General features: G+C 68.8%; 55 protein-coding genes and 4 tRNA genes (1 of these 59 cut by a window edge). 35 read left to right on the top strand and 24 right to left on the bottom strand.

All coding sequences use genetic code 11. The features are described 5' to 3' along the window. From E1161_RS13220 to E1161_RS13210, 3 genes are all read left to right on the top strand, one after another. On the top strand, nt 1-2,074 hold a 2,074-nt coding region (locus E1161_RS13220), incomplete at its 5' end, for a glycine cleavage T C-terminal barrel domain-containing protein (RefSeq protein ID WP_132623099.1). Next, nucleotides 2,058-2,558 carry a sarcosine oxidase subunit gamma gene (locus E1161_RS13215; RefSeq protein ID WP_132623097.1) on the top strand — a complete coding sequence of 167 codons (501 nt, stop codon included), beginning with the start codon at nt 2,058-2,060 and terminating at the stop codon, nt 2,556-2,558. The genes E1161_RS13220 and E1161_RS13215, both read left to right, overlap by 17 nt. Nucleotides 2,559-2,671: 113 nt before the next feature. Beyond that, nucleotides 2,672-3,430, top strand: a complete 759-nt coding sequence (locus E1161_RS13210; protein WP_132623095.1) for an IclR family transcriptional regulator — start codon at nt 2,672-2,674, stop codon at nt 3,428-3,430. On the opposite strand, the gene E1161_RS13205 is transcribed toward E1161_RS13210, so the two are convergent. Further along, the gene (locus E1161_RS13205) at nt 3,413-4,978 is read right to left on the bottom strand and encodes a Na+/H+ antiporter (protein ID WP_132623093.1); all 1,566 of its coding nucleotides are present in this window, start codon (nt 4,976-4,978) and stop codon (nt 3,413-3,415) included. The two genes, E1161_RS13210 and E1161_RS13205, sit on opposite strands and share 18 nt — an antisense overlap. A 50-nt stretch (nt 4,979-5,028) precedes the next feature. On the opposite strand from E1161_RS13205, the gene E1161_RS13200 reads away from it, so the two are divergent. Further along, a complete protein-coding gene (locus tag E1161_RS13200; RefSeq protein WP_132623091.1) occupies nt 5,029-5,301 on the top strand; it encodes a UBP-type zinc finger domain-containing protein in 273 nt (90 codons plus the stop codon). Between the two features lie 4 nt (nt 5,302-5,305). Here E1161_RS13200 and E1161_RS13195 read toward each other — a convergent pair whose 3' ends face one another. Continuing rightward, complete coding sequence (locus E1161_RS13195) at nt 5,306-6,808, bottom strand: amino acid permease (protein ID WP_132623089.1); 1,503 nt, start codon at nt 6,806-6,808, stop codon at nt 5,306-5,308. Between the two features lie 99 nt (nt 6,809-6,907). After that, entirely contained in the window at nt 6,908-7,291 is a 384-nt protein-coding gene (locus tag E1161_RS13190) for a hypothetical protein (RefSeq protein WP_132623087.1), read from the bottom strand. 387 nt (nt 7,292-7,678) lie between these two features. Here E1161_RS13190 and E1161_RS13185 point away from each other — a divergent pair, with 387 nt between their 5' ends. Then, a complete protein-coding gene (locus E1161_RS13185) occupies nt 7,679-8,053 on the top strand; it encodes a hypothetical protein (protein ID WP_132623085.1) in 375 nt (124 codons plus the stop codon). Here E1161_RS13185 and E1161_RS13180 read toward each other — a convergent pair. Next, nucleotides 8,001-8,780, bottom strand: a complete 780-nt coding sequence (locus E1161_RS13180; RefSeq protein ID WP_132623083.1) for a cupin domain-containing protein — start codon at nt 8,778-8,780, stop codon at nt 8,001-8,003. The two genes, E1161_RS13185 and E1161_RS13180, sit on opposite strands and share 53 nt — an antisense overlap. Before the next feature lie 95 nt (nt 8,781-8,875). Here E1161_RS13180 and E1161_RS13175 point away from each other — a divergent pair, with 95 nt between their 5' ends. Both E1161_RS13175 and E1161_RS13170 read left to right on the top strand, forming a co-directional pair. Then, a complete protein-coding gene (locus E1161_RS13175) occupies nt 8,876-9,823 on the top strand; it encodes a D-2-hydroxyacid dehydrogenase family protein (RefSeq protein ID WP_132623081.1) in 948 nt (315 codons plus the stop codon). Between the two features lie 91 nt (nt 9,824-9,914). Further along, complete coding sequence (locus E1161_RS13170) at nt 9,915-11,228, top strand: MFS transporter (RefSeq protein WP_132623079.1); 1,314 nt, start codon at nt 9,915-9,917, stop codon at nt 11,226-11,228. 142 nt (nt 11,229-11,370) lie between these two features. On the opposite strand, the gene E1161_RS13165 is transcribed toward E1161_RS13170, so the two are convergent. Next, nucleotides 11,371-12,417, bottom strand: coding sequence for an LLM class F420-dependent oxidoreductase (locus E1161_RS13165; RefSeq protein WP_132623077.1), 1,047 nt, complete (start codon nt 12,415-12,417; stop codon nt 11,371-11,373). A gap of 211 nt (nt 12,418-12,628) precedes the next feature. On the opposite strand from E1161_RS13165, the gene E1161_RS13160 reads away from it, so the two are divergent. Genes E1161_RS13160 through E1161_RS13150 form a run of 3 tightly spaced genes read left to right on the top strand, consistent with a single transcriptional unit; the run spans nt 12,629 to nt 14,730 of the window. Then, a complete protein-coding gene (locus tag E1161_RS13160) occupies nt 12,629-13,585 on the top strand; it encodes a Ppx/GppA phosphatase family protein (protein WP_132623075.1) in 957 nt (318 codons plus the stop codon). A 52-nt stretch (nt 13,586-13,637) separates the two neighbouring features. Further along, a complete protein-coding gene (locus E1161_RS13155; protein ID WP_132623073.1) occupies nt 13,638-14,024 on the top strand; it encodes a phage holin family protein in 387 nt (128 codons plus the stop codon). 4 nt (nt 14,025-14,028) lie between these two features. Further along, the gene (locus E1161_RS13150; protein ID WP_132623071.1) at nt 14,029-14,730 is read left to right on the top strand and encodes an ESX secretion-associated protein EspG; all 702 of its coding nucleotides are present in this window, start codon (nt 14,029-14,031) and stop codon (nt 14,728-14,730) included. Between the two features lie 6 nt (nt 14,731-14,736). Here E1161_RS13150 and lhgO read toward each other — a convergent pair whose 3' ends face one another. Continuing rightward, a complete protein-coding gene (lhgO, locus tag E1161_RS13145) occupies nt 14,737-15,930 on the bottom strand; it encodes an L-2-hydroxyglutarate oxidase (protein WP_132623069.1) in 1,194 nt (397 codons plus the stop codon). A gap of 325 nt (nt 15,931-16,255) precedes the next feature. Here lhgO and E1161_RS13140 point away from each other — a divergent pair, with 325 nt between their 5' ends. The 4 genes from E1161_RS13140 (at nt 16,256) to pip (ending at nt 20,396) form a co-directional block, all read left to right on the top strand. After that, nucleotides 16,256-18,532 carry a sensor histidine kinase gene (locus E1161_RS13140; protein ID WP_235874998.1) on the top strand — a complete coding sequence of 759 codons (2,277 nt, stop codon included), beginning with the start codon at nt 16,256-16,258 and terminating at the stop codon, nt 18,530-18,532. Nucleotides 18,533-18,559: 27 nt separating this feature from the next. Beyond that, nucleotides 18,560-18,985 carry a roadblock/LC7 domain-containing protein gene (locus tag E1161_RS13135; RefSeq protein ID WP_132623067.1) on the top strand — a complete coding sequence of 142 codons (426 nt, stop codon included), beginning with the start codon at nt 18,560-18,562 and terminating at the stop codon, nt 18,983-18,985. 9 nt (nt 18,986-18,994) lie between these two features. Then, nucleotides 18,995-19,366 carry a DUF742 domain-containing protein gene (locus E1161_RS13130; protein WP_132623065.1) on the top strand — a complete coding sequence of 124 codons (372 nt, stop codon included), beginning with the start codon at nt 18,995-18,997 and terminating at the stop codon, nt 19,364-19,366. Nucleotides 19,367-19,430: 64 nt separating this feature from the next. Next, nucleotides 19,431-20,396 (top strand): prolyl aminopeptidase, encoded by a 966-nt coding sequence (gene pip / locus E1161_RS13125; RefSeq protein WP_207920226.1) that lies wholly within the window; start codon nt 19,431-19,433, stop codon nt 20,394-20,396. A 97-nt stretch (nt 20,397-20,493) separates the two neighbouring features. Here the strand turns inward: pip and E1161_RS13120 are convergent, their stop codons facing one another. After that, entirely contained in the window at nt 20,494-20,811 is a 318-nt protein-coding gene (locus E1161_RS13120) for a DUF1801 domain-containing protein (protein WP_207920225.1), read from the bottom strand. A gap of 28 nt (nt 20,812-20,839) precedes the next feature. Beyond that, entirely contained in the window at nt 20,840-21,334 is a 495-nt protein-coding gene (locus E1161_RS13115; protein WP_207920224.1) for a GNAT family N-acetyltransferase, read from the bottom strand. Between the two features lie 257 nt (nt 21,335-21,591). Between E1161_RS13115 and E1161_RS28685 the strand changes: the two genes are divergently transcribed. Both E1161_RS28685 and E1161_RS13105 read left to right on the top strand, forming a co-directional pair. Then, a complete protein-coding gene (locus E1161_RS28685; RefSeq protein WP_408011985.1) occupies nt 21,592-22,065 on the top strand; it encodes a hypothetical protein in 474 nt (157 codons plus the stop codon). Further along, nucleotides 22,062-22,472: a hypothetical protein gene (locus E1161_RS13105; protein ID WP_132623059.1), complete on the top strand. Its 411-nt coding sequence runs from the start codon at nt 22,062-22,064 to the stop codon at nt 22,470-22,472. Before E1161_RS28685 ends, E1161_RS13105 begins: the two co-directional genes overlap by 4 nt. A 643-nt stretch (nt 22,473-23,115) precedes the next feature. Here the strand turns inward: E1161_RS13105 and E1161_RS13100 are convergent. The 5 genes from E1161_RS13100 to E1161_RS13080 are packed head-to-tail and all read right to left on the bottom strand — an operon-like array spanning nt 23,116 to nt 27,772. Then, nucleotides 23,116-24,153, bottom strand: coding sequence for a Gfo/Idh/MocA family protein (locus E1161_RS13100; protein ID WP_207920223.1), 1,038 nt, complete (start codon nt 24,151-24,153; stop codon nt 23,116-23,118). Further along, nucleotides 24,150-24,869, bottom strand: a complete 720-nt coding sequence (locus E1161_RS13095; RefSeq protein ID WP_235874997.1) for a ThuA domain-containing protein — start codon at nt 24,867-24,869, stop codon at nt 24,150-24,152. Before E1161_RS13095 ends, E1161_RS13100 begins: the two co-directional genes overlap by 4 nt. Nucleotides 24,870-24,883: 14 nt before the next feature. Beyond that, on the bottom strand, nt 24,884-25,684 hold the full coding sequence (locus tag E1161_RS13090) for a carbohydrate ABC transporter permease (RefSeq protein ID WP_132623053.1): 801 nt from the start codon (nt 25,682-25,684) through the stop codon (nt 24,884-24,886). A gap of 1 nt (nt 25,685) precedes the next feature. Next, nucleotides 25,686-26,573 carry a carbohydrate ABC transporter permease gene (locus E1161_RS13085; RefSeq protein WP_132623051.1) on the bottom strand — a complete coding sequence of 296 codons (888 nt, stop codon included), beginning with the start codon at nt 26,571-26,573 and terminating at the stop codon, nt 25,686-25,688. Nucleotides 26,574-26,584: 11 nt separating this feature from the next. Next, nucleotides 26,585-27,772 (bottom strand): sugar ABC transporter substrate-binding protein, encoded by a 1,188-nt coding sequence (locus E1161_RS13080; protein WP_165939777.1) that lies wholly within the window; start codon nt 27,770-27,772, stop codon nt 26,585-26,587. A gap of 247 nt (nt 27,773-28,019) precedes the next feature. Between E1161_RS13080 and E1161_RS13075 the strand changes: the two genes are divergently transcribed. Together E1161_RS13075 and E1161_RS13070 are read left to right on the top strand one after the other, a co-directional pair. Then, nucleotides 28,020-29,042, top strand: coding sequence for a LacI family DNA-binding transcriptional regulator (locus tag E1161_RS13075; protein ID WP_268951386.1), 1,023 nt, complete (start codon nt 28,020-28,022; stop codon nt 29,040-29,042). Nucleotides 29,043-29,231: 189 nt separating this feature from the next. Beyond that, entirely contained in the window at nt 29,232-29,522 is a 291-nt protein-coding gene (locus tag E1161_RS13070; protein ID WP_132623045.1) for a YrhK family protein, read from the top strand. 657 nt (nt 29,523-30,179) lie between these two features. Here the strand turns inward: E1161_RS13070 and E1161_RS13065 are convergent. The 3 genes from E1161_RS13065 to E1161_RS13055 form a co-directional block, all read right to left on the bottom strand. Continuing rightward, the gene (locus E1161_RS13065; RefSeq protein ID WP_132623043.1) at nt 30,180-31,274 is read right to left on the bottom strand and encodes a hypothetical protein; all 1,095 of its coding nucleotides are present in this window, start codon (nt 31,272-31,274) and stop codon (nt 30,180-30,182) included. Nucleotides 31,275-32,265: 991 nt separating this feature from the next. Beyond that, a tRNA-Val gene (locus tag E1161_RS13060) sits at nt 32,266-32,337 on the bottom strand. Between the two features lie 57 nt (nt 32,338-32,394). Next, nucleotides 32,395-32,991: a TIGR02611 family protein gene (locus E1161_RS13055; protein WP_132623041.1), complete on the bottom strand. Its 597-nt coding sequence runs from the start codon at nt 32,989-32,991 to the stop codon at nt 32,395-32,397. Nucleotides 32,992-33,736: 745 nt separating this feature from the next. Here E1161_RS13055 and E1161_RS13050 point away from each other — a divergent pair. The 4 genes from E1161_RS13050 (at nt 33,737) to E1161_RS13035 (ending at nt 34,564) form a co-directional block, all read left to right on the top strand. After that, nucleotides 33,737-34,162, top strand: coding sequence for an SsgA family sporulation/cell division regulator (locus tag E1161_RS13050; protein ID WP_132623039.1), 426 nt, complete (start codon nt 33,737-33,739; stop codon nt 34,160-34,162). Nucleotides 34,163-34,297: 135 nt separating this feature from the next. Then, a tRNA-Gly gene (locus E1161_RS13045) sits at nt 34,298-34,370 on the top strand. Between the two features lie 46 nt (nt 34,371-34,416). Then, nucleotides 34,417-34,488 (top strand) — tRNA-Cys (locus tag E1161_RS13040). A 1-nt stretch (nt 34,489) separates the two neighbouring features. After that, a tRNA-Val gene (locus E1161_RS13035) sits at nt 34,490-34,564 on the top strand. Between the two features lie 122 nt (nt 34,565-34,686). Here E1161_RS13035 and E1161_RS13030 read toward each other — a convergent pair. Both E1161_RS13030 and E1161_RS13025 read right to left on the bottom strand, forming a co-directional pair. Then, a complete protein-coding gene (locus tag E1161_RS13030) occupies nt 34,687-34,911 on the bottom strand; it encodes a hypothetical protein (protein WP_132623037.1) in 225 nt (74 codons plus the stop codon). A gap of 122 nt (nt 34,912-35,033) precedes the next feature. After that, on the bottom strand, nt 35,034-36,317 hold the full coding sequence (locus E1161_RS13025; RefSeq protein WP_132623035.1) for an MFS transporter: 1,284 nt from the start codon (nt 36,315-36,317) through the stop codon (nt 35,034-35,036). Nucleotides 36,318-36,647: 330 nt separating this feature from the next. On the opposite strand from E1161_RS13025, the gene E1161_RS13020 reads away from it, so the two are divergent. The 5 genes from E1161_RS13020 to E1161_RS13000 all read left to right on the top strand — a co-directional run bounded on the left by E1161_RS13020 (nt 36,648) and on the right by E1161_RS13000 (nt 43,981). Next, nucleotides 36,648-39,233, top strand: a complete 2,586-nt coding sequence (locus E1161_RS13020) for a glycoside hydrolase family 78 protein (RefSeq protein WP_132623033.1) — start codon at nt 36,648-36,650, stop codon at nt 39,231-39,233. 401 nt (nt 39,234-39,634) lie between these two features. Next, on the top strand, nt 39,635-41,020 hold the full coding sequence (locus E1161_RS13015) for a hypothetical protein (RefSeq protein ID WP_235874996.1): 1,386 nt from the start codon (nt 39,635-39,637) through the stop codon (nt 41,018-41,020). Between the two features lie 415 nt (nt 41,021-41,435). After that, on the top strand, nt 41,436-41,639 hold the full coding sequence (locus E1161_RS13010) for a cold-shock protein (RefSeq protein WP_132623031.1): 204 nt from the start codon (nt 41,436-41,438) through the stop codon (nt 41,637-41,639). Nucleotides 41,640-42,019: 380 nt separating this feature from the next. Further along, nucleotides 42,020-42,349 (top strand): STAS domain-containing protein, encoded by a 330-nt coding sequence (locus E1161_RS13005; protein ID WP_165939776.1) that lies wholly within the window; start codon nt 42,020-42,022, stop codon nt 42,347-42,349. Nucleotides 42,350-43,102: 753 nt separating this feature from the next. Beyond that, nucleotides 43,103-43,981 (top strand): ice-binding family protein, encoded by an 879-nt coding sequence (locus tag E1161_RS13000; RefSeq protein WP_207920222.1) that lies wholly within the window; start codon nt 43,103-43,105, stop codon nt 43,979-43,981. A gap of 581 nt (nt 43,982-44,562) precedes the next feature. Here E1161_RS13000 and E1161_RS27155 read toward each other — a convergent pair. Then, entirely contained in the window at nt 44,563-44,766 is a 204-nt protein-coding gene (locus E1161_RS27155; protein WP_165939766.1) for a hypothetical protein, read from the bottom strand. Between E1161_RS27155 and E1161_RS12990 the strand changes: the two genes are divergently transcribed. Then, nucleotides 44,767-45,279 carry a DUF5819 family protein gene (locus tag E1161_RS12990; RefSeq protein ID WP_207920221.1) on the top strand — a complete coding sequence of 171 codons (513 nt, stop codon included), beginning with the start codon at nt 44,767-44,769 and terminating at the stop codon, nt 45,277-45,279. Beyond that, on the top strand, nt 45,269-46,405 hold the full coding sequence (locus tag E1161_RS12985) for an HTTM domain-containing protein (RefSeq protein ID WP_132623027.1): 1,137 nt from the start codon (nt 45,269-45,271) through the stop codon (nt 46,403-46,405). Before E1161_RS12990 ends, E1161_RS12985 begins: the two co-directional genes overlap by 11 nt. Before the next feature lie 61 nt (nt 46,406-46,466). Here the strand turns inward: E1161_RS12985 and E1161_RS12980 are convergent, their stop codons facing one another. The 4 genes from E1161_RS12980 to E1161_RS12965 all read right to left on the bottom strand — a co-directional run bounded on the left by E1161_RS12980 (nt 46,467) and on the right by E1161_RS12965 (nt 49,957). Beyond that, nucleotides 46,467-46,745: a hypothetical protein gene (locus tag E1161_RS12980; protein ID WP_165939775.1), complete on the bottom strand. Its 279-nt coding sequence runs from the start codon at nt 46,743-46,745 to the stop codon at nt 46,467-46,469. Between the two features lie 117 nt (nt 46,746-46,862). Further along, the gene (locus E1161_RS12975; RefSeq protein WP_132623023.1) at nt 46,863-48,290 is read right to left on the bottom strand and encodes an MFS transporter; all 1,428 of its coding nucleotides are present in this window, start codon (nt 48,288-48,290) and stop codon (nt 46,863-46,865) included. Continuing rightward, nucleotides 48,287-49,249, bottom strand: coding sequence for a 2,3-diaminopropionate biosynthesis protein SbnA (gene sbnA / locus E1161_RS12970; protein ID WP_268951387.1), 963 nt, complete (start codon nt 49,247-49,249; stop codon nt 48,287-48,289). Before sbnA ends, E1161_RS12975 begins: the two co-directional genes overlap by 4 nt. 255 nt (nt 49,250-49,504) lie before the next feature. After that, nucleotides 49,505-49,957 carry a hypothetical protein gene (locus tag E1161_RS12965; RefSeq protein WP_132623019.1) on the bottom strand — a complete coding sequence of 151 codons (453 nt, stop codon included), beginning with the start codon at nt 49,955-49,957 and terminating at the stop codon, nt 49,505-49,507. 237 nt (nt 49,958-50,194) lie between these two features. Here E1161_RS12965 and E1161_RS27150 point away from each other — a divergent pair, with 237 nt between their 5' ends. The 3 genes from E1161_RS27150 (at nt 50,195) to E1161_RS12955 (ending at nt 52,409) form a co-directional block, all read left to right on the top strand. After that, the gene (locus E1161_RS27150) at nt 50,195-50,356 is read left to right on the top strand and encodes a hypothetical protein (protein ID WP_165939774.1); all 162 of its coding nucleotides are present in this window, start codon (nt 50,195-50,197) and stop codon (nt 50,354-50,356) included. 163 nt (nt 50,357-50,519) lie between these two features. Further along, complete coding sequence (locus E1161_RS12960; protein ID WP_132623017.1) at nt 50,520-51,353, top strand: aldo/keto reductase; 834 nt, start codon at nt 50,520-50,522, stop codon at nt 51,351-51,353. Between the two features lie 144 nt (nt 51,354-51,497). Then, the gene (locus tag E1161_RS12955; protein WP_132623015.1) at nt 51,498-52,409 is read left to right on the top strand and encodes a glutaminase; all 912 of its coding nucleotides are present in this window, start codon (nt 51,498-51,500) and stop codon (nt 52,407-52,409) included. Nucleotides 52,410-52,423: 14 nt separating this feature from the next. Here the strand turns inward: E1161_RS12955 and E1161_RS28360 are convergent, their stop codons facing one another. Next, a complete protein-coding gene (locus E1161_RS28360) occupies nt 52,424-52,555 on the bottom strand; it encodes a hypothetical protein (RefSeq protein ID WP_268951385.1) in 132 nt (43 codons plus the stop codon). A gap of 181 nt (nt 52,556-52,736) precedes the next feature. Between E1161_RS28360 and E1161_RS12950 the strand changes: the two genes are divergently transcribed. From E1161_RS12950 to E1161_RS12940, 3 genes are all read left to right on the top strand, one after another. Beyond that, nucleotides 52,737-53,036 (top strand): circadian clock KaiB family protein, encoded by a 300-nt coding sequence (locus E1161_RS12950; RefSeq protein ID WP_132623013.1) that lies wholly within the window; start codon nt 52,737-52,739, stop codon nt 53,034-53,036. Between the two features lies 1 nt (nt 53,037). Next, nucleotides 53,038-54,537 (top strand): circadian clock protein KaiC, encoded by a 1,500-nt coding sequence (kaiC, locus tag E1161_RS12945; protein WP_207920219.1) that lies wholly within the window; start codon nt 53,038-53,040, stop codon nt 54,535-54,537. A gap of 68 nt (nt 54,538-54,605) precedes the next feature. Then, nucleotides 54,606-54,624, top strand: the start of a protein-coding gene (locus tag E1161_RS12940; RefSeq protein WP_165939773.1) for a PAS domain-containing sensor histidine kinase. 1,004 nt of this gene lie beyond the right edge of the window; the window shows 19 of its 1,023 coding nt (coding positions 1-19); the start codon lies at nt 54,606-54,608; its stop codon lies off the right edge, out of view.

Raw genomic sequence — 54,624 nt, 5'->3', positions numbered from 1 at the left:
GGGGGCCACGGTGGTTGGGCGTTATGAGGGTGACTACCTGTTGATCGCGCAGGGGAACGTGATGTGGCACGTCAGGGCGGGGCGGGTGGTGTTGGCGACCGGGGCGCACGAGCGGCCCCTGGTGTTCGCCGGGAACGACCGGCCCGGGATCATGCTCGCCTCCGCAGTGTCGACCTACCTGCGCAGGTTCGCCGTGGTGCCCGGCCGTGAGGTGGTCGTGGCCACGACCGGCGACAGCGCGTACGCCACCGCCGCCGAGCTCGCCGCAGCCGGGTGCCGGGTGCGCGCCATCGTCGACAGTCGCAGCGACCCACCACCCGCCGACGTCCCGGTGATCGCCGGAGCCACCGTCGTCGACACCTCTGGCCGCTGCCTGGAATCCGTGCTGCTGTCCGACGGCACGGAGATCGACTGCGACTTGCTGGCGGTCAGCGGCGGCTGGAGCCCAGTGCTGCACCTGCACGACGGCGACCGCTGCTGGGACGACGGCATCGCCGCGTTCCGGCCGGTCGACGGCCTGGTCGCCGGGGCCGCGAACGGAACGTTCGACCTCCCCGGCTGCATCGACGAAGGGCTCCGGGCGGGTGCCCGCGCATCGGGGACGGCCGCTCCCACGGCGCCCGACCTGCCACCGGAACCGATCCGCCCGCCCCACCCGGTCTGGCTGACGCCCGGCGACGACGCGGAGCAGTTCGTTGACTTCCAGCGCGACGCCACGGTCGCCGACATCCGACGCGCGATCGGCGCCGGGCTGCGCTCGGTCGAGCACATCAAGCGCCACACGACCATCGGGGTCGGCAGCGACCAGGGCAAGACCTCGTGGGTCAACGCGATGGCCGTGATCGCCGCCGAACTCGGCGTCGGACCCGGAGAGGTCGGTGCTCCGGCCTTCCGCCCGCCGTACGTCCCGGTCCCGTTCGCGCTCATGGCCGCCCACGAGCGCGGCGACCTCCACGACCCGATCCGCACCACCCCGATGCACTCCTGGCACGTGGCTCACGGCGCGGTGTTCGAGGACGTGGGGCAGTGGCGGCGCCCGCGCCACTACCCGCGCCCCGGCGAGGACATGGCTGCGGCCGTGCACCGCGAATGCCTCGCCGCGCGCACCGGGGTCGCCATGCAGGACGTCAGCACGCTCGGCCGCATCGAGGTCGTCGGCCCGGACGCGCCGGAGTTCCTCAACCGCGTCTACACCGGCGGGTTCGCGAAGCTGCCGGTCGGCAAGGGGCGCTACGGGATCATGTGCTCCGCCGACGGGATGGTCCTCGACGACGGGGTCGTGCTGCGCTTGGCTCCCGACCACTACCTGCTGAGCACCACCACCGGCGGTGCCGAGAAGGTCCTGGACTGGCTGGAGCAGTGGCTGCAGACCGAGTGGCCCGACCTCGACGTGCGGTGCACCTCGGTCACCGAGCAGTGGGCGGCGGTGGCCGTCACCGGCCCCGACTCGGGCGAGGTCGTCGCGCGGCTGGCGCCGGACCTGGGAGAGCTCGGGTTCCTGGAGTTCCGGGACACCGCGCTGCACAACGGGATTCCCGCCCGCATCGCGCGGATCTCGTTCTCCGGCGAACTGGCCTACGAGATCAACGTCCCGTCCTGGTACGGCCTGGCGCTGTGGGAGGACGTCGGCGTCACGCCCTACGGGACCGAGACGATGCACGTGCTGCGCGCCGAGAAGGGCTACGTCATCGTCGGCCAGGACACCGACGGCACCGTCACTCCGCTCGATCTCGGGATGCCGGTCTCGCACCGCAAGGACTTCATCGGCAAGCGGTCGCTGAGCCGCGCCGACACCGCCCGCGCAGACCGCGAACAGCTCGTCGGCCTGCTGACCGAGGACCCCGCCGAGCTCCTGCCGGAAGGCGCCCGCCTAGCAGGCGGGATCGGGCACGTGACCTCCAGCTACCGCAGCCCGATCCTCGGCCGCACCATCGCGCTGGCGCTGGTCCAGTCCGGGCGCGACCACATCGGTGAGCGCATCGGGGTTTCCCTCGACGGACGCGAGGTCCCGGTGCGGGTGCACGAGCCGGTCTTCTACGACCCGGAAGGAGCCCGCCGTGACGGTCGACGTTGACCTGCGCCGCAGCCCGCTCGGGCACCGCGCCGCCGAGCTCGCGGAAGTGCTGGTCGAGGAGCCGTTCCTGCCTCAGCTCGACGTGCGCACGGACGCCGAGCTCGCGCTGGGGCTGCGGCTCCCGGAGGTCAACCGGGTCACCGGGGACGAGCATCGCGCCGCCCTCGGGCTAGGCCCGGACGAGCACCTGCTGGTCGGGGTCACCGGCACGGAGTCGGGCCATCGGAGCATGGTCGACGTGTCGGCGGCCCGGACCACCCTGCGCCTGCACGACCGCGAGGTCCTGGAAGCCCTGTGCTCCCTCGACCTGCACCCCGGGATGTTCGTCCCGGGGCACTGCGCGCAAACCCTCGTCGCCGGAGTCCCGGTGATCCTCTGGCGCCTCGACGCCGGCTACCGCGTCCTGGTCCGCAACTCCTACGCCGACCACCTCGCCACGGCGTTGCTGGACGCTGGCCAAGTGACCTCGCGTGTTGCACAATGAGAAACAGAATTCCCTGCCCACCCCGGATGATCGCGGAATAGGTCCGGCGAGCCGATAGGGTCTGGCCCGTGGCTAGTGCGTCTCAATCACGCGGAAGTAGCTCGGGTGCCCTCGTGCAATCTGTGGACCGGGCGGTGACCGTGCTGGAACTGCTGGCCCGCAACGGCGAGGTCGGCATCACCGAGATCGCCGGCGAGCTCGGCGTGCACAAGTCCACCGCATCGCGTCTGGTCAGCGTGCTGGAATCGCGCGGTCTGGTCGAGCAGCTCGGTGAGCGCGGCAAGTACGCCATCGGGTTCGGCATCGTGCGGCTGGCGGGCGCGGCCACCGAGCGGCTGGACCTCTCGCGCATCGGCCAGGCCTACTGCGATTCGCTGGCCACCGAACTCGGCGAGACCGTCAACATCGCGATCCGCGACTTCGACGTGGCCATCAACATCAGCCAGGCCAGGGGGACCGCCTCGGTCACCGCGCACAACTGGGTCGGCCAGCGCACGCCGCTGCACGCCACCTCCAGCGGCAAGGTGCTGCTCGCCCACGCTCCCCGCGACGACCAGGACCGCATCCTGGCGCGCAAGCTCGAGCAGTACACCGAGCAGACCGTCACCGCCGCCAGGCAGCAGCGCAAGGACTTCGAGCTCATCGTCCACGACGGCTACGCGACCAGCTACGAGGAGTTCGAGATCGGGCTCAACGCCGCCGCGGTCGCCGTCTACGACCACGAGGGCAACGTGGTGGCGGCGCTGAGCGCTTCCGGCCCCACCTACCGCTTCACCCGCGAGCGCGTGAGCGAGGCAGTCGGGTTCATGAAGAGCGCTTCCGCGGACCTGTCTGCGCAGCTGGGCTTCCTGCCGTCAGTCCCGGGTGAGTGACAGCTCCTCCAGGTCGAGCTGGTGCATGACGCGGCGCAGCACCTCGTCGTCGATCCGGCGGGCGTCGCGGAACTGCACGAACACCGCCCGCTCGGCGGCCAGCATCTCGCCGCGCAACCTCCGGTAGGCGGCCGTGGGGCTCTCACCCAGCTCCTCGTCGGAGCGGCCCAGCCGTTCCCACGCCCGGTTGGCGCGCTGCTGCGCCACCCGCCGGAGTTGATCGACCACGTCCCCCGGCGGCTCGGTCTCCGCGGTCAGCTCGTCGAGGCGCTCCTGCGAGGCGCGCGCGGCGTTGTGCCTGGCCTCGGCCTCCGCGAGCGCGTCGGTGTAGTCCTCACCGCCGGTCACGCCGAGCCGCTCGATCAACCGGCGCAGCGTGGCGCCGTGCAGCAGCAGCGTCGCGAGCGTGACGAACAGGGTCAGGAACAGCACCTCGTCGCGGTGCGGGAACGGTTGCCCGGACAGCGTCACCGTCGGGATCGCCGAGGCCGCCGCCAGCGACACCACCCCGCGCATCCCGGCCCACGACACGACCAGCTCGTAGCGCCAGTCGGGACGTTCGCCGCGCAGCCACTCCGGCAGGTACATCACGCCGAACACCCACACCACGCGCGCGAGCACCACCGCGACGGTCAGCGCGCAGCCCGCCAGCAGCAGCGGCCCGAACCCGGTGCTCACCCCGTCCACGACGCTGCTGAGCTGCAGGCCGATCAGCGCGAACACCACCGCTTCCAGCAGCGTGTCCACCGCGCCCCACACCGCTTTGTCCTGCACGCGCGTCGCCGCGCTGCGCGCGGGTGCCTGCTGGCCCAGGTACAGCCCGGCGACCACCACCGCCAGCACTCCGGAGGTGTGCGCCTCCTCGGCGACGAGGTAGGCCAAGAACGGCACGATCAGCCCGACCGCGCTGTCGAGCATGTCGTCGCGCAGCAGCGGCTTGACCCGGTTGACCACCCAGGCGATCACCAAGCCGATCAGCGTCCCGCCCACCGCTGCCAGCAGGAACATGCCCAGGCCCGACAGCAGCGAGGTGCCGGTGCCGATCGCCGCGGCCACCGCGACCCGGTAGGCGGTCAGCGCGGTCGCGTCGTTGACCAGGCTCTCGCCGCTGAGAACCGTCATCAGCCTGCGCGGCAACCCGACCCGGCGGCCGATCGACGTCGCCGCCACCGCGTCCGGTGGGGCGATGACCGCACCGAGCACCAGCGCCGCGCTCAGCGGCAAGCCGGGCACCAGCCACCACGCCACCAAACCGGCGATCGCCGTGCTGAACAGCACGAGGCCGATCGCCAGCAGCCCGATCGGCCGCAGGTTCGCCTTGATCCCGACGGACGAGCTGTGCAGCGCGGCCGAGTACAGCAGCGGTGGCAGGATCAGCAGCAGGACCACGTCGGGGTTGATCGCGTAGTCCGGCACGCCCGGGATCGCCGAGACGCCCAGCCCGACCACCACCAGCACCAGCGGTGCCGACACGCCGAGCCGGCGGGACAGGGCCGTGATGGCCAGCGCTCCGGTGAGCAGAGCCATCAAGGCGGGCAGGTCGTGCATGCTCACTCCCGTCGGGACATGCTGAGCGGCAGGAGAGAAGGGACCAGACGATGTCGGATCGTTGCGCACACCTGACCGGTGCCGCCACTCAGCGGCCGGACCCCAGCAGCGCGGACAGCTGCGAGGACTGCTTGGCAGCCGGTGAACGCGTGTGGGCGCACCTGCGGATCTGCACCGACTGCGGCCACGTCGGTTGCTGCGATTCCAGCCCCAACCGGCACGCCACGGTCCACCACGAGCAGACCCGCCACCCCGTGATCCGCTCCTTCGAACCGGGTGAGAACTGGATGTGGTGCTACGTCGACGAGCAGCTGGGCGTCTGAGCGCTCAGTCCGCTTCGTCGGCGGCGTCCTCGATGGTCTCGCCTCGGGCCAGGCGGCTGCGGTGCATGCTGTAGACGAAGTAGATCAACAGGCCGAGGGCCATCCAGATGCCGAATCGCAGCCAGGTCCAGCCTTCGAGGTTGAGCATCAGGTAGAAGCAGGCCAGCGCGGCGAGGACCGGGACCACCGGGACCAGCGGGACGCGGAACGCGCGCGGCAGGTCCGGACGCGTCCGGCGCATCACCAACACGCCGATCGAGACCAGCACGAACGCGAACAGGGTGCCGATGTTGGTCATCTCGGCGAGCACGTCGATGGGCGTCAGCGAGGCGATGATCGCGACCACGACACCGGTGATCACCGTGATCCGGTAGGGCGTGCGGTACTTGGAGTGCACCTTCGCGAAGTACACCGGCAGCAGCCCGTCGCGGGCCATCGCGAAGCCGACGCGGGCCTGCCCGAGCATCAGGATCAGGATCACCGTGGTCAGACCGGCGATCGCGCCGAGCGACACCAGCCCGACCGCCCACGGCGCTCCGATCGCCTGGAACGCGGTGGCCATCGGCGCTGCGGTGTCGAGCTTGTCGTACCTGACGATGCCGGTCATCACCAGCGAGACCAGCACGTAGAGGATCGAGCAGATCGCCAGCGAGCCGAGGATGCCGATCGGCATGTCGCGCTGCGGCCTGCGGGTCTCCTCCGCACCGCTGGCGACGATGTCGAAGCCGATGTAGGCGAAGAACACCAGCGCGGCTCCGGCCACGAGCCCGCTGACGCCGAACGAGCCGGTGCTGCCGAAGATCGCGTTGATCAGCGGGTCGTTGAGCGCGGAGCCGCTCTCGGCCGGGTCCGGGGGCTGGTGCGGCGGGATGAACGGGTCCCAGTTGGCGGTCTTGACGAAGAACGCGCCGAAGATGATGAAGAACAGCACCACGGCCAGCTTGATCGCCACGACCACGTTGGTCACCGAAGCGCTGAGCCGGATGCCGACCACCAGCACGACGGTCAGCAGCAGCGCGATGATCGCGGCGGGCAGGTTCACCGCCCCGCCCGCGCCCGGTGCGGCGGTCAGCGATTCGGGCAGCTCGAGACCGACCGCGCTGAGCGCTTCGACGAAGTACTGCGACCAGCCCACCGAGACGGTGGAGGCGCCGATGACGAACTCCAGCATCAGGTCCCAGCCGATGAGCCAGGCCATGAACTCCCCGAGCGAGGCGTAGGAGAACGTGTAGGCGGATCCCGCGACGGGCACGACGGAGGCGAACTCGGCGTAGCAGAGGGCCGCGAGTCCGCAGGCGATGCCGGAGATGACGAAGGAGATCGAGATGCCCGGCCCGGCGTCGGTGGCCGCGGCGACACCCGTGAGCACGAAGATCCCGGTGCCGATGATCGCGCCGATCCCGATGCCGAGCAGGTCGACCGCTCTGAGCACGCGGCGCAACCGGAATTCCGGTGCCTCGGCGTCGTGGATCGACTGCTCGACCGACTTGACCCGCATGATCGACATGGCTGGCTCCAGGGTGAACCCGAATCTCGGCCCAGAATGGTGACTCGCGACACGCAGTGCAACATTTGGAGGGCAGGCCAGCCGCTGAGCTGCGAAGACTCAGCCCTTGGTGTGCTCGTTGAGGGCGTCGATCGCCGAGGTCTTGGTCTCCTGGTCGACCGAACCGGATTTCGCCTCCGGCGGGGCGACCGGTTCCAGGTCCGGTCGGGTCGGATCGCGCCGCTCGGCGACCGGTGGGAACCGCGGGTGCGACGGCGGAGCCGGTGGCATGGGCCTGCGCGGAGCGGGGCGCGACGGCTGGCTGGCGTTGATGTAGAAGCCCTGCAGCAGCAGCACGATGATCCCGACGATCAGCGCGGTCACGGCCAGGTAGAGGGCGTTGCGGTCGTTGCTCAGCCACCACAGCGCTCCGCTGACGCCTGCGGCGATGCCGGCGACGATCGCCAGCAGGTGGAAGAGCAGATGAACGGGATAACCCCGCACGGCCGACACCTCCCGGGCGTGGGAATCGGGCCTCTCGGGTCAACACGTGCGCCGGTGGCTGTGGGTTGCCCGCCGACCGGCTCGGAACGCGGCGACTTCGGACCCGATGGTAGACCCTCATCGGGTACCAGATTGCTCGATCAACGATCGTCCGGAGCACCGGATCAATCCGCGGGAGAACGTTTTCACCCGTTGGGGCGAGCGGGGCGGAACGCGCGCGGCGTTCAAGACGCCCCGCACCTACCGTGAAATCAACAGGCCACAGTGGATCTGCGCGTGCAGCGGACGACTCGATCGAACGCGAGGCCGCCGCCCCGATCGGGGTACCGGTGGCGTCGTGCGGGCAACCGGTGGGCGCGAACCGGCTAGGTTTCGGGGGTGTTGCCGGTGCTGAATTCATTGACCGGGTTCGCCGGGGCGGCGGGCATCGGCATCGGAATGGTTCTGGGTCTTTCGATCGTGATGTCGTGGGTGGAGCGAGGCATGCTCGGTTCCGGCACGACACGCCGGGGCAAGCACCGCGACCGCCAGCGCGGTCTCGTCGCCGCCTACCGCAGGCACCGCGCGGCGCTGCTGGCCAGGGGAGCGTTCCTCCCGGCGGTAGCCGCCGTCGTCGCAACGGCCCGCGGCCCGCGCGGTGACGTCGTCGTCGGGGGAGGCCCTGGAGCGATGCGCCGACCGGGAGCGCGGCACTCCTCCTTCGACTTGCCTACACGACCTCGAAGTCAGCGAAGTCGAACCCGGGCGACACCACGCACGTGACCAGCGATTCGACCGTCGCAGCGGCGGACGCGTACTGCCAGGTCCCGGCCGGGACCACCGCTTGCGGGGTCTGCCCCGCACCGGCGCCCAGCACCACCTGCTCGGGGTGGTCGGAGGGCTTCGACCCGGTGCCACCCAGGTGCAGCGTCAGCGGGCCGCCGCGGTGCCACAGCCACACCTCGTCGGAGAGCACCACGTGCCACGCCGAGTGCTGGCCGGGCGGGAGCAGGAAGTAGATCGTCGTCGCGGTCGGCCGGGTGCCGTTGGGGCGCTCGACTTCGACCGGACTGGCCCAGGTCCGCCGGTACCAGCCGCCCTCGGGATGCGGCAGCAGGTCGAACTCCTCGGCGGTGCGGTTGCGCGACTCCAGCGACAGGAACCGGCCCTTGACATCGCGGCGCGCGTAGCGGATGCCGATCACTGATTCGCGATCCAGCGGGCCGTAGACGTGCGGGAACAGCGCGTCGTCGGACACCCCGGGCGGCGGCGCCGGATCGGCGGCCTCCCAACGCACCGGTGAGGACAACCTCTCGGGGTCCAGTTCGACGGCGACCATCGGTTCCTCGACGTCGCTGTAGAGCTCGTTGGCCACGGCCAACGTGGTGGGCACGTCGGGGGAGCAGTGCACGAAGCCCTGCGAGGTCAGGCTCGCGGCTGTGATGGGCCGGTCGCGGTCGTTGTGGAAGGTGCTCAACGGCAGCAGGTGCAGCACGGTGGATCCGGTCACGGGCCCAGTGTCTCGCGCCACCCCTGCCGACGCGATCACCTGCGTAGGATTTTCGCCGTCCCGTCTTTGCCGGAGCAGGAAAGCGGAGGTTTGACATGCGGATCGCGGTGCTCGACGACTACCAGGACGTCGCCCGGAGCTACGCCGACTGGGACGGGCTCGACGTCGAGGTGTTCACCGAGCACATCGCCGATGTCGATGAGCTCGTGTCGCGGCTGGAACCGTTCGACGTGATCGCCGCGATGCGCGAGCGCACCCCGTTCCCGCGCGAGGTGATCACCCGGTTGCCGAACCTCAAGCTGCTGGTCACCACCGGCATGCGCAACGCGTCGATCGACCTGGACGCGGCGCGCGAGCACGGCGTGGTGGTGTCCGGGACCGGCAGCGGTGGGGGCTGGGGGGCGACCTCCGAACTGGCGTGGGGGCTGATCTTCGCGCTGCTGCGCGACATCCCCGGGCAGGACCGGCAGATCCGCACCGGTGGCTGGCAGACGGGTGTGGGAGTGGAGCTCGGCGGCAAGACCCTCGGCGTGCTCGGTCTCGGGAGGCTCGGTTCGCACATGGCCACCGTCGGGCGGGCGTTCGGCATGGACGTGATCGCTTGGAGCAGCAACCTCACCGCGCAGTGCGCGGCCGAGGCCGGTGCGCGGCTGGTCGGCAAGGACGAGCTGTTCGAGCGGTCCGACGTGCTCAGCGTCCACCTCGTGCTCAGCGAGCGGTCCCGCGGCCTGGTGGGAGCCCACGAGCTGGCGCTGATGAAGCCCACCGCGTACCTGATCAACACCTCGCGCGGCCCGATCGTCGACGAGGACGCGCTGCGCACCGCACTGCGCGAAGGCCGGCTCGCCGGCGCGGGCATCGACGTCTACGGCGCCGAGCCGCTGCCCGTCGACGACCCGTGGCGCGACACGCCGCGCACGGTCCTGACCCCGCACATCGGCTACGTCACCGACGACACCTACCAGGCGTTCTTCGTCGAGATCGTCGAGGACGTCCGGGCGTTCCAGGCGGGTTCCCCGATCCGGGTGCTCAACGAGGGCTGACCGGCTGAAGATTGCCCCTTGACTCAAGACGAGACGGACATCACAGTCATACCAACCGGTCGGTCTGGTCCTAAGACAAGGGAGTCTTTCGATGACTGCTCATGAACCACCCAGAACGCCGAAGAAGCTGCTCGGCGCGGCGCTGATCGCCAGTTCCATCGAGTGGTACGACTTCTTCATCTACGCCACCGCAGCCGCGCTGGTGTTCGGCACGCAATTCTTCCCCAACGCCACACCGCTGATCGGCGTGCTGCTGTCCTTCGCGACGTTCTGGGCCGGGTTCGTCGCCCGCCCCATCGGTGGCCTGGTCTTCGGCCACCTCGGCGACAAGATCGGCCGCAAGCCCGCGGTCGTGACCTGCCTGATCATGATGGGCACGGCGACGTTCCTGATCGGCGTGCTGCCCGGTGCGGGCACCATCGGAGTCGCGGCCCCGATCCTGCTGGTGACGCTGCGATTCCTGCAGGGCATCGCTGTCGGCGGGCAGTGGGGTGGCATCGTGCTGCTGCTGACCGAGAACAGCGCGAGCGGCAAGCGCGGCATGGCGGGCACGTTCGGTCAGATGGGCGTGCCATTCGGCGTCATCTTCGGCAACCTCGCGTTCCTCGGGGTAGGCGCGATGATGAGCCAGGAGGCCTTCCTGTCGTGGGGTTGGCGGCTGCCGTTCCTGTTCAGCGCGGTGCTCGCGCCGGTCGTGCTCTACATCCAGCTCAAGATCGAGGACACCCCGGTGTTCCAGGAGCTGCAGGAGCGCCAGGAGAAGCAGGTAGTCAAGGCACCGCTGATGGAGGTCCTGCGCGACCACAAGCGCAGCGTGCTGCTGGGCGCCGGACTCCTGTTCGCCACGAACACGTTCTTCTACATCGGGATCTCCGGCCTGCTCGACTACGGCACCCGTGAGCTCGGCCTGCCGCGCCAGCAGCTGCTCGGCGTCACGCTGCTGACCTCGTTGGTCGGCATCTTCGTGATCTTCTTCTCGGGTTCGTGGTCCGACCGGCTGGGCCGTCGCCCGATGATCCTGCTCGGGGCCGGGTTGCTCGCGCTGTGGTCGTTCCCGTTCTTCTGGCTGATCGATACCGCGTCGATCTGGCTCATCGCCCTGGCCGGATGCGTCGGCAGCATCGGGCAGAGCATGACCTACGGCCCGCTCGCGGCCTACCTCAGCGAGCTGTTCCACCCGAGGGTCCGCTACTCCGGCGCGTCGTTGGCCTACCAGCTGGCGGCGATCCTGGTCAGCGGCGGAACACCGTTCATCATGACCGCGCTGCTGGCCGCCACCGGCACATCGGCATCGGTCTCGGTGTTCCTGCTGGCGATGTCGCTGTGCACCTTCGCCGCGGCGTTCTTCCTGCGCGAGACCCACGCCAAGCAACCGGCCCCGGCCCCAACCCCGGCCGAAGCCTGACCCCTGCGGAGGTCCCCGATCTCAATGGAAGTCAGAACCCCGGTTCCCATTGAAATCGGGAACCGGAGTTCAATGGGAATCGGGGACGGGACGGGGCCCGGGGTGGCGAGTTGGTCACCTCGAGCCCCGTTCGTGTCGTGGATCAGACGTCTTCGGCGAGGGTCTTGACCTGCTCGATGAGCTTGGCGCGGCCCGGGGCGTCGCTGGCGAATGGCGTCACGTTGAGGGTGGTGACGCCGGCTTCCGCCATCGCCGCCAAGCGCTCCTTGACGTGGGACTCGGTGCCGATGAGCGAGATCTTCTCCAGCAGGTCGCGCGGCACGGCCGCGGCGGCCTCGTCCTTCTTGCCGTCGAGGTAGAGGTCCTGGATCTCCTCGGCTTCGGCCTCGTAGCCGTAGCGGCGGGCGAGGTTGTTGTAGAAGTTCTTGCCCTTGGCTCCCATACCGCCCACGTAGAGGGCGACCATGGGGCGCACGAAGTCGACCAGGTCCTCCAGGCCTTCGCCGATGGCCAGCGGTGCCTGCGCGACCACGTCCAACGGCGGGAGCGATGCATCGCGCTTGGACTTGCCGGCGGCCAGCGGCTCGCCCCAGACGTCACCGGCGCGCTCGGGCAGGAAGAAGATCGGCTCCCAGCCCTCGGCGATCTCGGCGACCATCTCGACGTTCTTCGGGCCGATCGCGGCGATGAGGATCGGGATCCGCTCGCGCACCGGGTGGTTGATCAGCTTCAGCGGCTTGCCCAGCCCGGTGCCCTGCTCGGCGGGCAGCGGGATGTTGTAGTGCTTGCCGCTGTGCTCCACCTTCTCCCGGCGCCACACCTGCCGGCAGATGTCGACGATCTCCCGGGTCCGGCCCAGCGGTGCCTGGTACGGCACGCCGTGGAAGCCCTCGATGACCTGCGGCCCCGAGGCGCCGATGCCGAGGGTGAACCGACCGTCGGAGACGAAGTCCATGCCGGCCGCGGTCATCGCCGTCAGGGTGGGCGTGCGGGTGTAGATCTGGAGGATGCCGGAGGCGATCTCCAGCCGCTCGGTCTTGGCAGCGATGAAGCCCATCTGGCTGACCGCGTCGAAGGAGTAAGCCTCCGGGACGTAGACGATGTCCAGCCCGGCCTTCTCGTAGGTCGCCAGGTCGTCGACGGTTTCCTTGAAGCCTCCGCTGTAGTTCAGCGGCATCCCGATGCGCATCGGCCGTTCCTTCCGGGTCCGGCGGCGGCGGGTCGCGGCGACACCGCCGAGGTCTGCAGGCGAGGTTACCGCCGAGTACGCCGGGACGGGGAGCCCGCTCGGACCGTCGCGTCATGTGATGCACCTCGCAATGCGATGCGTCGATTTGGCCGCGCGACGACAGTCATGCCCATGCTGTTGGCATGTCGTTCATCAAGGCTGTGACTTCGTCATGAGACTCGCCATGCTCGACATCGGCTCCGCGGCGGCCCGCCTGGACATCGTCGACCTCGCCAGTCCGCGCATGCCCCGCGCAACCTGGAGCGTCAAGTCCCGCACCCGGCTCGGTGAGCACACCCTGCCCGACGGCCGGGTCACCGAGGAGGGCATCGCCGAGGCCGAACGCGCGGTGCGGCGCTGCGTGAGCGCCGCGTCCGACAAACCGACCGAGGCGCTGATCGCCTACGGGACGTCGGCGGTGCGCGACGCGAGCAACGGCGCGCTGCTGCGCAAGCGCCTCGGCGAGGCCGCCGGCGTGCGCATCGGCGTGCTCACCCCGCGCGACGAGGCCGCCGTCGCCTACCACGCCGCCCGCCGCTGGCACGGCCGCAGCGGACGGGCGATGACCACGGTGGACATCGGCGGCGGCACCGTCGACGTCGCGACGGGAACCGGAACCGACCCCGACCTGGTCGTCTCGCTCCAGCACGGCGCCGCTCGGTTGACCAGGCAGTTCCTGCCCGACGACCCGCCGACGCCCGCTCAGCTCGCCGACCTGCGGCGGGAGCTGCACGCCACCATCCCGAAAGCCTTGCGCCGGGTGGAGGGCGGTCACCCGCTGGCGCTGTCGAAGGTGTTGCGCCAGCTCGCGGTGCTCACCGAGAGCTCGCCGGAGGAGGTGGCCCGCCGACCGCACCGGCTGCGTCTCAAGCACCTGTCGCGGTGGATCCCCCGGCTCGCCGAGCTAGACCACGAGCAGCGCGCGCAGCTGCCCGGCGTCTCCCACAGCAGAGGCAGGCGCATCCTGGCCGGCGCGATCGTCGCCGAAGTGATCATGGAGTCGCTCGAGATCCCCGAGCTGGAAATCTGCCCGTGGGGCTTGCGCCAGGGCCTGGTCTACCGGTTCCTGGCAGCGCGCACCCGGACCCGCGCCGACGCCCTCGGCCTCGTGGGCACGCTGTTCGACTGACCGGGCGCGCGTTCGGCGGTAGCGTTCCGGGTAGATCGACTAGGGAGGCGCTGTGGGACTGCTGTTGCACATCTTGATCACGATGGTCGCGGTGTGGATCACCACCGCGCTGCCGGGGATCGACCTCTCCGGCGAGGACACCACCACGAAGGTCCTGACGCTGCTGGCCGTCTCGGTGATCTTCGGCCTGGTCAACCTGGTGCTCAAGCCGATCGCCAAAACGCTCGGCTGCCTGCTCTACGTCCTGACGCTGGGCCTGTTCGGGCTGGTCGTCAACGGCCTGCTGTTCTGGCTGACCAGCTACCTCGCGGGCGAGCTCGACCTGCCGTTCCACGTCGACGGCTTCTGGGCGGCCTTCTGGGGTGCGCTGATCGTGTCCATCGTCAGCAGCGCGCTGGCCGGCATCGTCCGCCGCGTCGCGCAGCCGGAGGAGGACTGAGGCGGTGCAGTGCGGACTGCGCGAGTTAGCCGCGCTGCTGAGCGACGTGGCCGACGAGGTGGCCGAATTCCTGGGAGTGGCACCGGAACCCGGTGAGGTGTCCGACCAGTGGCGGGAGGTGGCGAGCACGCTCTCGCGCGCGTCGGTCTTCGGCCTGGCCGAGGTGCGCGTGCCGGAGGACTTCGAACTGCGCGCGGTCGTCGCGGTCGGCGACGGCGGGGGAGTGCGGGTTCGGGTGCGCGGCGAGGACGTGACCGCCGAGGTCGTCCGCCCGGACGCGCCCTGGCCCGCGCTCGTCGCGTGCCTGCCCAAGCGCGAACCCGCCGAGGGCTGCGAGGTCACGGTTCCCACGCGCGAACTCGCCGAAGCGCGGGCGGAAGCCGCTGAACGGGACCAGGCCGCGGACTGGCTCGCCTACGAGCTCAAGCAGCGCGAGGTCCCCACCGATGACGCCCGCGCCGTGGCCGACCTGCTGGCCCGCGCCGACGACACCGAAGCCCGGCTGTCGGTGGCCTACCGGGGTGGGGGCGGCGCGTTCCAGCGCTGGCGCCAGGGCATCGAGATCCGGCACTCGCCCACCGGCCGCTCGGCGGTCATCCCGGAATCGCCGGACGACACCTTCACCATGGTCGCCCCCGCCGACACCTACCTCCTCGGCAAGACGCTGCAGGAATACCTCGAAGACCTCACGCAGGCGCAGGACTGAGCGCGCTCAGTCCCGGGACCGCAGCCGGGCGGCGATGTCCTTGCCGATCAGCAGGGACGCGGTCGCTGCGGGGGAGGGGGCGTTGAGGACGTGGACCCAGTTCTCGTCCTCCACCACCAGGAAGTCGTCGACGAGCGTGCCGTCGGGGGTGACGGCCTGAGCGCGCACGCCGGCCTCGGCGCGCAGCAGGTGGTGGCCGCGCAGGTCGGGCAGGAGGGTGCGGGCGGCCCGCAGGAACAGTGGTTTCAGCGCGGAGCGGGCGATTTCGGTCGCGCCGGTGCGCCAGTACTTCTTCGCCAGCACCCGCAGCCCCGGGTCGGTGGCGAGGCGCTGCAGGTGGGACGGCGAGATCGAGCCCCAGCGGTAACCCTCGCGCGAGAGCGCCGGTACCGCGTTCGGGCCCACGTGCAGGCTGCCGTCGATCATGCGGGTCAGGTGCACGCCCAGGAACGGGAACGCCGGGTCCGGAACCGGGTAGACCAACGCGTTGACCAGGTCGCGGCTGAAGGACGTGGTCTCGTAGTACTCGCCGCGGAACGGCAGGACGCGGGCGGGCGGCGTGGTCCCGGCGAGCTCGGCGACGGCGTCGCTGTGCAGCCCCGCGCAGTTGACCGCCCGGCGGGTGCGGACCTCACCCCGATCGGTGAGCAGCACCAGGTCGGAGCCGTCCCGGCGAACACCGAGCAGCTCGGTGGCGGGTCGCAGGTCCACTCCGCGCTCGGCGAGGAGTTCGGCGAGCCTCTCGCTGACCGCGGCGAAGTCGGTGATGCCCGCGTCCGGGACCAGCAGCGCCCGCACCCCGCGCACGTGGGGTTCGCGTTCGCGCAGTCCGATCTGGTCGAGTTCGCTGACCTGCACGCCGTTGGCGGTGCCGCGCCGTTGCAGCTCGGCGAGTCGGGGCAGTTGATCGATCGAAGTGGCGACCACAACCTTCCCGGTGCGCCGCACGGGAATTCCGTGATCGGTGCAGAAGCGGTACATCGCTTCACCGCCGGCTCGTGCGAACCGCGCCTTCGCGCTGCCCGGCGGGTAGTAAAGTCCACTGTGGATGACGCCTGAGTTGTGGCCGGTCTGGTGCGCGCCCCAGTGGCGTTCCTTGTCCAGCACCGTGATCCGGCGGTCGGGCTGCTGCTCGATGAGCGCGTGAGCCGTGGCCAGGCCCACGATCCCGCCGCCGATGATCGCCACGTCGTTGGTCATGCCGCCATCCTGCGCGCTCGGATGCTCGGATTCCAGATTCGACGTTTCGAATCGTCCGGAAGATCCTCTTTCGCCTGTTCCTCGGAATTGGGCGATCGGGGCTCAAGATCACCCTGTGCTAGGGTTCGTTCATCCTGTCGGGCGAACGATGTTCGACGCTGACAGTGGTATCGGCTTGGTCACGAGCAGTGAGTTCCGAACTCGCGTGCCTCATGCTGATGCCGAATTCCGCGCCGCATCCCCGGTCGCGGAGCCCTGCTGAGTTGAGTCGCGATTCCGGCGAACGTGCGCCGAACCGCGACCGGTTCGACGGTTACGAGGCGCTGTGACGTGGAGCAGTTCGGGTAGTGAGCACAAGACGATCCGGGCCCGCCTGACCCGCGTCGGGCTGGCGCCCAGCATCATCTTGCTGGCCATCTGGCTGGCGTTCTCGGCTGTGCCGATCTACCAGGGGTTCCACTCCCGGGTGGTCGCCACCGAGATCCGCGACGCGGCGATCCCGGCCGCGGACGCCTTCGCGGCCCTGCAGGAGGAGCGGCGACTCGTCGTCGACCTGCTCAGCGACCGAGGAGCCGATCCGACCGCCCTGGCGGCCCAGCAGCCCAAGACCGACCGCACCGTCGCCGAGATGCGCCGCACGCTGCGGGTCGCGAGCGAATCCGCCTCCCCGGAGGTCGCGGGCAAGATCAAGTCGTTGGACGGGCTGCTCGCCCCGCTGCCGAAGCAGCGGCAGCGCGCCGAATCCGATCAGGCGAGCCGCACCGAGGTTCTGGACTACTACAACGAGGTCCTCGACGCCGGGCTCGACGTGTTCGAGTCCTACACCGAAACCGTCGCCGACACCGAGAGCGGCCACGCCGGGCACGTGGGCACGGAGCTGTTCCGCGCCGCCGACCAGATGTCGCGCGCGGCCTCGGTCGGCACCGCCGCGCTCGACGACGGCGAGTTCAGCACCGCCGCCCACCTCGAGTTCGCCCAGCTCGTCGGTTCCTACCGCAACACCCTCGAAGCCGAGATCCCCGCCGCCGAGCCGCGCGCGGGAGACATCGCCAAGCGGCTGCGGGAAGACCCGGCCTGGGCGCGCGTCGCCGAGCTGGAGGACCAGCTCATCGGGCACCCGCCGCAGCGTCCTGGCCGCTTCGCCGTCGACGAGGCCGCCTGGCGGCAGAGCACAGCTCAGGTCGCGAGCGACCTCACGGCCGTCGCCGTCGAGCAGGTCCGCTCCGGCGCGCTGATGGCGGTGAGCAACGCCAGCGGGCACCTCATCGGACTGATCGTCGGCAGCCTCGTCGCGCTCGCCGCGATGCTGCTGGGCATCCTGCTGGCCGCTCGCAACGCGCGAGTGCTGGTCAACCGGGTGCTCGTCCGGCGGCTCGAGAGGCTGCGCGACGACACCCTGCTGCTGGCCACCGAGCGGCTGCCCAACGTGATGGAGCGGCTCGAACACGGCGAAGAGCTCGACATCGAAGCCGAGCTGACCCCGCTGAACTACGGGGCGGACGAGATCGGCCAGGTCGCCGACGCGTTCAACACCGCCCACCACACCGCGGTCGTCGCGGCGGTGAAGGAGAACCAGGCCAAGGAAGGCGCGAACAAGGTCTTCCTCGGCATAGCGCACCGCAACCAGGGCCTGGTGCACCGCCAGCTCAAGACGCTGGACAAGATGGAGCGCAGCGAGGAGCACCCGGAACGACTGGAAGGCCTGTTCCAGCTCGACCACCTCGCGACCCGGTCCCGGCGCAACGCCGAGAACCTGATCATCCTGGCAGGGGAGAAGCCCGGCAGGCAGTGGCGCAAGCCGGTGCGCCTGATCGACGTGATCCGCTCCGCGGTCGCCGAAACCGAGCACTACTACCGGATCCGGGTGCACGCCGCACCGGAGCTCTCGCTGGTCGGTGCGGCGGTCGGTGACGTGATCCACCTGCTTGCCGAGTTGATGGACAACGCCACGTCCTACTCGCCGCCTCGTTCGCAGGTCCAGGTCTACAGCAGCGATACGCCGCGCGGCGTGCTGATCCAGATCGAGGACGAGGGCCTGGGCATGCGCCCCGCCGACCGCGACGAGGCCAACGTCCTGATGGCCACCACGCCTCGCTTCGAGGACATCACGCGTCGCGGGGACTCGCGGCTGGGGCTTTTCGTGGTCGCTCGCCTGGCGGCTCGCCGGGGCATCGAGGTCGACCTCCGCGAGGCCGAGGAGCAGGGCACCGTGGCATTCGTGCTGCTGCCCCCGCACATCGTCGCCGAAGAGGCGGCGCAGGGCGACAAGCAGAGCATGTCGCAGTTGGCCGAGAAGGCCCGTGAACGTGCCACCGGGCAGTCGGTGGTCCGCGAGGCGCGGACCGCTCCGGTGAGCGCGATCGAGGAGCCCGTGGCCGAGTTCGAACCGCGCTTCCCGTCGGACGATCCCGACGCTGAACGGCCTGAGCTGCCGCGCCGCGACCGCCAGCAGAACCTGGCGCCGCAGCTGCGCGACGAACCCGACGGCGGAGTTGCGCAGGGCACTGCGGCGCTCCAGCCGGAGCGGACCCGTGGCACCATGTCGGCGTTCCAACGCGGAACTTTGGATGCGCGCCGGGCCGGCGGCCGCGACCGAGCTTGACCCGACGATTCGAGGAGCAGCGCAGGAATGAGCGAACAGATCGGTTCTGACGATGACCTGAACTGGTTGTTGGACGACCTGGTCAACCGGGTCGTGGGCGCCCGCGACGGGGTGGTGCTCTCCGGTGACGGGCTGCTGCTGGCGAGGTCCGAGGGACTGACCCCGCAAGACGCCGACCACCTGGCGGCCATGGCCTCCGCGCTGCAGAGCCTGGCCAAGGAGACCGGCAGGCACTTCGGCGGTGGTGGAGTCCGGCAGACCGTGGTGGAACTGGACACCGCGTTCCTGTTCGTCACCGCGGCGGGTGCCGGTGCGTGCATGGCGCTGCTCGGCGACGAGAACGCGGACGTGGGCATGATCGCCTACGAGATGAACCTGATGGTGATCCGTGTCGGCGAGTACCTGAGCTCGGCCCCGAGAGTGGATGCCGTGTCGCAGCTGCGCCAGCAGTGAAGGCGCTCCATGTCTGAAGACGGCCAGCTCTGGCTGGACGAGGAGTCCGGGCCGCTGGTGCGACCGTATGCCATGGTGCACGGTCGCACCCGCCCGGCACGACCGGAACTCGACGTCGCCACCCAGCTGCTGACGTCGTGGAGCGGTGCCGATCGCAGCGGGATTTCCGTTGAGCACGAGGAGATCCTGCGCCTGTGCGTGCGCCCGATGTCCATCGCCGAGGTCGCCGCGCACCTGGACACGCCCATCGTGGTCGCCAAGGTCCTGGTGTCGGACCTGATCGACCGCGGTGACCTCGTCACGGACAAGGCGTCCCGTCAAGCCCAGCGACCCAACCGCAAACTCCTGGAAGCGGTCCTGGATGGCGTCCGGCGCCTCTGACCGGCGCCCGTGATCACGCCCGGCCGGCCGGAAACCACCCCGCGCCGCCGGCCGCTGGGGCACGATGGCGTGCGTGCGCGCTCTCCACCCGCAGCGGGAACCCCATGTTTCAGGCCACCTCGACGTCGGCGACGGCAACCTCGTCCACTGGGAGGAGAGCGGCAACCCGGACGGGAAGCCCGCGGTGTTCCTGCACGGCGGCCCCGGCGGGGGCTGCTCGCCGGCCCACCGCGGCCTCTTCGACCCCGACGCTTACCGGATCGTGCTGTTCGACCAGCGCGGGTGTGGTCGCAGCACTCCTGACGCGGGAGTCCTCGGTGCCGACTTGAGCAGCAACACCACCTGGCACCTGGTCGCCGACATCGAGCGCCTCCGCGAACACCTCGGCATCGAGTCCTGGCTGGTCCTGGGCGGTTCGTGGGGGTGCACCCTGGCGCTGACCTACGCCGAAACCCACCCCGAGCGGGTCACCGAACTCGTGCTCCGCGGCGTGTTCACATGCCGCCGGTCCGAGCTGGACTGGCTCTACGCGGGCGGTGCTGCCAACCTGTTCCCCGACCACTGGGCAGACCTGCTCGCGGTGGTGCCCGAACCCGAGCGAGACGACGTGCTGCGCGCCTACCACCGCATGCTGCACGACCCCGACGACGAGGTCCGCGAACGTGCCGCCATCGCTTGGAGCCGCTGGGAGGCGAGTCTGATCGGTCTGCTGCCGCGCCCGGAGCTCGTCGAGAACTTCGGCGACCCCGCGTTCGCCGCGGCCTTCGCCCGCATCGAAACCCACTACTTCGTGCACGGCGCCTGGCTCGCCGAAGGACAGATCCTCGCCAACGCCCACCGCCTGCACGGCATCCCGGGCACCATCGTTCACGGCCGCTACGACGTCATCACCCCACCGTTCACCGCCTTCGAGCTCGCCCAAGCCTGGCCGCAGGCTGACCTGCACATCATCACCGACGCGGGCCACGCCTACGACGAACCGGGAATCCTCGACGCCCTGGTCAACGCCACAGACCACTACGCGAGCTGATCGAGCGCTCCGGGCGAAGTGCGGGCGTTGCAGGGCATTTCCGCACCAGAGGTCCACCAGTTCCAGCACGCCGCGTGCTCGTGGATGCGGTGGGTGATCACGCGGCGGAGGAGGTCCTCCGGAACCGGTTGGTCACAGGGTGGTTCCACCGTGCCCTTGCCGGTGTCGAAGTCGGCCAGGTCGGCTTCGAAGGGCTCTCCGTGCTCGGGTGAACGCGAAGTCCACGTGCTTGGCGGCCGCTGAGCCCGAACAGGATCGCCCCCCAGGGGTGCACCCATGCGGCATTGCCCCACTTGATCGCCTCGGTCGCGTCCGGAACCGCCTCACCGGCGAGCCGCCGCAGCTGCTCCAGCAGCGCGTTCGCGGCCGAGGGGAACGCACCGAGGTGCTCGTCGATCGTGGTCGGTCCGGCCATGAGGGGAGTGTGACACCCTGCTCGCTGCTCAGAACGTCAGCAGCATGGTGTCGGCGTGCTCGCGGCGATCCACGACCGTGAACCCCTCGGCCACGTAGAGCCGCGCGGCCGGGTTCGCGCGCTCGACGCTGAGGCTGATGCGGTCGATGCCCCGCGCTCTCGCGGAGTGGAAGAGCGATCGCAGCAGCTTCCGGCCGACTCCGCCGCCCCGGCTCGCGGCATCGACACCGATCGCCAGCTCTGGGACGTCCGGGCTGACGAAACCGTAGGCGGGCGCGGCCTCGTCGAAGTACCGCAGCCACGCGGCCCCGATCGGGCGGGCGGAGCGCTCCGCCACCACTCCCAGATCGGTAGCACGCGGCCACCCCTCGACGTAGTGCGCGACGGCCGGTTCGGCGAGCGCCTCAGCGCGGCTCCGACCAGGATGGCTGGGCGTGTTCGCCGCCTCGACCAGCATGTCTTCGAGGAACACCACATCATCGGGCCCGGCCGGCCGGATCGAGATCTCGTCCATGCCCGACATCTTTCGACCCTGCGGGCGTTGTGACAACGGAATTCGAGCGCGAACCCGGGCCCGCTGGTCATACTCGGCGCTGCCCAGTCGACTGGCCGCTGTCGCCATCGATGCCCGCGGCACCGAGAAGGTGGGAGGTGGCCGCTTCCTGTCTTCGAGGTGCCTGAGCCCAGGACCCCCAGAAACCGCCTGCACTGGGACCTCCGCGCCGAGGACCGCTCCACGCTGACGAACTGCGGCGCCTGGAATCCCTCGGCGCCCGCCGCGTGGATGTCGGCCAGTCGCCCGACGTCACCTGGGTGGTCCTCGCCGACCCTGAGGGCAACGAGTTCTTCTCACCGATCGCCAGGTACTGGCTGCTGCGCGCCATGTTGAACACCAGCAGCATCGCCGTCCACGGCGCCGGACCGGCGCAGACGAGGGACACAGCGGCGAGCAGCGCCCTTCCCGCGCAGCAGAGCACGCCACCGATCCGGGCGATGACGATTGACGCGGACGGCGCGGAACGGGCCAACAGCGGAGCGAAGTACCAGGCTTGCGGATACGCGTCGATGCTCAGCAGCGCCGCCCAGTGCGCCCACCCCGCGAGCAGGAACGCCAGCGCCACCCGAGCCCAGGACGATCGCCGGTGGCGCCAAGCCCAGATTCCGCCGCAGAGCCGGGCTCGGGCCGTGACGGCGGTGTTCAGGTCGAAACCGCCGAGGGCTCACGGAAGTCCTCGCGCGATACTCGGCGCATGACGTCGGAACCTGCGCACCTCGATGATCACCACGTCCTGATCGCCGCATCCAGGGACCGGGTCTGGCAGGCCGTGCTGGACCACGCGGAGAAGATCCGCCGCCGGGGTCGGCCCATCGCGTGGATCCTCGGCGCGAACCCGCCGAACGGCTTCGTCGTGACAGCCGAAGAGCCCGGCCACCGCCTTGACCTCTCCGGGCGGCACCGGTACGCGACCTATCTGCTCCGCTTCGAACTCACCGCCTCACCGGAGCAGGGCGAATCGACGTTGCTCGTCGCACGCTCGTACGCGGACTTCCAGGGCCTGACCGGGCGTGCCTACCGCGCAGCCCTGCTCACCTCGGGCGGCCACGTCGGCGCGGTCCGACTGATCCTGCACGCGGTGAGAGCATCCGCCACCACGCGCTAGGCCGCGCATCATCGCGCATGGCTGAGATGGACGGAATGCGATCAGCCTGTTCCCAACATCATCCGACGTCAATGATGCTGGTCACGAGTTGTCCTGTCGAGAACAGCGGTCGGATCCAGGACCACGGGAATTCCTGTTCCGGCGACTGCCGCGCCAGCTCGGTGCCTGACCGAGTATCGCGGGTGGACCGCGGGTTGGGGCATGCCTGGCGCACCGTCGCCGGTGTCCCACGCTCTTCGAGCCGGTAGGGGTTCCAGTGCGGCACACTGTCCTAGGTGACATCCGCGCACGCCGTGGGCGCTCGAGCGGCCCGCAGCTCGGCATGTCGTCCGGGCATTCCCGGCAAGCGGTCACCCATCGCGCGTGTCACTGCGGTGACAGCCACGCCGGGGACGTGTACCGCCCAGGAGCGATCTCCGTGCGCGGACGCGGCCGAGCTCCGTCAGCTGCGGTTTCAGATCTGACCCTCGGAGCGTGGTTGGTCACCTCCTCGGACGGGGACTTGAGCAGTGACGCGAGGTTCCGCGGTAGGAGGTGAACGGTGGGTGGCTTCTGCGGTGCACAGGTGCTCGAGTTCTCCGACGGGCCACCTGCCAGAGGCCAACTCCGGACTCGAGCACCTGGCACCCGGTCTGCACCGGATTCATCCGGCCGTTCGCAACACCTCCGCGACCGAGACGCGAGTGCCGGACTCCGCCGAGGCGATGGCGGCGTGCACCATCGCGAGGCTCTGCAGGTTGTCGTGGCACTCGCCCATCGGAACCACACCACCGCGAAGCGCCCGCACGAACATCGCGAGTGACCCGTGCAGGTCATCGCCGGGGTATCCGCGATCACCCGCCTGCTCATCGTCGTGTTCCCGGTGGAGCTGGCCGTCGGTGGGCTCCGTCCGGGGGGCTCCAGCTCCGTCCCAGGTGGCCGTGCCGGACTCCGCGGAGACGCGCCAGTTGCTGTTCCAGGAGGTCTCCTGGCCGGGACTGCACCAGGACCCGGTGTAGACGAAGCGGATGCCGCCGGTCATCTCGAACACCGCTGTGGTCGCCGCGTTCCCGGCGTACCAGCTCCACGGAGGGTTGTACTCCTCGCAGTACACCGCCACCGGATCCGCGTCGAGCAGGAAGCGGGCGGCGTCGAAGTTGTGGATCGCCATGTCCAGCACGAGCGGGTGGTCCATGACCTCCCGGAAACCGCCGAAGTGCGGTGCCCTGAAGAACTCGTGGGTCAGGATGCCGACCCGGCCGAGCGCGGAGATCTCACGTTTGAGCCGCCACAGCCCCGGGTGGAACCGCCGGTTCTGGCTGACCATGAACAGCTCGCCGGCCTGCTCGGCCGCCCGCACCAGCTTGACCGCCTCTGGCAGCGTCGCGGCCAGTGGCTTCTCGCCGAGCACCGGCAGACCGAGCTCCAGCGCTTCGAGAGTGACCGTGAGATGCGCGGCGGGCGCGGTCACGTCGAGCACCGCGTCGGGCGCGCACCGGCGCGCCACCTCCGACAGGGGAGTTCCCGAGATGGCACCGGCCGGCGCGGCTGCGTGCGCGGCGGCCTCGTTCACGTCCACGACCCCGACGACGTCGGCGAGCGGGCTTTCGACGATGGCGCGCAACCAGGTGCGGCCCATCTCCCCGGCGCCGACGACCACCAGCCGCAGCGGCCCCTCGCCAGGGATGGTTCGAAAGGTCACGCGAACCACCCCGCGGGCCGGTTGTGCAGGGCCGGCAGGTCGCGTTCACGGGTCGGCACGGCCCACTGGACTCCGTTGGCGATGACCTTGCGCACGTCGGCGTGGTGGTAGACGGGGAATGCTTGGTCGCCGGGGCTGAAGTAGAAGATCCGGCCGTGGCCGCGTCGAAAGGTGCAGCCGGAGCGGAACACCTCGCCGCCGCTGAACGAACTGATGAAGACCAGCTCGTCGGGTGCCGGGATGTCGAAGAACTCGCCGTACATCTCCTGTTGGTCGATCACGACTGGGTGGGGAACGCCCTGCGCGATCGGGTGCGCCGGGTCCACGGTCCACACCAGCTCGCGGTCCCGCTCGCAGCGCCAGTCCAGGTTGCAGGTCGTGCCCAGCAGGGCCCGGAACACCTTGGACAGGTGTCCGGAGTGCAGCACCACCAGACCCATCCCGGAAAGCACGTGGCGCTGCACGCGTTCGACCACCGCGTCGTCGACTTCCTCGTGCGCCTTGTGGCCCCACCAGGTCAGCACGTCGGTGTCGGCCAACACCTCCTCGGTGAGCCCGTGCTCGGGGTCTGCCAGGGTCGCCGTGCGCACCACCGCCTCCGGGTGGTGGTCGGTGATGGCTGAGGCCACCGCGCCGTGGATCCCGTCCGGGTAGCGCTCGGCGACTTCGGTTTCGGTGGTCTCGTGGACGTTCTCGTTCCACACCGTGACCCGCATTGACTTCCTTCCCGTCATTTGGTTGAACCGCCGTTGATCCCGGAAACGATGTGCCGCTGGGCGAACACCAGCAGCACCGCGGCTGGCAGCGACGCGAGGACCGCGGTGGCCATCACCGCGCTCCAATCCGTGACGTCGACGCCGAGGTAGTCGTAGATGCCCAAGGTGACCGGCGTGACGTCGTCGGTGGTGTTGAGCGTCAGCGCGAAGAGGAAGTCGCTCCAGGCGAACAGGAACGCGAACACCCCGCCTGTGATCAGCGCGTTGCGGCTCATCGGCAGCACCATCGTCAGGAACGTGCGGGCACGGTTGGCGCCGTCGACCATCGAGGCCTCCAGGACTTCACCGGGCAGCCCGGCCATGAACGCGCGCAACAGCACGGTGACGAACGGGATGCCGAGCGCGGCGTCGGCCAGGACCAGGCCGGGCACGGTGTTGACCAGCCGCAGGTCGACGTAGGCGTTGTAGACCGCGTTCGCCACCACGATGTCGGGCACCATCTGCGCTACCAGCGCGGCGAAGAGCACCCAGCGGGTGCCGGGGAGCCGGAACCGGGCCAGGGCGTAGGCGGCCGGCGCGGAGACCGCCAGGCACAGCGATGCCGCGCCGAGTGCCACGACGAGGCTGGTCACGATCGAACCGCCCTGTTCGCGCAGCGCCGTGGTGAAACCGCCGAATCCTACGTGCGTTGGCACCAGGCTCAGCGCCGCGAGGCTCTGGCCGGGTTGGAAGGCGATGTTGAGCATCCAGTACAGCGGGAACAGCAGGACCGCCACGATCAGCACCGCCACCGCGGTGAGGGTCACCTCGCGCATGTCAACGCACCTCCTGACGGGTGGCGCGCAGGTAGATCACCGCGAAGACCAGGCACGCGGCCATCAGCACGTTGCCGACCACTGCGCCGCGGCCGAAGTCGAGGTTCATGAAGGAGTTCTGGAACACCTGGGTGCTCAGCGACTCCGTGGAGTTCGCCGGCCCACCGCCGGTGAGCACGAGGATGATGTCGAGGACCTTCACCGTGGCGATGAAGCCGAGCAGCAGCACGACGGTCACCACCGGCCGCAGCATCGGCCAGGTGATGGCCCGGAAGGTGCGCCACCGGCCGGCGCCGTCGATGGATGCGGCCTCGTAGAGGTCGTCGGGGATGTCCTGCAGTCCGCCGTAGAGGATCACCATGTTGAACGGGATCCCGACCCAGATGTTGACCAGGACGACCGACAGCAGAGCGGTCTGCGGACTGCTCAACCACGGGACGCTGTCGTTGACCAGCCCGGTGGTGTGGAGGAAGGTGTTGAGAATCCCGCTCTCCTGGTCGAGGACCTGCCGCCACACGGTGCCCGCGGCCACCAGCGGCACCAGCCACGGCAGCAGCAGGAGCGAGCGCAACAACCGGGACAACGGGAAGTTCCGCCGGAAGTACAGCGCGAGCAGCAACCCGAAGCCGAACTGGCCGAGCAGCGAGCCGAGGGTGAAAACAGCGGTGTTCACCGCGGAACGGGTGAACACCGGGTCGCCGAAGACGGACTGCCAGTTGGCGAAGCCGACGAACGGAGCCTCGCCGGTGAAGAACGTCGCGGCGGAGTACTGCTGGAAGCTCATCATCACGTTGTTGATCAGTGGATAGCCGAAGAACGCGGCGAGGTAAACCGCAGCCGGGGCGAGGAAGGCCCACTTGGCTGCGACCGAGCGCGCAGACGGTTTCATGGCCTTCCTCCTCACGAGCCCGGGTTCGCCTGCTCTTGAGCCGTTTTCAGCGCCTGCTCTGGCGTGGCGTTGCCCGAGATCGCTGATTGGATGGCCGTCCACATCGCCCTGGCGGTGTCCGGCCAGCGGGTACCGAGGTGCTGGGTGCGAGCGCGCGCGACCGCGACGGTGTCGTAGAAGACCTCGATGTCCTCGGCCTGCGGGCGCAGCTGCGCGGCGGCCTCCGGCCGACTGGGCACCCGATCAGCGGCGCTCGCCACGGCGATCTGCGCGCGGTCGGTGTTCATGCAGGTGACGAGATCGGCGGCCTTGCGCTCCCGCCACGGTTCGGTCTTCGGGATGGTCATGACCTCGCCGCCGAGCGCGGTTGCCGGTGGGTCCCCGAGGCGTGGTACCGGGATGGGCACGACTCCCCAGTTCAGGCCCGGGGTCTTGCGCAGTTCGGCGGCCTGCCAGCTGCCGTTGACCATCATCGCGAGGTTGCCCGCGGTGAACTGGTTCTTCACGTCGCCCTGTTCCCAGCTCAGCACCGATTGCGGCGCTGAACCGGAGCGCACCAGGTCGACCCAGAGCCGCAGCGCTCCGGCGGCCTGCGGTGAGTCGAGCGCGCGTTCGTCGGCGCCGCCCGGCCACAGGAAGGCCAGGAACTGGTAGGCGCCTTCGAACGAGGCGTAGGCGCTGAACCCGATCCCGCGGTGCTGCGGGGTGGTGAGGACGCGCGCGGTGGCGGCGAGCTCCTCCCAGGTCTGCGGCGGTCGCGCGCCGACCCGTTCCAGGATGTCGCGGTTGTAGTAGAGGGCGAGCGCGTTGACGGTGGGCGCGACACCGTAGAGCTCGCCCTGGTAGCGGCCGGTTTCGGCGATGTTCGGCGCGATCCCGTCGGCGCTGGCACCCACCTGGTTCAGCGGCACCAGCGCCTGTGTGGTGGCGAACTCCGGCACATCCGGGTTGTCGAGCATCAGCACATCGGGCAGTGACCGGGAGGAGGCCATCCGCAACGCCTTGGGCACCAACTGGTCGCCGGTGACGCTGTAGTGCCGCACCCGAATACCGATCTCCTCGCCGCACCGGGCCAGCTGCGCGTCCATCGCCGAACGCATCGGTTCCTCGCCGTGGTAGTCCATGAACGTCAGCTGCTCGGGATCTCGACCTGCGGTGCAGCCGGAGGCCACCAGCGCGCACAGCACGGCGGCCGCCAACGTTCGTCTTCGGGTTCGCGCCTGCGTTCGCACACGTCCTCCAATTGCGTCGTTGCAAGAGTCGTTCGTCGAAGCGTTTCGACAGTGCGGATCGAACATTTCGAAGGTTCTTCGGCTGGAACGGCTGCGGATTTTGCGCCGGTCCGCGCTTGCAGTCAAGCCTTTCGACGCCAAGGACATCAGGTAGGCCAACGAGGTTGATTCGCGAGCGCCACAGCCCTAGTCTGCAAAATCTCAACAACTGTCGATGCGCTTCGACTGCCGGGAGGATCAGATGGTGTCCATCTCCGACGTCGCCGAGGACGCCGGGGTCTCGGCCAGCACGGTGTCCTACGTGCTCTCCGGCAAGCGGTCGATCTCGGCGGACACCCAGCGGCGCGTCGAAGCCAGCATCCGCAGGCTCAACTACCACCCGCACGCCGGTGCGCGGGCTCTGGCCAGCAGCCGCACCAACGTGCTGGCCCTGGTCATGCCGCTGCGCACCGACATCCACATGCCGGCGATGATGCGGTTCGTGACCTCGGTGGTTACCACCGCCCGCCGCCACGACTACGACGTCCTGCTGCTGACCAGCGACGAGGGTCCGGCTGGGCTGCGGCGCGTGGCGAACTCGGCGATGGCCGACGCGTTCCTGGTCATGGAAGTGCAGTCGGACGATCCGCGGATCCCCGTGCTGCGCGAGCTCTCCCGGCCGTCGGTGCTCATCGGGGTACCGGATGACCCCGGCGAGCTGCCGTGCGTGGACCTGGACTTCGCCGCGGCCGCCAAGCGGTGCGTGGCCGAGCTGGCCGACGCCGGGCACACCGACATCGGCCTGATCGGGTCGCCGCCCGTGGTCTACGAGCGGGGAACGAGCTTCGCGGGGCGGTTCCTGCGCGGTTTCCAGGAGGCGACGCGCGGGCTCAACGCGGTGATGCGCTCCTGCGCACCCGACTACGAGGCGGTCGGAAGGTGTCTGGACGAACTCTTCGCTGAGAACCCCGAGGTCACCGGCCTGGTCGTGCACAACGAGGCGGCCTTGGGCAGCGTGCTCGCCGAGCTGCGCAACCGCGGACGACACATGCCGGACGAGATCTCGCTGGTCGCTGTCGGCCAGGACACCGCCGCGCACCGCGAGGTCCCGTTGACCACGGTCCCGCTACCGACCGAGGACATGGTGCGCATCGCCGTGGAACTGGCGATGCGCGCGCTGCAGGGCTCGAGCACTCCCGAGACCCGGTTGCTGACGCCGCAGATCAGCCCGGGCAAGAGCGTTGCACCGCGGCGCTGACCCGCACCGTGGAGGAGTAGGCGGCAGAGGACGGAACCGCCCTCGGGGTGGGGTGATCGGCTACTCGTTCACTTCCTGCACAGATCGTCCACTCACCCGAATGCCAGCGTCGCGGAGACCGCCCGGGGACCGAACCCGATCGTCCGGGCCGATTCGCCAGAGCCGCAGCCCCGCTCAACACTGGACCTCATGAGCGATCCCACCGCCTCTACGCCCAGCAGGTGGCACATCGGCCACGGAGAACTCCTGCTTCGCCACCGCTACGAAACGGCCAGCATCCTCAACGACATCCTCGTCGCGATCTGGTTCATCGCAGGAAGCATCATGTTCTTCCACCCCGCGATGTTCAACCTGGGCACCTGGATGTTCCTGCTGGGCAGCATCGAACTGGCGATCCGCCCCACCATCCGCATGATCCGGCACGTACACCTGCGCCGCCTCCATCGCGCCGCCGCACATGAATCGGACCAGGACTTCTAGCGCTTCTCACCCGAAGACGGCGGCATCGGTTCGCTGATCTGATGCCGACTACCTGCTGACTTCGGCCCGCGGGGCGAATGAGAATGACCGTGGTCGTTCCTCCGGTTGGAGTTCTGACCAGAATCTCTGTGGCTTGGGTGCCCGGCTCGGGCGCGCCAGGTCCCGGTGAGCCCGCGGTAAGCCCTTACAACGAGGACTCCCTGTTTGCCCCGACCCGGTCAAGACAGTTATGCGCTCTTTGCAGCCATCTAAGAGCTTCCATTCTTTGCTGGCCTGCTTTGGGCTGTTGGGCTGGCTTGGCCCCACACGGCTCCCACGAATCAGCTTCCACGTCGGAGTGAACGCATCTAGCGCGCTTGGGTGCGGCGCCCCCACGGTAATTGGAGCACTATTGCCGCACGCGTCGCTCGGGGACTCGATCTCACAGCCTGCCCTTTGCGTCACAGGGCTGGACCTGGAGATATGCGTTCTCTCCAACAGACATTGAAGACTCGCTCGGGCGGTTCGTACCGCACCTCATCGTCGCCGTGGAGCTCGATGTGAATCTCGTGGACGGACAAGCGGGGATCACGCCCTTCGTTGGAGGTGGATGTTGTTCTCAGCTCAGGACGGGCCAAAGGCCCACGCAACCGCGCCTATGATCGCCAGCGTGACCAGCTAGCGGGGTGCGAGAGCTCCGGCGACACCAAGCACGCCGACTAGGGCGACGACGAACAGAGCACCGACCACGTAGTGCGTGGGGCGTGCGCGCCTCGGCATCCGGTATAGGGCGATTACCACGGCGACCAGAGTCGTGACCCCGATCGGTATCAGCGCTCGCCACGCACGATCAACGGTGTTCAGCGGAAGGAAGGATTGCGCACCGTAGAACGACAGGATCAGTGCCGGGAGCCCCAACCCGGCCGCAGTGGCTGCGGCGAACAGGTTGAAGTTCTGCTGAGCCTCCGCGTCCTGGGCTACCGAGACAGTGGACAGGCTGTCCAGCAAGGAGTGGAGGCGGGAGGTCTCCTCTTCCAGGAGCGTGCTCATGGATTCGCAGTGCCGTAGGGCGTTGTGGTGCATCCGCACCGAGGTGGGCGCGTCTGGTCCGGGGGCGGGAGCGACCCGGCTGCGCTGGTATGCCTCCTCATCGCAGAGCCAGAGCCAGAGACCGTCGCGGATAACGGCGCGGGCCTGGTCGCGGGCCCGGTTGAACGCAATCGACAACTCGATCGCCTCCGCGAGCAGGGGGCGCATAGACTCGCTGCGGCGGCTGGCGAGTTGGTCGGCGAGGCGACGCTCCAGCTCGTACCTCACCGCGCGGATCCGGGTCAGTTCGTTGTGTGACGACTCGGCGATGGCCTTGGCGAGGATCGCGGCCACCGTCTGCTCGTCGCCACGGACCGGGTGCGCAGGATCGGCTAATGAGGCGGCCAGCGCATCGTCGGCATGAGCCAGGACATCCCGTACCTGCGTCCACCCGTCGCGTTCGGACCACACAGCGCTCAAGACCACGGTGACCTGTGGGGAGGCCTCGGTCGTCACGGCGATGCGAATCCGCCCGACGATGAGCTTCCGTGCGCCACGTGCCCCGATCAGCCGGAGCAACGGCGCTACGCGGAAGGCTGGGGCACCCGCACGCTCGAACGCGTCTTCCTCCTTCGGGTACTGCTCCTCATCAACGATTTCGTACGCCACCCGTGCATAAACACCGAGTTCAGGTGGTTCGGATGCACCGGCGAACAGCGGCAACTCGCTCACAGACGCACTCATGATCAACAGCATAGGGAGCTGGCGCGGCCGGCGTACTCGAAACGGCTTCAAGTTCATCCGCTCGGCCGAGCTGCCGCAGCCTTACTTGGTGGCGATGGAGCTGGGGCAGCTAGCTCGCATCGCCAGCCTCGTTGAGCGGTACGGAGACACCGTGGGGCCTCGCAGATGCAGTCGCCGAGCGGTCCCGGGCCCGGCAGGTGGCGGCCACGCTAGACCACTTGCACCTCTCCGCGGTCCGGATCGCGCACGTCTCGGTCTTCACGCGGTTGCCTTGGTTATTCGCGCGCCTAGCGCCTTCTGGATAGCCCTCCTGCCTGGCTGGTGTGGAGGAAATTCCCGCCTTGAGCAGGTGGTCCGAGCTGGGCGGCTCCCCTTGCTCGGTTGACGTTCCTGGCCACGCGAGGCCGACGCGGCGCTTCAGAGCCGCTGGTCTTCGAGGCACAACTCCGTAGCTTGTGGAGTCGACTCCGTCGGAAGGGTTGTCGATGACGAGTGCGGAGGCAGCGTGCGTTGAAGCCGCAAACCCATTCGACGACGTGCGCCTCAATGAGGCTGGGAGAGAACGCTTTCTTCCACGTTACGTCCTGCGGTGTCGTCGTGTGAATTGCCCGCGATGCTCAGAGCACGTGCCGCGCCGGTGTCCGAACGTATGTGAAGCCCTCACGGCGAACCGTCTCTACCGACCTTCTTCGAATCGTGGTTCCCGTACGTGCGAACCACCACGGAAGCACGACCGCACCAACTACAAGAACCTCGTGCGCTACTACGTGCTGCCGGTCATCGGCAAGCGGCGGATGAAGGGACGCGATCGTGCAATTCCTACGAGCTCTGCCGGCTCAGTACCGGTAGGTGCTTCGAGAACGCGAACAGCGATGAGAAGACCCAGAATAGGCGCCACTTTAGGTACCGAGTGAACCCCAAAAGAGCACTGCGGGCATCCACGAAAAAGCAGATGGCCCTGTCCATGCTGGTCAGGGCCATCTACTAGATGTGGGCGATACTGGGATCGAACCAGTGACCTCTTCGGTGTGAACGAAGCGCTCTCCCCCTGAGCTAATCGCCCTTGTTCTGTTGTTCGTTCGCCGTTCCCGGCGACGAGAAGAACAATACACGATCGTTCCTAGGGGCCGAACAGGGGGGAGGCCAACCACGTCCAGCGCAAGCCGAGCCAGCCGCCGATCGTGCCGAACATGCCCAGCAGCCACAGCGTCACCACGACGACCAGGCCGGTGGCGGCCATGATCGTGAGCTTGGTGGCCAGGTTCTGACGGCCCATCCAGTGGATCCATCGCTGGTAGTGCCGTTTGGCGAACGTGTTGACCCGGTGCGCCCAGTGGAACTCGGTGGCGAGGATGCCGAGGCCGGCGAAGACCACCAGCCATCCCGGTCCCGGGTAGGGGATCATCAGGAGTCCGGCGACGAGGACAACCGTGCCGAACACGCCGAGAACGACCCGGTAGGTGATGTTCAGGGTCCGGCGGCGGCGGACGTACGCGCGGTAACCGCGCAGGCGCTCACGCAGCGCGTGCAGGCGCGGGTGCTTGGTGTGCTCGTGGTCGCCCGGTTCCGTACCGGCTTGTCGGGCTTCCGGCTCGGTGTGATCGTTCAGGGCTGTCCACCTAAGGGCGTTCGTCGGGCTCGCGTGTTTCAGGATACGGTCGGAGTCGGCGGCCGGTGGTGCAGTGGGTCGCGGCGCCGACGACTCGGTGGCCGGCATTGTTCCCGGGTCCGGTGAACAGCGGTTTGCTGTCAAGCGGACAGACGGGTGCTCGCCGAGCGATGCTGTGACTGAATTGTGACTGGAACCACTGTCCGGTTCGTCGTGAGCCGGGTCTTTGGACCCTGTGTCCGCCTTCGATCCTGGTCACACTGTGAGCCGGCCCTCGACCGCGCGTTCGGTGCCGTGCGTGCGCTGTAACCGACGCGGTGAAGACCATTAGCCCGAAACGGTGACATCTCGTGGTGGACATCTCATCCACGGCGCTTTCGGGAAAATGCGAAGGCCCTTCGTCGCCTATTCTTGAGTCACGTCAGGCGAACCCGACGAAGCGAGAACCCGGTGGTCAGCCGGTACGCGGAGGCGGGATTCACCGGGCGTGAGCGACCGATCTGCAGACCGGGCTCGGACACAGTCAACCTAGTTACCGAACGTAACGATGGTTGGTCACTGGGCGAGGCGGGTCCCTTGGGCCGGCCGCTCTGATCGGCAGAGTTCGCGACGGATCGAGTCTCCGGCGTGGGCGACGGGCCCGTCAGATCGAAAGAGGATCGGACGGAACCGGCGACCACCCCGACCCCGGATTTTCGACCACGGAGTGCACTCGCTTGGTCGCCCAGTGAATTCGGGCATGGCCCGACCGGGTGATCTATGCGGGAGTCGCGAGTAAATCTGCCCGATGAGGCGTCACAACTGTGTTGCTCGGTCGATAAGCGGACCGGGAGGGAGCAGGAAGGGGAGGACAATGCGTAATGATCACGTGACACTCCGTTCTACGGCCGTGTTCGATCTGCTGGCGCCGCAAGCGCCCGCAGTGCCGGTCCAGGTCGAACTCCGCTACGACACCCAGGACCCCTACGCCGTGGTGGCTGCGTTCCGCACCGGCCGCGCGGGATGGGTCGAATGGGTCTTCGCCCGCGATCTGCTGGCCGACGGCCTGATCGCGCACGCCGGGGAGGGCGACGTGACGATCCGCCCGGCGGTCGACGACCCGGAGGTGGTCGCCGTCGAGCTGAGCTCGCCGTCCGGTCACGCCGTGTTCGAGGCTTCGGCGCAGGAACTCGCCGACTTCCTGGACCGCACCTATGACGTGGTGGTCCCAGGCAACGAGAACCTGTGGGTCGACGTCGACGACGCGCTCACCCGCCTGCTGCCCTTCGACATGGGCTGATCAGGCCAGAACCGCTCTGCCCGGTTGCGACCAGGCGGAGTGGGGACCCCCTTTGATCCCGATCTTGGGCGTGGTCTAGAGTTCATTGCAACGCGGCGGACAGGCCCGGGAAACCGGGCCGAGATGTCGCAGCAGGCGGATGTAGCGCAGCTGGTAGCGCATCACCTTGCCAAGGTGAGGGTCGCGGGTTCGAGTCCCGTCATCCGCTCTGGTTCTCTGGCGTTCCAGCCGGCTTCGGTGTGGATGCGGAGTCCGGCGGAGTGGCCGAGTGGCTTAGGCAAGGGCCTGCAAAGCCCTGTACGCGGGTTCGATTCCCGCCTCCGCCTCGCGCGATTAGCTCAGTGGGAGAGCGCTACCTTGACACGGTAGAGGTCACTGGTTCAATCCCAGTATCGCGCACCAATTCTTCGTGCAGCTCAGCGGCCTTGCTCCTCCAAGGAGCGGGGCCGTTTTAGCTTGCGAATGGCGATGAAATGGCGATTGGGTCTTCATCGGTTGCCAGGCGGCTCGAAGCTGCGGAATCCTCAGCGGGAGTTGCGCGCGTTCAGCGACCGCAGCGAGGCGACGAATCCCACCCAACTGTTTTCCAACGACTGAAGTTGGTCTTCGGTCACGGCGAAGACCGACGCCACGATCGAATCGGCGTAGTCATCGTGCAGTCCCGACACCCACTTCTCGATCTCCACGTAGTTGTTGAACGTCGCAGCGAACAAGCAATGCTCCAGGACCTGCTTGGGAGTCGACGTCATCTGCGTGGTGTCTTTTCGCGGAGACCTCGCCCTTGCTCGCGGCGTGAGCCGCCCCGGACGGGCCTGTGGCACACCAGCACTGCACACGGGTTCACCGGGAGGTGTGCGGGCTGCACGTCGACCTAGGCGCGTTCGGTGTTCCGTTCCGCCTCGACCGGCGCGTTGGTGTCGTCGTCGCGGAGGTGGTTGTGCTCTTGCACAGTGCGGCCGACGAACATGCCCGCGATCAGTCCAGTGCACACCACGCCCATCAGGACGGCGAACGTGGCGCGTGGCGCGTTGGTCATCAGCGTGGGTGTGGCAACCGCGGCGAGGGCCGCCACGACCCGTGCCGCGCCGACGACGGTGCCTTGCGCGGTGGCGCGCAGCAGCGTGGGGAAGGCCTCTTGGGACCAGATCTTGAGCATCGCCTCGAACGCCAGGGCGCCGCCGATGGCGCTGAAGATCGCCGAGGTGGCCAGGCTCCAGACCGTGATGCCGAAGACCGCGACGATGGCCATCGCCAGCACATAGCATGTGGCCCCGAACAGGTACCAGCGCAGCCGGTTTCGCCCGTCGACGATCCGCATGAACCACACCGCGAGAAGCACGCCGAGGCACTGGGTGATGACGCTGATGGTCGAGGCGACCGCCACGGTCGAGCCCGCGACGTTGACGTAGAGGAATGTTCCGAATTGCCCCTTGGTGTTGGCCACGATGTTGACCAGCGAGTAGAAGGTGATGAGTCCGAGCAACGGGAGCACGTGTGGTCCGGTGACGAGCTCGCGCAGGCTCGGTGCGCTGTGGCGTGAACCGGTTTCGGTGAGCTCCTCCCGCGAGGCGACCCACTTCGAGGATTCGGGGACCCGCAAGCGCAGCAGCAGGACCACGACCGCGACCACCGCGACGTGGGCGTAGAGGACGCGTCCGCCGATGCTGCCGAGGTCACCGACGACGATGCTCAGCAGCTGCGTGGCGATGATGCCGCCGAACCACAGGACCTGTGAGAGCCCGACCAACTTGCCCGCTTGACCGGGCGGTGCCTCTTCGGCGATCAGCGCGAGCGAGACCGGTAGGTCCGCTCCGGAGGCGTAGCCGATCAGCACGACGCCGAGGTAGAGCATGATCGGGCCCGCCGCGGCGGCTAGGAGGCCCGCGCCGATCGCGAGCAGCGCCATCGTCAGCGAGAACACGGTTCGCCGGCCGAACCGGTCGCCGAGCCGGCCCCCGGTCAGCGCGCCGGCGGCGATGGACAGCGTCAGCAGGGACGACAGGACGCCGATCTGCAGCGGGTCGAGCCCGAGGTCTTCCTGGAACAGCACCAGCGCGGTGCCGGTGGACACGATCGCGGCGGCGTCCAGGTAGGACGCCATGCCCGCGACGGTGGACCGGGTCCAGTCGCGAGCGGTGAGAGCCGGGGTGGTCATGGGCGAATCTCCTTTGATGGCCAGACCAGAGCGGCGCTTCGCTGCTCGTGGGAGGGTCCACGGCCGCCGAAGCACGGGAGTTGATGAATCGTTTCATGGCATAGTGATGTGATCCGGACTACGTGTCAACAAATCGAACCACTGCTTTTCGTTAAGTGAAAGTGCATTGGAAGGCAAAGCTCCTCGCGCGGCGGCGAAGCTCGGCGCAGATCGGTGCTTGTCGGTGGGGGTTCGAGCCTCTACGGTTCGAATTGAAAGCTTTCAATATAGGGCCTCCGGACAACCCCTGCCGCACGTCGACGAAGACGCGGAGACAAGGACCTCGATGCCATGATCGACAGCGTCATCCCCCACGCCCCGACCATCGAGAACCACCGGGAACCGATCGGGATCGGCGCCGACGCGCCTCGGTTGTCCTGGACCACCTCCGCTCCGGCCGGCTGGGCCCAGCGCGCCTACGAACTCGAGATCACCCGAGGTGATCGGGTCGCGAAGCACGGACCGTTCAGCGACGACGAGTCCCGCTACCGCCCCTGGCCGGAATCCCCGCTCGCGCCCCGCGAGTCGGCGAGCGTCCGGGTGCGCGTGCACGGCGACGGGGTTTCCGAGTGGAGCGAACCCGCGGTCGTCGAACGCGGCCTGACAGCAGCGGACTGGGTCGCCGTCCCGGTCGGCGGCGACCCGGGGGAGCCGGGCACCGAGCGCCGTCCCTGGCTGGTGCGGCGCGGGTTCTCGCTGCGCGGCCCGATCGCGTCGGCCCGGCTGTACGTGACCGCGCACGGCCTGGCCGAGGCCGAGATCAACGGGCGGCGGGTCGGCGACGACGTCCTGTCGCCCGGCTGGAGCACGTACTCGCAGCGGTTGCGCTACCGAACCCACGACGTGACCGACCTGCTCGTCGAGGGGGACAACGCGATCGGCGCATGGCTGGCCGATGGCTGGTACCGCGGCCGGATCGGGTTCCGCGGCGGCGCTCGCGACCGGTACGGCACCGACCAGTCGCTGATCGCGCAGCTGGAGCTCACCTACTTCGACGGCGGCCGCGAGATCATCGCCACCGGCCCCGGATGGGTCGCGGCTCCCAGCCCGATCCTGTCCTCGTCGATCTACGACGGCGAGACCTTCGACGCCCGGCAGGTCCCGCACGGCTGGTCCGAGGCGGGGTTCGACGACTCGGGATGGAACCCGGTGCACGTGTTCGACCGCGACCCGGCGACGCTCGTCGCCCCCGACGGGCCGCCGGTGCGCCGGACGCGCGTGGTGCGCCCGGCGCGCGGTGAGCGGCGCGCCCCGGACCGGTTGCTGGTGGACTTCGGCCAGAACCTCGTGGGACGGCTCGCGATCGCGGTCCGGGGCGAGGCGGGGCAGGAGGTCGTGATCCGGCACGCCGAGGTCCTGCAGGACGGCGAGATCTGCACCCGTCCGCTGCGGCAGGCGGCGCAGACCGACCGCTACGTCCTGGCCGGGCGCGGGACCGAGGAGTGGGAACCGCGGTTCACCTTCCACGGGTTCCGCTACGCCGAGGTGACCGCTCCGCCTGCCGTCCTCGACGTCCTGGAGCTCGAAGCGCGCGTCCTGCACAGCGATCTGCGCCGAACGGGGTGGTTCGCGTGCTCGGACCCGGACCTCAACACCCTGCACGACAACGTGCTGTGGTCGATGCGCGGCAACTTCGTGGACCTGCCCACCGACTGCCCGCAGCGCGACGAACGGCTCGGCTGGACCGGCGACATCCAGGTCTTCGCGCGCACGGCCGGTTTCCTGCACGACGTGACGGGAATGCTGTCGTCGTGGTTGCGCGACTTGGCGATCGAGCAGAACGACGACGGTGCGGTCCCGGTGTTCGTGCCCACGCTGGACGACGCCGGGTCGTGGGACATGAGCGATCCGATCGCGGCGTGGGGCGATGCCGGTGTGCTCACGCCCTGGGACCTCTACGTGGCCTCCGGTGACCGGCTGCTGCTGGAACGCCAGTGGGACAGCGCGAAGGCCTGGGTGGACCTGCTCGACCGCCGTTGCGGTGACGACCGGCTGTGGACCGGCGACCACCAGCTGGGGGACTGGCTGGATCCGGCGGCGCCACCGGACGACCCGGCCGCGGCCACGACCGACCGGGAACTGGTGGCGAGCGCCTACTTCGCCCACTCCGCGCGCCGGCTCGCCGGCATCGCGGAGGTCTTGGGCCGTGCGGACGACGCCGAGCACTACGGCGCGCTCGCCTCCGAGGTCCGCGCGGCCATCCGGGACCGCTGGACCGACGGCGAGGGCGCGTTGACCGAGCAATCCCAGTGCGGCTACGCGCTGCTGCTGGCCTTCGGCATCCTGGAGGACCCCGCAACGCGCTCCCGCGCGGGGGAGCGGTTGCGCGATCTGGTGGTCAGGGCCGATCACCGGATCTCCACCGGGTTCGTGGGTACTCCGCTGGTCTCGGAGGCGCTGTCGTCGACCGGTGGGCTCGACGTCGCCTACCGCCAGCTCCAGGAGCGCGGCTGCCCGTCGTGGCTGTACCCGGTGACCATGGGCGCGACGACCACCTGGGAGCGCTGGGACTCGATGCTGCCCGACGGCACGGTCAACCCCGGAGAGATGACCTCGTTCAACCACTACGCGCTCGGAGCTGTCGCGCACTGGATGCACAACACCATCGCAGGCCTCGCCCCTGCCGTCCCGGGCTGGCGGCGAATCCGCTTCGCACCACGACCCGGCGGCGGTCTCACCTGGGCACGAGGCGCCTACGACGGCCCGTACGGGCGCGTCGCCATCGACTGGTCGATCGAGGACGACACGCTCGCGGTCCGCACCGCGGTCCCCGCCAACTGCACCGCCGTGCTGCACCTGCCCGACGGCACGACCCGCGAACTCCGCTCCGGAGGAGCGGTCCACACCTGCCCGATGTCGCGCGACCGACCGGCCTGACCGAGGCCGGAGGAAGCCGCGTCCCCGGACTCCGAGTGTCATCGGCATCGAGCACGCCGGACAGAACTGCGCACTTCGATGGCTGGGGACGGTGGGTGTGGACGGCTGACGTGCCGAGGGCGTTCTCGTTCAGGTGATCTGCGGGTGTCCGTTCCCAGTTCTGGCGTGTTGACGCCAGGGAAATCAGTACGGTGTGCGCCGCTATGTCAGGTGTGGGCGTCGGTCCTGTGCTGGGGAGGGCTTCGTCCGCTTCGCGCTGACCGCTGGTCGTGGCGGGGGATGGGGGACGAGGCGAGGTGCTGGTCGAGGAGGAGCGCTCGCCCGAGGCGCCGGATGTGGCTGGGCTGAGGCGGAGCCGGCCGTGGTCGGTAGTCGCTGGTGCGGTTGTGCTGGCTTGTGCGGTGTTCTGGTTGGTGCGGGAGGGGTTGCTGGATGATTCCTACATCACGTTGAGCTACGCGCGGAGCGTGGTTGAGCAGGGCGTGTGGGGGATGATCCCGGGTGAGGTGGCGAATTCGGCGACGTCGCCGGGCAACGTGCTGGTGCTGGCGTTGCTGACGCTGCTGGTGGGCAGTCCGGTGTGGGCGTTGGGCGTGGTGTTCGTCGCTTCCGCTGTGGTCCTGGTGCTCGGGCTGCGGCGGAGTGCTCTGGATCGTGGTCTTCCGGGCTGGACCGGCGTGATGACTGCGGTGCTGGTCGGTTTGAATCCGCTGCTGTTGTCGACGGTGGGTCTGGAGATGACGCTGGCCGCCGCTTTGCTGGCGGTGTTGTTGGCGTCTGCCTCGGGTTCGCGGCCGTGGTTGTTCGGTGTCACGGCCGGGGCGATGGCGTTGACCCGGCTGGATCTCGTGGTGTTCGTGGTGACGGCGTTGGTGCTCTGTCCGGGGCTGTGGCGTGGGTGGTGGAAGTGGTTCGTGGCGGTTGGTGCCGTCGCTGGTCCGTGGTTCGCGTTCAGCTGGTTCTACTTCGGCTCGGCGGTGCCGGACACGATGGTGATCAAGCAGTTGCAGGCGTCGTGGGGCGAGTACAGCTTCGACAACGGGCTGGGCATGCTCCACGAGCTGGCGCCACGACCCACGTTGGTGGCGCTGCTGCCCGCGGTGTGCGGTGTGGGGAGCCTGCTCGTCCTTGCGTGCGCCAACATCGCCGGGCGGGCACATCGCGCCTGGCCGTGGGTGGTGCTCGGTCTTGGCGGTGTGGCGCACTACCTCGTGTACATGCGCCTGGACGTGCCGCCGTACCACTGGTACTACGCGCCGTCGCTGATCGGCACGACGATCGCGTTCGGTGGGCTGCTGGGGCTGGTGGCTGCGCGGATGCGCCGGCGAGCGCTGGTGGCGCTGGCCGGTGTGGTGCTGGTGGTGCCCTCGGTGTGGGTTGCCGTGGGGCAGGGTGTGCCGTGGCGGACGGTGCCGATCGAGACGAACTGGGGCAGCGCGGCCGACTACGCCCGCATCGGCACCGAGGTCGGTCGGCGCGTCGGTGAGGCGACGGTGACCAGCCCGGGTGAGCTGGGGACGCTGGTGTACTTCTGCCGGTGCCGGATGGTCGACGGGTTCTCCGACCGCGGCTACCTCGGCCCGGAGATCGCCGAGCGCATCGACCGCGCAGGGCCGTTGACCGCGGCGTTGCTGCGGGTGAACTACCACCACTTCGTCCCGACCGAACCTCGCGAGATCGACTACCTGTTGCGCGTCGCGGAAGGACCGGGTCCGGACCCGTTCTGGACCATCTCCACCCCGCTGGGGCCCCCGATGCACCTCACCTTGGAGGCCGCGAAGCCCTGAGCGACCTCGAAGGCAGGTCTGCCTCATCTTCTGCGTCGGCTTCTCGGCTTCGAGGGACCAGTGCGGTCGACCTAGCGACGTTTCGCGGTCATCGGGAAGGCACCTCGGCAGATGCACTGGCTCCGCGCGCTGCTGCCCGTTGAGCAGGAGATCGTTCTCTCGAATCCCCAGCCGCTGCAACCGCTCCACCCCCGGGTACCGGCACCGGAGTGCCCCCGGGGCTCGCCGGGGGTGTAGGGTGCGTGGTGGTCGTTGTATTTCTGGGTTCGTGTTCTATGCATGCTCGCAGGATGTTGATGCGGGCGAGCTTCTTTCTTTGGTCGTAGCTGGAGTTAGCCGCCGTCTGAGATCCCCGGCCCGGGCCTCCACGCGGTGTGGGTGCCCGTCATACCCCCAGCTCCCGAAGGAGACTGACATGACCAACGGAACCGTGAAGTGGTTTAACTCGGAAAAGGGCTTCGGCTTCATCGCCCCGAACGAGGGCGGCCCGGACGTGTTCGTGCACTACTCGGCCATTGACGCGGCCGGTTTCCGCACCCTCGAAGAGGACCAGCAGGTGGTTTACGACGTCAGCCAGGGCCCCAAGGGCCCGCAGGCCGACGTCGTGCGCGTGGCCTGACGTCCCCGCCTGAGCCTCCTCCCGGCCCGCACCTCGTGTGCGGGCCGGGACCTCGGTTCACCCGGCATAGCTCCCGCACCTGCCACTTGCGGTGCGGTTGAGGCGGGCCGAACCGATAGCAGCACGCTCGCCGCCGTGACGACGCTGCCCACTATGGGCGCGCAACGAAGTTGCTGGCCGCAGCCTGCTGCAACCCCAGTCCTCCTCTCCGGTCGAGCCGAGCGCGTTCTGCGGGCCGGTTCCCGGAGCTCTGTTCCTACTTGCGTGCCTGCAGCGGCAACCCCCTGCGTTGCGCTGGGCCGCGAGATCCTCCTACGTGCATTGGACTTCCGATGCGGGCCAACCACAGCCTGATCACAACCCTTCCCACAGCGTTCACAGTGGATGGTGACCTCGCCGGTTCGGGAGTCGCCCTGCTGGCCGAGTGGCTCTGGCCGCATGTGCTGACCGGACCACCGGAAGCGCTCGTGGACCTGGCCTCGGCCACCACCATCGATGCCGCCGGGCTCGATCTCCTGGTCGCCGCACACGCCTACGCGGCCCATCGCCACGTCTCCCTCCGCATCGTCAACGCGGCGCCCCGCGTGCTCCGCGTGCTGCACATGGCCGGAGTGAGCGCACTCCCGGCCCGCGGCCCCCGCGACGAGTTCGCGACCAGCACGGCAAGGAACCTCGTTCCTCGGCAGGACACCGCAGTGGTGCTGGCTTGATGCGTTCCCACCACGTCGCGGACGTTGTGCGAGACGCCTGGCAGATCACCGATGCCGAAGGCCGGTGACTCCGGGCTCGATGAACTCAACAAGGTGCGGGACTCGAAGGACATCGATGTGGCGGAGAGCATGATCGAGTCGGCGACGTGGTAGGTCGCTGACGCCGCGCGGGAGCAGCCGTGGCTGCCGAACGGGCCAATTCCGGTGCACGTGATGTGGATTCGCGATTTCCGGGCGATCAGGGCGCCGGACGCCGGAGTGGTCCGGACCGGGGGCCGCGAGGACAGGAGGGCCCTCGTTAGGGGTGCCGAGGATTCGATCCCGCATGAATTCGTGTCGCAATTCCCCCGATTGACCTGAACTCGCCTCGATCGCTGTTCTGGTGAGCCCACAACCGCGCCCTCGCCCTTCGAAGATCATTTGATCCTCGCGGGTGGGCAGGCTGAGTGCGGAGAGGAAATCGCTTTGATCCTCACTCTACCGCGATCACTCTAATGGATCACGTGATGGAGTTTCTCCCAGCTTGGATGTTCTCCGCTGGCTAGCCTGGTGCTCGCAGCCCTTTCCCAAGGGCCGCGTATCTGGCTTTCAAGACGGCGGCCCCGTCCGTGGGAGTGGGCGTTCATTCGTCATCTGAGAAGCCCAGAGGAACTCGAGGATGGGCAAGAATCCGCGATCTTCGCCGGAGGAGTTAGGTCCCCAATGTCATCGAATGTCCCTGCTGCGCCTCGCTGGCGCACAACCTCCATTTCCATGGCCCTGGCGGTGTTGCTCGTCCTCGCCGCAGTGATACTGCCGTCGACGAGGGCGAATGCCATTGCAACAGCCGTTCCTCTCGGCACGGCGGACGACTTCGCGGTCCTCGGTGGCGAGTCGGTGACCAATACCGGCCCCTCCGTGGTCACCGGAGACCTCGGGGTGAGCCCCGGGACGTCGATCACCGGGTTCCCGCCCGGCATCGTGAACGGGGCCATCCACTCCGCGGATGCCGTCGCCCTTCAAGCTCAGACCGACCTGACCACGGCTTACAACAATGCTGCTGGCCAAGCCCCGGATGCCAGCCTCCCCCCGGATGCCGGCGGTCTGACGCTGGTTCCGGGCGTCTACAACGCATCCTCCGCTCTCGGGCTCACGGGCACCCTCACCTTGGACGCTGGCGGCGACCCCGACGCCGTGTGGGTCATCCAGGTCGGATCGAGTTTGACGACGGCCTCCGCCAGCAGCGTGTCGCTCATCAACGGCGCGCAGCCGTGCAACGTCTTCTGGCAGATCGGGAGTTCCGCGACGCTCGGCACGGCCACCGACTTCGTGGGCAACATCATGGCCCTGACCTCGATCAGTGCGAACACCGGAGCCGGCATCGATGGCCGAGCGTTCGCGCGGAACGGCTCCGTAACGATGGACACCAACACGATCACCCGGTCGACGTGCGGTGGTGAGACGACCGGTGGTGAGACCACTGGTGGTGAGACCACTGGTGGTGAGACGACCGGTGGTGAGACCACTGGTGGTGAGACCACTGGTGGTGAGACGACCGGTGGTGAGACCACTGGTGGTGAGACCACTGGTGGTGAGACGACCGGTGGTGAGACCACTGGTGGTGAGCGACCGGTGGTGAACCACTGGTGGTGAGACGACCGGTGGTGAGACCACTGGTGGTGAGACGACCGGTGGTGAGACCACTGGTGGTGAGACGACCGGCGGTGAGACCACTGGTGGTGAGACCACTGGTGGTGAGACGACCGGCGGTGAGACCACTGGTGGTGAGACCACTGGTGGTGAGACGACCGGCGGTGAGACGACCGGCGGCGGAGGCACGGGAGGCACCACGGGCGGTGGTGGTACGCCGCAGCCTCCGGTGCCTGCGCCTCCGGGAGGGACGCCGGAGGCTCCCCAGCCCGCCCCCGTTCCGGGGCATCTTCAAGTGACGGGCTGACCGCGAGGAAGCTCGTTGCCCGACCGCCCCCGCTAGTTCGTTGCGGTCCGGGGAGGTCGGCTGGACGAGTGCCGAGACCGGCGCGCGGCGGCTCTTCGCCGTCGCGCGCCGCCAGGGCAAGCCCGGGGGGAGGCGCTGCCCGCAACCGGGGTCGCCCGTGACGCCGCCGAGGCGCAGTGCCACGGATCGGGCGCCGACGGCGTTCGGACGCGGATCAGAAGCCCAGGAGAAGCAGATGAGGGAAAGGTCGGCCGGCCGCGAGCTGGGTGGCGGCGAGTCAGTTGCCGAGGCGGAACCGAGCGGTGGACTCGATGATCGAGCGAACGTCGCCGGCGCTGTGGAGGCTTGGGATGAAGCTGACGACTCCCCAAGGACTCCAGGACATCCACGGCGACTCCGCCTGCTGGAAGTGACAACGGGCCTCGCGGTAGCCCTGTGCCTGGCGCTTTCGGTTGTCCACGTGCTCCTGATATTCCTGCACGTGGCCCCCTCGAACACGATCTCGCGGCACTATCGCGCCGAGATCAACACCTGGGTCTACCCGTACTTCGAACAGAACTGGCGGCTTTTCGCCCCGGAGCCGCAGTCAGTCACCCGGCAGATCTCGGTGAGGACCGTGCAGTCCTCTCCGGGCGGTGCCCCGCGAGTCAGTGACTGGTTCGACCTGACGGCCGTGGACAACGCCGCCGTGGAGAACAGCTTCTTCCCGAGCCATACCAACCAGAACATGCTGCGCCGGGCCTGGGACGCCTACCTCGACCTGCACGGCAGCAGCGATCAACCGCGTTCAGAGCGGGCCCTGATGATGCAGGAGTACTTGCGCAACATCGCGGTGGACCGGCTCGCCACGCACCGGCCAGGTGCCTACGAGGCAGTTCAGCTGCGCGTGATCACGCGACCGATCGCAGCGCCCGGCACAGCGGGTCTTCCCCAACCGAGCTCGGCCGACACCAGGTACCTGCCCTGGTGGGAGGTGGAACTCGATGGCGACTGAGCAGGCACCACTCGCACGTTCCTCGTCACGCACCACGGCGTCGAGGACCGGGAACGCGAGCAGGCGTGGAGTTTTCGAGCGCTTCGATGCGTGGTGCGCTCGTCTGGCGGACGAAGCAACGGCCCTCCACGCGGCGGCAGTGCTGCGCATCGGGTACGGACTGCTCTACCTCGTGTTCCTGCTGAGGGAATTCCCCCACCGGGACGAGATCTGGGGCCCTGGATCGCCGTGGACGCCTGCTCTGGCGAGACAACTGTCCGAACAAACCGGTTGGATCAGCATCCTCACGCTGTCCGATGACCGGGCGTACTTCGAGTCCTGCTATGCACTGGCCCTGATCACGTCCGCGCTCTTCATGCTCGGCTGGCGAACCCGAGCAGTGTCCATCCTGTTCGCGGTGGTGATCTCGTTCCACGGGAGGGCCATCTTCATGTCGGACGGAGGCGACAACCTGATCCTCCTCATGGCCATCTACCTCTGCTTCATCGAGTGCGGTCGACGGTGGTCGCTCGATGCGCGAAGGGCGCGGCTTCGGGCTTCCGGGGGTGAGGCCCGGCGATCCTCAGGAAGACCGGAGGCGTCGTACCTCTGGTGCCAGGTCCTGTCCGTCCGCCGACAACTGACCACGGTGGTGCACAACTGCGGGATGTTCGTCATCGCGGCTCAGATCTGCATCGTGTACGGGGCTTCCGGGCTGTTCAAGGTCCAGGGCGAGGCCTGGGAGAACGGGACCGCGCTCCACTACGTTCTGAACCTCGAACTCTTCCAGCCATGGCCCGCGTTGTCGCTCATGATGGACAGCAATCAGATGGTGGTCGCCGCAGCCAGCTACCTGACCGTGCTGCTGCAGGTGGCCTTCCCGTTCGTCCTGTTCAGCAGGGCGAAGCTCGTCGTCCTGACCATGCTGCTCGGCATGCACGTGGGTATCGCGGTCCTCCTGGGGCTGCCGCTCTTCTCAGGCGCGATGATCATCGCCGACGCCATGTTCGTTCCACACCGCTACTACCGGTACCTAGGACAGCTCTGGCGGCGCGCCTTCGCACGGCCAGGTGGGTTCGAGGAGTCCGGTGACTCGACCTCGGCAGAACCGGCGCTCGTACCGCCACGGGCCGGATCGGCCGGTTGACAGGAGTGCGAGGGCGGCAGGCGGCGACTGCGGAAGTCGAACTCAGGTGCGTCAGCGGAAGTCAACAACCCGCCGCGGAACTCGTCGCGATCCGGCCCGCGGTGTGGGTGGGCCGCCCCTCACTCGTCGAGGCTCCGGAACACCAGGCGGGATGGGTGATGCGCCAGAGCCGGTGCGTCCGACCGTTCTGGGCCTGCGCCTCGGTGATCGGGCGCTGCCGCGTGACGTCTCCGAGGTGCCGGGTGGTGCGGCCGTCGCCGGAGAAGCCGAGCAGGGCCGGGTCGAGTCCCGTCCGGCCGTGCACCATGAGCCGGGTGAGCGCGGTGGCGCGCTCGGGCACGATGTCCTCGTGCGTCCGAGCGCGCTGTCAGGTGCACGGAGGCCATCACGCCGCCCAGGAGGCCCTTCCCTCCGATTTGCTCGTAGGCGAGGAACGTGGGCTGCCGGTCCTGCGTGATCACGCCCTGCGCTGACGGGAGGCCGAGGTGGGGGAGTCTCCGCGGTCCCACGGTGCCGCGTACCGGGAGGCGTGGTGGCGCGAGCCGGTGGGCCAGCCGCGAAGCGGGACCGCGGTGCCCCCTCCGCGTTGCGATGCAACGGCCGGGATCGGACGGGTCTCGGACAGACCTTCGTCGTGGCTGCGCCGTTCGTCCAGGTACGGCTTGATGGCCAGCAGGCACCCGAGTCCGCAGGCCCCGGCCATGATGAGCACAGTGCTGGGTGTCGTGAGCATCGCGACCATCGGACCTGCCAGCAGCGGGCCGGCGGATTGGCCGATGAGCAGGTAGCTGTTGGCCGTGCTGACGACCCCGCTCTTGCGCTCGGCGGGAGCGTGCTTGCTGAAGTGCAGGAACAACGATTGGGCGAGGGCCGCGAAGCAGAATCCCTGCACCAGGCGCAACGGGATCATCGCGTAGGGGTCCAGCGGCAGGGACACGAGCGCGATGGCGGCCGCACACCCACCCGCGGCGAGGGCGAATGCGCGCAGCGGCCGTCCGGTGAGGTCGTTGCGCTTGCCCCACCAGAACGAGCCGAGCAGGGTCGCGCTCCACATCACCGAGTGCAGGACGCCCACCCACAGGCTCGCGCTGCCTCGCTCGGCGACGATGCCCTCGACGTGCTCGGCGTACACCGGGATCAAGCCGTAGACGCCGAAGTAGACACCGACAGCGGCAGTGGCCAGCGGCAACGCCCCCGGTACGCGCAGGACTGAAGGGCGCTGCCGCTCGTCCGGCTTCGTCCCGGTGCGGTGTTGAGCAATGCGGCCGGGTTCCCGCAGCGCCCACGCGCAGGCCACCGCGATCGCGGTCGCGATTCCGGCGATGCCCAGCATGAGCTGGGGCAGGCCACCGGAGCCGACCAGCAGGCCGCCCGCGATCGGTCCGGCCAGCGCACCTGCTGCGGTGGCGCTGAACGACTTGCCCAGCGCTGAGCCTCGCTTGTCGTCCGAGCCGGTGGAGCCGGCGAACGCGGCGGCGGCTTCGACGACGCCGCCGAGCGTGCCCTGCAACAGACGACCGACCACGAGCAGGGCGGGGCTGCCGGCCGTGGCCATGACGACCATGGCCACGGCCAGACCCAGCAGCGCGCGGACCACCATCCACTTGCGGCCGATGCGGTCGCCCAGCCGTCCCCACAGCGGGGTGACGACGGTCAGGGCCAGGGCCGGGGCGGCGATGGCCACCCCGGCCCAGGTCTGGGTCTCGGCAACTCCGCTGGTGCCGATCTGCTCCAGGTAGAACGGCATGATCGGCACCAGCATCATCAAGCCTGCGGTGTTGACGAACTGCCCTGCCCACAGCAGGGCCAGGTTCCGCACGTGGCCGCTGGTGGCCTCCGCCTGCTGCGGCGAGGCCGGATTGCGGGTCTCCGAGGCGCGGGTCACGGTGCCACCGCCTCCTGCTCCTGCCACGGGTCGGGCAGGCCGGCGACCCACTCGTCGTCGTAGACCAGATCGAGGTAGCGCTCGCCGCGGTCGGGCAGCACCGTCACGATCCGGGCCGGCCCTTCCAGCCTGGAGATGAGGTGCTCAACACCGGCGATCACCGCCCCTGACGAGCCACCGGCGAAGACCTTCTCCGTGGCCAGCAGCCGTCGGCACCCGGCGGCGGACTCGGCATCGGGGACGTGCACGACGTCGTCGATCTCGGCCGAATCGAAGATCTCCGGGACTCGGCTGGCCCCGAAGCCGGGGATCTGCCGAGCCCCGGCGGGGGCGCCGAAGATGACCGAGCCGACGGCGTCGACGGCGATGACCTTGAGGTTCGGGTGGTCCTTGCGCAGGCGTCGGGCGATGCCCTGGATGGACCCCGTCGTGGACACCGCGGCCACCAGGTAGTCGATGGGACCGTCGACGGCGTCGAGGATCTCCGCACCGGCGGTTTCGTGGTAGGAGCGCCAGTTCAAGTCGTTGGCGTACTGGTCGACCTGCGTCGCGTTCGGGATCGAACGCGCCAGTTCCTTGGCCCGGCGCACGCGCGAGTGCAGGTAGCCGCCGCCCTCGTCCGGCTCGGTCACCATCTCGACGTCGGCACCGTAGAGCTCCAGCAGGCGCAGGTTCGTCGATGAGGTCTTGGGGTCGACAACGGCGGTGAACGACAACCCGTGCAATCCGGCTGCCATGGCCAGGGCGATGCCGAGGTTGCCGGAGGTGCTCTCGACAAGCCGCATCCCGGGACGCAACGTCCCGTCGGCCAAGCCCTGTTCGACGATGAACCGCGCGGGGCGGTCCTTCATGCTGCCACCGGGATTGAGCATCTCCAGCTTGGCGAGCACTTCCACTTCGGGTTCGGGGAAGCAACGGCTGAGTCGCACCATCGGGGTAGATCCGACACAACCGATCACCGAATCGTGGATCACTGGAACCTCCAGTTCTTCGGGGCGCACTTCGGCGCGCCACCGGAATGAGAAGAGCGGAAAGCGTGAACCGATGCGCGTACGACGACTGCGTGCCGGAGAACCCGGCGACAACGGGGATGCGTCACCGTCGCGCGAGAGCAGATCCCGTTCGAGAACGCAATTCACGGGAGAGAACGCGAAGAGAGCACTCGTTCACGAGTAGTTCACCCGCGATGTGGTGGACGGGATCAAATCCGGTTATCAGGTTCGCGCGATGCACGCGAAGTGGAGGAACGAGGTTCCGGATGTTCTCCACGGTGGTCGGGAGGACCAGTGCCGGAGTCGCTGAGCCCACGTGGGCTCGGTGCGCAGCGCTGCGATCGCCGCTGCGGCGAAGGCGAGCGCGAGGAGCAATCCCAGTTCCGGCGGGGTGTTCAGGGGGCGTGTGAGGGCGACCGCGCTGTGATCCGGTCCGACGTGGCAGTGCGGGTCCCCATGTCCCTGATCGTCGCCGTCGTGACTGGTGACGGCGTCGTTCGACAGCGCCGGGGCGTGGGTGTCGTGGTGCCCGGCCGGCTCGCCGTGGTGTGCGCTCGACGAATTCGACAGCGACATCATCGCCGCGTGCCCGGGAACGGCGTGGCCCGGGAGGAGCGCGACGGGAGCGAGGAGGAAGCCCAGCACGAGAAGAGGAAGTGCCAGCCACTTCCTCATTCCGCGGTGCTGTGCCGTTGACCCCATCACGCAAACCACACTAGAGAGCTCGTCGAGATGTTGCGAAGCGTTATGTCATCTCTCACGGGGTGAATTCGGGATTCGGCCTCGCTGCTGGGGAACTGGCGCGCGCATTGCGGGATCGAATTCGAATCGCATTGCGGCTGCAGTGGGTGGTCGTCGTGGTGGCCGACGCGCGGAGTGTTCAACTGGGTGCGAGCAGTGGTGACTTCTGCGATGAGGAAGGCTTCGATGGCCGTCGGCTCGCCGTTCCTGCGGCTGGTGGGTGCGTGCGGTTCCTTCCTCGCCGGGATCGCCGTGGGAACCTCCCACCAACGCGCTCCCGTCGTGGTGGGGGAACAACTTGGCGCAGGTCCGGCCTGGCAACTCATGGCGTGAATTGCGACCGCCTTGGCCGCACTGGTGGTCGCCGGGTGGTTCGCGCGGGGTTCGTCGGACCGCGGCGCGGTTGCTACCGCGTCGGCGGGCGGCACGTTCCCTAGACTGGTTGGTCGCGCCCGGTACCGCCTGTTCGTCGACAACGCGAAACGGAGTGCGAACGATGCGACATCTGCGACTACCGTCCGGCGGTGTCCTGCCCGTGCTGGGGCAGGGCACCTGGGGGATGGGCGAGCGCGATTCGGACCGCGCGGCGGAGGCCGCGGCGCTGCGACACGGACTTGACCTCGGTATCGGGCTGATCGACACCGCTGAGATGTACGGCAGTGGTGGTGCCGAGGAAGTGGTCGGCGAGGCGATCGACGGTCGGCGGGACGAGGTCTTCCTGGTCAGCAAGGTGTTCCCGCACAACGCCGGCCGGCAGGGCGCCGTCGAGGCGTGCGAGCGCAGCCTGCGTCGGTTGGGGACCGATCACCTCGACCTCTACCTGCTGCACTGGCGGGGCGGAACGCCGTTGGCCGAGACGCTCGAAGCGTTCGAGGAACTGCGTGACAACGGCAAGATCCGTCATTTCGGGGTCAGCAACTTCGACTCCGACGACATGCGGGAGCTGTGGGGGGAGGAAGGCGGCAGCGACTGCGCGGTCAACCAAGTGCTCTACAACCTCACGCGGCGCGGGATCGAGTTCGACCTGCTGCCTCGGTGCCGGGAGCGGGAGTTGCCGGTGATGGCGTACTCACCGATCGAGCAGGGCCGGCTGCTCGGGGATCCGGTGTTGGGGCGGGTCGCGGAGCGCCACGGGGTCACGCCCGCGCAGATCGCCATCTCCTGGGTCCTGTCCGGTGAGGGTCTCTGCGCGATCCCGAAGGCCGCGACTCGCGGCCACGTCGAGCAGAACCACGCGGTGCTGGAGATCCGGTTGTCGGAGGACGACCTCGCCGAGCTCGACGCGCAGTTCCCAGCGCCGGACCGGGCGACACCGCTGGCGATCCTCTGACAGGGCGCGCCTCCGTGCTCGTTCCCAACGCACCTGTGATCACGGGTGCCGTGGTCATGGTCCGGGATCGCGACCAGTCGAGGGCCGGGCTCTTCGCGCCCTCGGGGTCTCTTGTGGACCGTGGCGATGACATGATGACCGCTCGTGGAGTTGAACCAGTTGCTCGGGCGGATCGTCGATGAGGTCGCACCGCTGCGCGGGAGCGGGGTGGTCGCGGATTACATCCCGGCGCTCGCGAGGGTCGATCCTGCTCATTTCGGCATCGCCATCGCGGATCTCGAGGGGCGCGTGCGCGGGGTCGGCGATTGGCAGGTGCCGTTCTCGGTGCAGAGCATCTCGAAGGTCTTCACCCTCGCGCTCGTGCTCGCAGGTAGCGATGAGGCGCTGTGGCGCCGCGTCGGCCGGGAGCCCTCGGGCAACGCCTTCAACTCCCTGATCCAGTTGGAGCACGAACGGGGCATCCCGCGGAACCCGTTCATCAACGCGGGTGCGCTGACGGTCACCGACGAGCTGATCTCGCAGGTCGGCGACGCCACCGGCGAGCTGCTGGCGTTCCTGCGCACCGAGAGCGGGAACCCGGACCTGCGGGTCGACGCGGAGGTGTCGGCCTCCGAGGCCGCGCACGCCGACCGCAACCTGGCGCTGACGCACTTCATGGCCTCCTACGGCAACATGCGCAACCCGGTGGCGACGGTGCTCGACCAGTACGTCCGGCAGTGCTCGATCGAACTGAGCTGCCGCGACCTGGCCCTGGCCGGGCGCTTCCTCGCCGCCCACGGCGTGCGCCGGGACGGCTCGGAGTTGCTCACCCGCAGCCAGGCCAAGCGGGTCAACGCGATCATGCTCACCTGCGGGACCTACGACGCGGCAGGGGATTTCGCCTACCGCGTCGGGATTCCCGGCAAGAGCGGTGTCGGTGGCGGGATACTCGCGATCGTGCCGGGCCGCTGCGCGATCGCGGTCTGGAGCCCGGGACTCGACGCGCGCGGCAACTCCGTGGCCGGTGTGGCGGCCCTCGACCACTTCACCACCTTGACCGGCTGGTCGATCTTCTGACCGGGGAGGTCAGTTCAGGAGCCGAGCTCGGCGAGGGTGTTCTCGTCGCCTACCGCGTCGGGCGTCCAGGGCAGCGTCAGGGTGTCCTCGGTCTTGCGCGCGGTGCCAGAGGTCGCAGCGGTGGGGGTTGTGGCAGCGCTGGGCACCTTGAGCGCGACGAACTCCGTCCGATGGCCGGATAGCTTGGCGGACCCCGCGACATCGCATCCAGGTCAGGCGTTCGCGGAGGGCGATGTTCGGCGCGTTGGGGGACGATGGGCCGGTCGGCGGCGCGAGGCGCGGCCGCACATCCGTTCGGCTCGGTGTGGGCGGGAGCGCGTGTTTCAGGTGGCTGAGTTCACGTTCAGGTTGTTCGTGGTCGGGCAGACGGAGCGCTCCCAGGCCGCGAAGATGAACCTGCGTGCGGTGTGCGAACACCGGGTGCCCGGCCGCTACGAGATCGAGGTCGTCGACGTTGCCGAACAGCCGGAGCTGGCCGGGGAGCTGCGGATCCTGGCCACGCCGACGGTGGTCAGGATCGCGCCGTTGCCGCAACGACGGGTGATCGGGGACCTCTCGGACAACCGCCGCACCACGGCCGCCCTCGGCCTGCCCGATACCGATGCGCTGTTCTCGGAAGGAGGGTGACGTGAGCAGCAGCGATGCGATCGAACGGCTTCCTACCGGCATCAGCGGTTTCGACCAGGTCGCGTTGGGCGGGCTGCCCGCCGGGCGGTCCACGCTGGTGACCGGGACGACCGGCAGCGGCAAGACGCTCTTCGCCGTCGAGTTCCTCGCCCACGGCATTCGCGCTCTCGACCAAGCCGGTGTCTTCGTCACGTTCGAGGAGACCGCCGCAGCCATCCGCCGCAACGCCCGGTCCTTGGGCAAGCCCATCGAGCTGTGGGAACGCGAGGACAAGTGGACCTTCCTCGACGCTTCAGAGGACGTCGAGGAGACCTCCACAGTCGGCGACTACGACTTCGCAGCGCTGGTCGCCCGCATCGAACACGCAGTCCGCCGCACGGGCGCGACGCGCGTCGTGCTCGACTCGATCGGCGCGATCCTCACCCGGTTCAGCGAGGCCGGGAACATTCGCCAGGAGTTGTTCCGGATCGCTGCATCCCTCGAGCAGCTCGGGGTCACGTCGGTGCTGACCGCTGAGCGAACGGCAGAGCACGACGGCGTCTCCCGGTTGGGCGTCGAGGAGTTCGTGCTCAACAACGTGATCATCCTCCGCAACGTCCTGCGCCACGAACAGCGCCGGCGAACCGTCGAGATCGTCAAGTTCCGCGGCGCCGCCCACCGCACCGGCGAGTGGCTGTTCGCCATCGACCCGCAAGAGGGGATCGTCGTCATGCCCCTGGCGTTCCTCGGGACGCGGGCACGAGCTACGCGGACTCGCGTGTCCTCGGGCAACGCCGAGCTGGACGAGATGTGCGGTGGCGGCTTCTACCGGGACGCGATCGCTCTGCTCAGCGGTTCGTCCGGTGCTGGCAAGACGTTGGCCGGACTGCGCTTCGCCGCCTCCGCGCTCGACGCCCAGGAGCGATGCCTCTTCTACACCTTCGACGAGACCCGTGAGCAGCTCGTGCGCAACGCAGCCGGCTGGGGACTGGACTTGGATGCGATGGAGGAGACCGGACTGCTGAGGGTGGTCTCGGAGTACCCGGAGGAGTCGTCGCCGGAGGACCACTTCATCCGCCTGCGGCGCAACGTCACCGAATTCGAGCCGCGTCGGATGGTGGTCGACACGCTTTCCGCGCTCGAACGGGTCACCACCCCGCGGGCACTGCTCGACTTCCTCGTCGCGCTGGGGGCAGTGCTGCGTCCCCGCGAGATCACCACGCTGCTCACGTCGGCGGCCGGCCCCCGCCTCGCACCGTCGCTCACACCGGACGTCGCCGTGGAGATCGCGCGTCTCGCCGACGTCACGATCCTGCTCCGCGACTTCGAACAGGGCGGCGAGGTCCGGCGAGCCATCGCCGTCGTCCAAGCCCGGGGCACGGCGCATGACAACCGCATCCGCCAGGTGGACATCGACGGCCTCGGCATGCACATCGGCGAACCCCTGCACGGTGCTTCCCGCGCCGTGTTCGACACCCCACTGGTTCCCGAGCAGCAGCAACCGCCGCCTCAGCCGAGCTAGCCCGCGAGAACGGTGATCCGATGAGCGACCGGCCGAACGCTCGATCCGGCGGAGGAGGCGAAGGACGGATGTCCGGCTCTCCGTTCC

The organism is Saccharopolyspora aridisoli, from assembly GCF_004348445.1.
GTDB classification, from domain to species: domain Bacteria; phylum Actinomycetota; class Actinomycetes; order Mycobacteriales; family Pseudonocardiaceae; genus Saccharopolyspora; species Saccharopolyspora aridisoli.
Note: the sequence above shows the minus strand (reverse complement) of the source record. Positions and strands in the feature narration are given on the sequence as shown.

Bases quoted from the DNA above. Each gene is read 5' to 3' on its own strand.
- E1161_RS13000 (WP_207920222.1), top strand. From the start codon at position 43,103: ATGGCCCTGGCGGTGTTGCTCGTCCTCGCCGCAGTGATACTGCCGTCG.
- E1161_RS13090 (WP_132623053.1), bottom strand. From the start codon at position 25,684: ATGCGCGAGGTGACCCTCACCGCGGTGGCGGTGCTGATCGTGGCGGTC.
- E1161_RS13160 (WP_132623075.1), top strand. From the start codon at position 12,629: ATGAGACTCGCCATGCTCGACATCGGCTCCGCGGCGGCCCGCCTGGAC.
- E1161_RS13205 (WP_132623093.1), bottom strand. From the start codon at position 4,978: ATGCACGACCTGCCCGCCTTGATGGCTCTGCTCACCGGAGCGCTGGCC.
- E1161_RS13020 (WP_132623033.1), top strand. From the start codon at position 36,648: ATGATCGACAGCGTCATCCCCCACGCCCCGACCATCGAGAACCACCGG.
- E1161_RS13170 (WP_132623079.1), top strand. From the start codon at position 9,915: ATGACTGCTCATGAACCACCCAGAACGCCGAAGAAGCTGCTCGGCGCG.
- pip (WP_207920226.1), top strand. From the start codon at position 19,431: ATGGCGTGCGTGCGCGCTCTCCACCCGCAGCGGGAACCCCATGTTTCA.
- E1161_RS13070 (WP_132623045.1), top strand. From the start codon at position 29,232: ATGAGCGATCCCACCGCCTCTACGCCCAGCAGGTGGCACATCGGCCAC.
- E1161_RS13115 (WP_207920224.1), bottom strand. From the start codon at position 21,334: ATGTCGGGCATGGACGAGATCTCGATCCGGCCGGCCGGGCCCGATGAT.
- E1161_RS13030 (WP_132623037.1), bottom strand. From the start codon at position 34,911: ATGACGTCGACTCCCAAGCAGGTCCTGGAGCATTGCTTGTTCGCTGCG.
- E1161_RS12960 (WP_132623017.1), top strand. From the start codon at position 50,520: ATGCGACATCTGCGACTACCGTCCGGCGGTGTCCTGCCCGTGCTGGGG.
- E1161_RS13135 (WP_132623067.1), top strand. From the start codon at position 18,560: ATGAGCGAACAGATCGGTTCTGACGATGACCTGAACTGGTTGTTGGAC.
- E1161_RS13175 (WP_132623081.1), top strand. From the start codon at position 8,876: ATGCGGATCGCGGTGCTCGACGACTACCAGGACGTCGCCCGGAGCTAC.
- E1161_RS13200 (WP_132623091.1), top strand. From the start codon at position 5,029: ATGTCGGATCGTTGCGCACACCTGACCGGTGCCGCCACTCAGCGGCCG.
- E1161_RS27150 (WP_165939774.1), top strand. From the start codon at position 50,195: ATGAGGAAGGCTTCGATGGCCGTCGGCTCGCCGTTCCTGCGGCTGGTG.
- E1161_RS12965 (WP_132623019.1), bottom strand. From the start codon at position 49,957: ATGAGGAAGTGGCTGGCACTTCCTCTTCTCGTGCTGGGCTTCCTCCTC.
- E1161_RS13095 (WP_235874997.1), bottom strand. From the start codon at position 24,869: ATGCGGGTCACGGTGTGGAACGAGAACGTCCACGAGACCACCGAAACC.
- E1161_RS13050 (WP_132623039.1), top strand. From the start codon at position 33,737: ATGCGTAATGATCACGTGACACTCCGTTCTACGGCCGTGTTCGATCTG.
- E1161_RS13055 (WP_132623041.1), bottom strand. From the start codon at position 32,991: ATGCCGGCCACCGAGTCGTCGGCGCCGCGACCCACTGCACCACCGGCC.
- E1161_RS13075 (WP_268951386.1), top strand. From the start codon at position 28,020: ATGCGCTTCGACTGCCGGGAGGATCAGATGGTGTCCATCTCCGACGTC.
- E1161_RS13165 (WP_132623077.1), bottom strand. From the start codon at position 12,417: ATGCGCATCGGGATGCCGCTGAACTACAGCGGAGGCTTCAAGGAAACC.
- E1161_RS13120 (WP_207920225.1), bottom strand. From the start codon at position 20,811: ATGGCCGGACCGACCACGATCGACGAGCACCTCGGTGCGTTCCCCTCG.
- E1161_RS13085 (WP_132623051.1), bottom strand. From the start codon at position 26,573: ATGAAACCGTCTGCGCGCTCGGTCGCAGCCAAGTGGGCCTTCCTCGCC.
- E1161_RS13010 (WP_132623031.1), top strand. From the start codon at position 41,436: ATGACCAACGGAACCGTGAAGTGGTTTAACTCGGAAAAGGGCTTCGGC.
- E1161_RS13195 (WP_132623089.1), bottom strand. From the start codon at position 6,808: ATGTCGATCATGCGGGTCAAGTCGGTCGAGCAGTCGATCCACGACGCC.
- E1161_RS12985 (WP_132623027.1), top strand. From the start codon at position 45,269: ATGGCGACTGAGCAGGCACCACTCGCACGTTCCTCGTCACGCACCACG.
- E1161_RS13105 (WP_132623059.1), top strand. From the start codon at position 22,062: ATGACGTCGGAACCTGCGCACCTCGATGATCACCACGTCCTGATCGCC.
- E1161_RS13025 (WP_132623035.1), bottom strand. From the start codon at position 36,317: ATGACCACCCCGGCTCTCACCGCTCGCGACTGGACCCGGTCCACCGTC.
- lhgO (WP_132623069.1), bottom strand. From the start codon at position 15,930: ATGACCAACGACGTGGCGATCATCGGCGGCGGGATCGTGGGCCTGGCC.
- E1161_RS13065 (WP_132623043.1), bottom strand. From the start codon at position 31,274: ATGAGTGCGTCTGTGAGCGAGTTGCCGCTGTTCGCCGGTGCATCCGAA.
- E1161_RS13130 (WP_132623065.1), top strand. From the start codon at position 18,995: ATGTCTGAAGACGGCCAGCTCTGGCTGGACGAGGAGTCCGGGCCGCTG.